The sequence below is a fragment of the Microbacterium sp. LMI13-1-1.1 genome (genome assembly GCF_040815625.1).
Classification (GTDB): domain Bacteria; phylum Actinomycetota; class Actinomycetes; order Actinomycetales; family Microbacteriaceae; genus Microbacterium; species Microbacterium forte.
Genome location: NZ_JBFPNL010000006.1, coordinates 55,103 through 111,652, shown reverse-complemented (window position 1 = coordinate 111,652; position 56,550 = coordinate 55,103). Strand labels below are relative to the sequence as shown.

Annotated in this window: 53 protein-coding genes and 1 tRNA gene (2 of these 54 only partly in view); 22 read left to right on the top strand and 32 right to left on the bottom strand. The window is 67.5% G+C overall.

Going from position 1 to position 56,550, the window contains the following annotated elements; translation table 11 throughout:
- Positions 1-520: the start of a hypothetical protein gene (locus MRBLMI13_RS13865; protein ID WP_367823883.1), read on the bottom strand. 524 nt of this gene lie to the left of the window's left edge; only the first 520 of its 1,044 coding nucleotides appear in the window; the start codon lies at positions 518-520; its stop codon lies off the left edge, out of view.
- 308 nt (positions 521-828) lie between these two features.
- Between MRBLMI13_RS13865 and MRBLMI13_RS13860 the strand changes: the two genes are divergently transcribed.
- Genes MRBLMI13_RS13860 through MRBLMI13_RS13850 form a run of 3 tightly spaced genes read left to right on the top strand, consistent with a single transcriptional unit; the run spans position 829 to position 6,502 of the window.
- Positions 829-1,626: a hypothetical protein gene (locus MRBLMI13_RS13860; protein ID WP_367825036.1), complete on the top strand. Its 798-nt coding sequence runs from the start codon at positions 829-831 to the stop codon at positions 1,624-1,626.
- A 29-nt stretch (positions 1,627-1,655) separates the two neighbouring features.
- Positions 1,656-4,079, top strand: a complete 2,424-nt coding sequence (locus MRBLMI13_RS13855; RefSeq protein WP_367823715.1) for a glycosyltransferase — start codon at positions 1,656-1,658, stop codon at positions 4,077-4,079.
- A gap of 32 nt (positions 4,080-4,111) precedes the next feature.
- Positions 4,112-6,502 carry a glycosyltransferase gene (locus tag MRBLMI13_RS13850; RefSeq protein WP_367823717.1) on the top strand — a complete coding sequence of 797 codons (2,391 nt, stop codon included), beginning with the start codon at positions 4,112-4,114 and terminating at the stop codon, positions 6,500-6,502.
- Between the two features lie 61 nt (positions 6,503-6,563).
- On the opposite strand, the gene MRBLMI13_RS13845 is transcribed toward MRBLMI13_RS13850, so the two are convergent.
- Entirely contained in the window at positions 6,564-7,220 is a 657-nt protein-coding gene (locus MRBLMI13_RS13845; protein WP_367823718.1) for a hypothetical protein, read from the bottom strand.
- Between the two features lie 48 nt (positions 7,221-7,268).
- On the opposite strand from MRBLMI13_RS13845, the gene MRBLMI13_RS13840 reads away from it, so the two are divergent.
- From MRBLMI13_RS13840 to MRBLMI13_RS13830, 3 genes are all read left to right on the top strand, one after another.
- Positions 7,269-7,514: a hypothetical protein gene (locus MRBLMI13_RS13840; protein ID WP_367823719.1), complete on the top strand. Its 246-nt coding sequence runs from the start codon at positions 7,269-7,271 to the stop codon at positions 7,512-7,514.
- An 84-nt stretch (positions 7,515-7,598) separates the two neighbouring features.
- Complete coding sequence (locus MRBLMI13_RS13835; protein ID WP_367823720.1) at positions 7,599-8,645, top strand: polysaccharide pyruvyl transferase family protein; 1,047 nt, start codon at positions 7,599-7,601, stop codon at positions 8,643-8,645.
- A gap of 103 nt (positions 8,646-8,748) precedes the next feature.
- On the top strand, positions 8,749-9,267 hold the full coding sequence (locus MRBLMI13_RS13830; protein WP_367823721.1) for an acyltransferase: 519 nt from the start codon (positions 8,749-8,751) through the stop codon (positions 9,265-9,267).
- Between the two features lie 66 nt (positions 9,268-9,333).
- On the opposite strand, the gene MRBLMI13_RS13825 is transcribed toward MRBLMI13_RS13830, so the two are convergent.
- From MRBLMI13_RS13825 to MRBLMI13_RS13760, 14 genes are all read right to left on the bottom strand, one after another.
- Complete coding sequence (locus tag MRBLMI13_RS13825) at positions 9,334-11,892, bottom strand: glycosyltransferase (RefSeq protein WP_367823723.1); 2,559 nt, start codon at positions 11,890-11,892, stop codon at positions 9,334-9,336.
- 168 nt (positions 11,893-12,060) lie between these two features.
- Positions 12,061-13,344, bottom strand: a complete 1,284-nt coding sequence (locus MRBLMI13_RS13820) for an ATP-grasp fold amidoligase family protein (RefSeq protein WP_367823725.1) — start codon at positions 13,342-13,344, stop codon at positions 12,061-12,063.
- A 102-nt stretch (positions 13,345-13,446) separates the two neighbouring features.
- On the bottom strand, positions 13,447-14,115 hold the full coding sequence (locus MRBLMI13_RS13815; RefSeq protein WP_367823727.1) for a VanZ family protein: 669 nt from the start codon (positions 14,113-14,115) through the stop codon (positions 13,447-13,449).
- A 193-nt stretch (positions 14,116-14,308) separates the two neighbouring features.
- The gene (gene tuf / locus MRBLMI13_RS13810; protein ID WP_042538710.1) at positions 14,309-15,499 is read right to left on the bottom strand and encodes an elongation factor Tu; all 1,191 of its coding nucleotides are present in this window, start codon (positions 15,497-15,499) and stop codon (positions 14,309-14,311) included.
- A 148-nt stretch (positions 15,500-15,647) separates the two neighbouring features.
- Positions 15,648-17,765 carry an elongation factor G gene (gene fusA, locus MRBLMI13_RS13805; RefSeq protein ID WP_042538708.1) on the bottom strand — a complete coding sequence of 706 codons (2,118 nt, stop codon included), beginning with the start codon at positions 17,763-17,765 and terminating at the stop codon, positions 15,648-15,650.
- 84 nt (positions 17,766-17,849) lie between these two features.
- Positions 17,850-18,320 carry a 30S ribosomal protein S7 gene (gene rpsG / locus MRBLMI13_RS13800; protein WP_042538706.1) on the bottom strand — a complete coding sequence of 157 codons (471 nt, stop codon included), beginning with the start codon at positions 18,318-18,320 and terminating at the stop codon, positions 17,850-17,852.
- 5 nt (positions 18,321-18,325) lie between these two features.
- Positions 18,326-18,694, bottom strand: a complete 369-nt coding sequence (rpsL, locus tag MRBLMI13_RS13795; protein ID WP_042538704.1) for a 30S ribosomal protein S12 — start codon at positions 18,692-18,694, stop codon at positions 18,326-18,328.
- Between the two features lie 213 nt (positions 18,695-18,907).
- Positions 18,908-19,555, bottom strand: a complete 648-nt coding sequence (locus MRBLMI13_RS13790) for a hypothetical protein (RefSeq protein WP_042538702.1) — start codon at positions 19,553-19,555, stop codon at positions 18,908-18,910.
- Between the two features lie 59 nt (positions 19,556-19,614).
- A complete protein-coding gene (locus MRBLMI13_RS13785) occupies positions 19,615-20,046 on the bottom strand; it encodes a hypothetical protein (protein ID WP_367823731.1) in 432 nt (143 codons plus the stop codon).
- 68 nt (positions 20,047-20,114) lie between these two features.
- Entirely contained in the window at positions 20,115-21,155 is a 1,041-nt protein-coding gene (locus MRBLMI13_RS13780) for a hypothetical protein (RefSeq protein ID WP_042538699.1), read from the bottom strand.
- Between the two features lie 132 nt (positions 21,156-21,287).
- Entirely contained in the window at positions 21,288-21,440 is a 153-nt protein-coding gene (locus MRBLMI13_RS13775; RefSeq protein WP_367823733.1) for a hypothetical protein, read from the bottom strand.
- Positions 21,441-21,512: 72 nt separating this feature from the next.
- Positions 21,513-22,436 (bottom strand): sugar ABC transporter permease, encoded by a 924-nt coding sequence (locus tag MRBLMI13_RS13770; RefSeq protein ID WP_079113413.1) that lies wholly within the window; start codon positions 22,434-22,436, stop codon positions 21,513-21,515.
- A gap of 1 nt (position 22,437) precedes the next feature.
- Positions 22,438-24,042, bottom strand: a complete 1,605-nt coding sequence (locus MRBLMI13_RS13765; protein ID WP_367823736.1) for an ABC transporter permease subunit — start codon at positions 24,040-24,042, stop codon at positions 22,438-22,440.
- A 67-nt stretch (positions 24,043-24,109) separates the two neighbouring features.
- Positions 24,110-25,318 carry a sugar ABC transporter substrate-binding protein gene (locus tag MRBLMI13_RS13760; RefSeq protein ID WP_367823738.1) on the bottom strand — a complete coding sequence of 403 codons (1,209 nt, stop codon included), beginning with the start codon at positions 25,316-25,318 and terminating at the stop codon, positions 24,110-24,112.
- Between the two features lie 187 nt (positions 25,319-25,505).
- On the opposite strand from MRBLMI13_RS13760, the gene MRBLMI13_RS13755 reads away from it, so the two are divergent.
- Both MRBLMI13_RS13755 and MRBLMI13_RS13750 read left to right on the top strand, forming a co-directional pair.
- Positions 25,506-25,994, top strand: a complete 489-nt coding sequence (locus MRBLMI13_RS13755) for a YajQ family cyclic di-GMP-binding protein (RefSeq protein ID WP_042538692.1) — start codon at positions 25,506-25,508, stop codon at positions 25,992-25,994.
- A gap of 438 nt (positions 25,995-26,432) precedes the next feature.
- Positions 26,433-27,068, top strand: coding sequence for a GntR family transcriptional regulator (locus tag MRBLMI13_RS13750; RefSeq protein ID WP_228385561.1), 636 nt, complete (start codon positions 26,433-26,435; stop codon positions 27,066-27,068).
- Between the two features lie 19 nt (positions 27,069-27,087).
- Here MRBLMI13_RS13750 and MRBLMI13_RS13745 read toward each other — a convergent pair whose 3' ends face one another.
- From MRBLMI13_RS13745 to MRBLMI13_RS13720, 6 genes are all read right to left on the bottom strand, one after another.
- Positions 27,088-28,095: an alpha/beta hydrolase gene (locus MRBLMI13_RS13745; RefSeq protein ID WP_367823740.1), complete on the bottom strand. Its 1,008-nt coding sequence runs from the start codon at positions 28,093-28,095 to the stop codon at positions 27,088-27,090.
- Between the two features lie 28 nt (positions 28,096-28,123).
- A complete protein-coding gene (locus MRBLMI13_RS13740; protein WP_367823742.1) occupies positions 28,124-29,167 on the bottom strand; it encodes a hypothetical protein in 1,044 nt (347 codons plus the stop codon).
- Between the two features lie 62 nt (positions 29,168-29,229).
- On the bottom strand, positions 29,230-30,624 hold the full coding sequence (locus tag MRBLMI13_RS13735; protein WP_367823744.1) for an FAD-dependent oxidoreductase: 1,395 nt from the start codon (positions 30,622-30,624) through the stop codon (positions 29,230-29,232).
- A gap of 58 nt (positions 30,625-30,682) precedes the next feature.
- Positions 30,683-31,744 carry a polyprenyl synthetase family protein gene (locus MRBLMI13_RS13730; protein ID WP_042538684.1) on the bottom strand — a complete coding sequence of 354 codons (1,062 nt, stop codon included), beginning with the start codon at positions 31,742-31,744 and terminating at the stop codon, positions 30,683-30,685.
- A gap of 45 nt (positions 31,745-31,789) precedes the next feature.
- On the bottom strand, positions 31,790-32,509 hold the full coding sequence (locus tag MRBLMI13_RS13725; RefSeq protein WP_042538682.1) for a class I SAM-dependent methyltransferase: 720 nt from the start codon (positions 32,507-32,509) through the stop codon (positions 31,790-31,792).
- On the bottom strand, positions 32,506-33,069 hold the full coding sequence (locus tag MRBLMI13_RS13720) for a hypothetical protein (RefSeq protein WP_042538680.1): 564 nt from the start codon (positions 33,067-33,069) through the stop codon (positions 32,506-32,508). The genes MRBLMI13_RS13725 and MRBLMI13_RS13720 overlap by 4 nt, the downstream gene beginning before the upstream one ends.
- 62 nt (positions 33,070-33,131) lie before the next feature.
- Between MRBLMI13_RS13720 and MRBLMI13_RS13715 the strand changes: the two genes are divergently transcribed.
- Positions 33,132-34,391 (top strand): isochorismate synthase, encoded by a 1,260-nt coding sequence (locus MRBLMI13_RS13715; protein ID WP_367823747.1) that lies wholly within the window; start codon positions 33,132-33,134, stop codon positions 34,389-34,391.
- Positions 34,392-34,412: 21 nt separating this feature from the next.
- On the opposite strand, the gene MRBLMI13_RS13710 is transcribed toward MRBLMI13_RS13715, so the two are convergent.
- From MRBLMI13_RS13710 to MRBLMI13_RS13700, 3 genes are read right to left on the bottom strand one after another with little or no spacing between them, the layout of a single operon-like run.
- Entirely contained in the window at positions 34,413-35,255 is an 843-nt protein-coding gene (locus MRBLMI13_RS13710; protein WP_079113416.1) for a polyphosphate kinase 2 family protein, read from the bottom strand.
- Positions 35,256-35,298: 43 nt separating this feature from the next.
- The gene (gene menD, locus MRBLMI13_RS13705) at positions 35,299-36,963 is read right to left on the bottom strand and encodes a 2-succinyl-5-enolpyruvyl-6-hydroxy-3-cyclohexene-1-carboxylic-acid synthase (RefSeq protein ID WP_367823749.1); all 1,665 of its coding nucleotides are present in this window, start codon (positions 36,961-36,963) and stop codon (positions 35,299-35,301) included.
- Positions 36,960-37,328, bottom strand: coding sequence for a PLD nuclease N-terminal domain-containing protein (locus tag MRBLMI13_RS13700; RefSeq protein WP_042538672.1), 369 nt, complete (start codon positions 37,326-37,328; stop codon positions 36,960-36,962). The genes menD and MRBLMI13_RS13700 overlap by 4 nt, the downstream gene beginning before the upstream one ends.
- An 89-nt stretch (positions 37,329-37,417) precedes the next feature.
- Between MRBLMI13_RS13700 and MRBLMI13_RS13695 the strand changes: the two genes are divergently transcribed.
- The gene (locus tag MRBLMI13_RS13695; RefSeq protein WP_367823751.1) at positions 37,418-37,834 is read left to right on the top strand and encodes a hypothetical protein; all 417 of its coding nucleotides are present in this window, start codon (positions 37,418-37,420) and stop codon (positions 37,832-37,834) included.
- A gap of 87 nt (positions 37,835-37,921) precedes the next feature.
- Positions 37,922-38,575, top strand: a complete 654-nt coding sequence (locus MRBLMI13_RS13690; protein ID WP_367823753.1) for a DsbA family protein — start codon at positions 37,922-37,924, stop codon at positions 38,573-38,575.
- 1 nt (position 38,576) lies between these two features.
- On the opposite strand, the gene MRBLMI13_RS13685 is transcribed toward MRBLMI13_RS13690, so the two are convergent.
- Positions 38,577-38,978 (bottom strand): MerR family transcriptional regulator, encoded by a 402-nt coding sequence (locus tag MRBLMI13_RS13685; RefSeq protein WP_367823755.1) that lies wholly within the window; start codon positions 38,976-38,978, stop codon positions 38,577-38,579.
- Between the two features lie 49 nt (positions 38,979-39,027).
- On the opposite strand from MRBLMI13_RS13685, the gene MRBLMI13_RS13680 reads away from it, so the two are divergent.
- Positions 39,028-40,008: an oxidoreductase gene (locus tag MRBLMI13_RS13680; RefSeq protein ID WP_367823757.1), complete on the top strand. Its 981-nt coding sequence runs from the start codon at positions 39,028-39,030 to the stop codon at positions 40,006-40,008.
- A 20-nt stretch (positions 40,009-40,028) separates the two neighbouring features.
- On the opposite strand, the gene MRBLMI13_RS13675 is transcribed toward MRBLMI13_RS13680, so the two are convergent.
- Positions 40,029-41,090 carry a PQQ-dependent sugar dehydrogenase gene (locus MRBLMI13_RS13675; protein ID WP_414685988.1) on the bottom strand — a complete coding sequence of 354 codons (1,062 nt, stop codon included), beginning with the start codon at positions 41,088-41,090 and terminating at the stop codon, positions 40,029-40,031.
- A gap of 221 nt (positions 41,091-41,311) precedes the next feature.
- Between MRBLMI13_RS13675 and MRBLMI13_RS13670 the strand changes: the two genes are divergently transcribed.
- Positions 41,312-43,387 (top strand): bifunctional lysylphosphatidylglycerol flippase/synthetase MprF, encoded by a 2,076-nt coding sequence (locus MRBLMI13_RS13670; protein ID WP_367823761.1) that lies wholly within the window; start codon positions 41,312-41,314, stop codon positions 43,385-43,387.
- A gap of 9 nt (positions 43,388-43,396) precedes the next feature.
- Here MRBLMI13_RS13670 and arfB read toward each other — a convergent pair whose 3' ends face one another.
- Together arfB and MRBLMI13_RS13660 are read right to left on the bottom strand one after the other, a co-directional pair.
- The gene (arfB, locus tag MRBLMI13_RS13665) at positions 43,397-43,837 is read right to left on the bottom strand and encodes an alternative ribosome rescue aminoacyl-tRNA hydrolase ArfB (protein ID WP_079113420.1); all 441 of its coding nucleotides are present in this window, start codon (positions 43,835-43,837) and stop codon (positions 43,397-43,399) included.
- 34 nt (positions 43,838-43,871) lie between these two features.
- Positions 43,872-45,173, bottom strand: a complete 1,302-nt coding sequence (locus MRBLMI13_RS13660; protein WP_367823763.1) for an MFS transporter — start codon at positions 45,171-45,173, stop codon at positions 43,872-43,874.
- Between the two features lie 70 nt (positions 45,174-45,243).
- Here MRBLMI13_RS13660 and MRBLMI13_RS13655 point away from each other — a divergent pair, with 70 nt between their 5' ends.
- The 9 genes from MRBLMI13_RS13655 to MRBLMI13_RS13615 all read left to right on the top strand — a co-directional run bounded on the left by MRBLMI13_RS13655 (position 45,244) and on the right by MRBLMI13_RS13615 (position 55,615).
- The gene (locus tag MRBLMI13_RS13655; RefSeq protein WP_367823765.1) at positions 45,244-45,861 is read left to right on the top strand and encodes a TetR/AcrR family transcriptional regulator; all 618 of its coding nucleotides are present in this window, start codon (positions 45,244-45,246) and stop codon (positions 45,859-45,861) included.
- Between the two features lie 20 nt (positions 45,862-45,881).
- Positions 45,882-46,724 (top strand): helix-turn-helix transcriptional regulator, encoded by an 843-nt coding sequence (locus tag MRBLMI13_RS13650; RefSeq protein WP_367823767.1) that lies wholly within the window; start codon positions 45,882-45,884, stop codon positions 46,722-46,724.
- A 166-nt stretch (positions 46,725-46,890) separates the two neighbouring features.
- Positions 46,891-47,952, top strand: coding sequence for an ABC transporter substrate-binding protein (locus MRBLMI13_RS13645; protein ID WP_367823769.1), 1,062 nt, complete (start codon positions 46,891-46,893; stop codon positions 47,950-47,952).
- Positions 47,949-49,034 (top strand): FecCD family ABC transporter permease, encoded by a 1,086-nt coding sequence (locus tag MRBLMI13_RS13640; RefSeq protein WP_367823771.1) that lies wholly within the window; start codon positions 47,949-47,951, stop codon positions 49,032-49,034. The genes MRBLMI13_RS13645 and MRBLMI13_RS13640 overlap by 4 nt, the downstream gene beginning before the upstream one ends.
- The gene (locus tag MRBLMI13_RS13635; RefSeq protein WP_367823773.1) at positions 49,031-50,128 is read left to right on the top strand and encodes a FecCD family ABC transporter permease; all 1,098 of its coding nucleotides are present in this window, start codon (positions 49,031-49,033) and stop codon (positions 50,126-50,128) included. The genes MRBLMI13_RS13640 and MRBLMI13_RS13635 overlap by 4 nt, the downstream gene beginning before the upstream one ends.
- Before the next feature lie 11 nt (positions 50,129-50,139).
- A complete protein-coding gene (locus MRBLMI13_RS13630; protein ID WP_367823775.1) occupies positions 50,140-50,928 on the top strand; it encodes an ABC transporter ATP-binding protein in 789 nt (262 codons plus the stop codon).
- Positions 50,925-52,586, top strand: coding sequence for an ABC transporter transmembrane domain-containing protein (locus MRBLMI13_RS13625; protein WP_367823777.1), 1,662 nt, complete (start codon positions 50,925-50,927; stop codon positions 52,584-52,586). Before MRBLMI13_RS13630 ends, MRBLMI13_RS13625 begins: the two co-directional genes overlap by 4 nt.
- Complete coding sequence (locus tag MRBLMI13_RS13620; protein WP_367823779.1) at positions 52,579-54,336, top strand: ABC transporter ATP-binding protein; 1,758 nt, start codon at positions 52,579-52,581, stop codon at positions 54,334-54,336. The genes MRBLMI13_RS13625 and MRBLMI13_RS13620 overlap by 8 nt, the downstream gene beginning before the upstream one ends.
- Before the next feature lie 85 nt (positions 54,337-54,421).
- Positions 54,422-55,615: a low temperature requirement protein A gene (locus MRBLMI13_RS13615; protein ID WP_367823781.1), complete on the top strand. Its 1,194-nt coding sequence runs from the start codon at positions 54,422-54,424 to the stop codon at positions 55,613-55,615.
- A 33-nt stretch (positions 55,616-55,648) separates the two neighbouring features.
- Here the strand turns inward: MRBLMI13_RS13615 and MRBLMI13_RS13610 are convergent.
- From MRBLMI13_RS13610 to MRBLMI13_RS13600, 3 genes are all read right to left on the bottom strand, one after another.
- Positions 55,649-55,724: transfer RNA gene (locus tag MRBLMI13_RS13610), tRNA-Met, on the bottom strand.
- A gap of 119 nt (positions 55,725-55,843) precedes the next feature.
- A complete protein-coding gene (locus MRBLMI13_RS13605) occupies positions 55,844-56,305 on the bottom strand; it encodes a lysozyme (protein ID WP_056373929.1) in 462 nt (153 codons plus the stop codon).
- Between the two features lie 36 nt (positions 56,306-56,341).
- Positions 56,342-56,550 carry the 3' portion of a hypothetical protein gene (locus tag MRBLMI13_RS13600; RefSeq protein WP_367823783.1) on the bottom strand. Its footprint extends 163 nt past the window's final position, so 209 of the gene's 372 nt are visible here — the last part of the coding sequence; the start codon falls outside the window, past its right edge; the stop codon is at positions 56,342-56,344.

The following is a 56,550-nucleotide window of genomic DNA, read 5'->3' as shown; positions in this document are numbered from 1 at the left end:
TGGCCCAGTCAGCGGTCGCCCGACCGAGCGAGTACGCCCAGTCCGGTGCGAAACCGCCGAAGCCTGCGGCATCCCGTGAGCCCTGGTCGCGCCACGACATGACCGCGGCGTCGCGGAACGCCGGGTCGAACTTCACGGAGCTCACATCCTGAGCGTTGCGGATGCCGATGCCCGTGGCGAGCACGATGCCGCCGTTCGACACCGCGCGCGTGGCTTCCTTGACCAGGCGCGGTCCAGGGAAGACCCCCGGACGCGGGTTGATCTCGCCCGCGTTGAACGCGTAGACGGGGCGCGTCGTCGCGTTCATCGCACGAGCCCATGACACCCGGTCCTCGTAGAAGGTGACATCCGATGTGGTCGAGAACCGCGCGGAGTAGTCGGTCGTGGGCGTCGCGAGGAAGACGTGCACGTGCCTTCCCTGACCGCGAAGGGCATCGAGGTACGCAACGCGAAGCTCGGAATCGCCGAGGTTGTCGTCCTGGCCGCTCAACTGCGCGAAGACATTCTGAGTAGTTTCCATGTTCACCGAGGTCAAAGTCTATTGTTAGGAGTGTGTCGTTCGCGTTCAGGTCTCTCGTCGCCCGCACGCGGACCCGTTTGGGCCGTGTGAGTCCCAGCGGGGACGAGCGAGACGTGAGTCTCAAAGTACTCGTATCCGGACGTCCTCCCTCGCATCGTCTCCGTTACGTGGATCAGATTCTGGGAGACAGCTCGGTTTCCAGCCCTCCCTTCGGGATCGATTTCGAGTACCGAGACGCCCCGAGTGGCCGCGACTCAGTGGACGTCGTTCATCTCACCGACTCGGCCGCCGTCTTGGGGAACCGCCGCGTGCCCGAATCCGAGAAGGTCGCCCGAGCGACTGCATTCACACGGGCTCTCAAGCGACGGCGAGTCTCACTCGTGCGAACCGTGACCGCCGACGTCGACCGAGATTCACGAGGATCCCGAGCCGAAGCCATCCTCGACAGAGCGACGTCGACCTACATCACCCACAGCGCGCATCGCACGGTCCCGCAGGGGCGCGAGGCGACACTCATCCCGCATGGTCATCTGCGCTTCCGGTTCCTGGGCTACCCCCGCGGCGTCGCTGAGTCCGGCCGTCTGCTCTTCGTCACTCCGGACAGCTTCCACAGCGCCTACGAGGCGGCGGTGAAGGTCTTCGCTTACGCAGATCTTCCTGCGCACACGCTGCGCATCGTGGGCAAGATTCCCTCGCGGCTCGCCTCGTCGTTCGCACGCACGATCAGCGTGAACAGCAAGACCATCACGCTGCTGGACGACACAGTCTCAGACGCCGCTCGGGTCGATGAGATCAGCAGAGCTGCGCTCGTGATCGTCGAGGCCCCGGAGACGGACGAATCGATGAGCACGATGCTGCTGGCGCTGTCTCTGGACCGCCCTGTGCTGGTCGAGGACACACCGTTCACGAGGGATCTCGCTGCAGAGGTCGGAGACTCGTGGGTACGGCTGCACCCAGGGCGCCTCACAGCCGTCGAGCTGGAGAAGGCCCTCGCATCGTTCGCGAAGTCGCCCCCCACCGGCACACCGGATCTGGACGCGCGCGATCCTGACACCGTCTCGCAGCAGTTCACCGCCGTGTACCGGTCTGCCGCCGCGTCGCGGTAGTCGACGCCTCTTGAGAAGTCGGAATCGCCATGTCATCGCCGTCGCCACTCGTCACCATCGTCGTCCTCATCCGCTCGGACACTCGATGGACCTCAGAGACGCTCCAGTCATGCCTCGATCAGACTCTTGCTCCCCTCGAGATCCTCTGTGTGGTCGACCGCGCGTCTGCGCAGGCGACACGGGACCTGATCCCGCGAGACGACCGTGTCCGCGTCATCGAGCATGAGGGCGACGGGACGACGAGAGAGGCGCTGCGCGCAGGGGTCGCCGCCGCGAGCGCGCCGTATGTGATGTTCCTCCGACTCGGCGACGAGCTGCACCCGGACGCTGCCGTCAAGGTCCACGGACACGCCACTCGTTTCGACGCGGATATCGTGGAGTTCGGCATCGAGACCGCGGAGTCGCCAGCCGGTAGCGGTCCGTCCTCTGCAACGCTGGTCCCGGAGCATGCCCGCCTCAACGGGGTCGAGATCCTCCGTCGGCTGTTCCCCCCGTCTTCCCCCACCGACACCCGACTGTGGAGGCTCGCGTTTCGCGCCGAGAGGTTGCGAGCAGCGTGCGCCGCGTTGCCTCCCGCTGGACTCTCGGAGTCGTGGGCCGACGATGTGCTCGTCGTGCTCCTCACAGCTGCCGAGGCAGACACCTACGTCTCCTTCAACGCTCGGATCTACCGGCATTTCCCCTCACGCGGGAGTGACGTGCTCCCTGTCGCCGCCGACGACCGGATGCGCGCGGCGGTCGAGACGATCGCGGTCCTCGATGCGGTCGCTCCCCTCGTGCGGAGCGCGGCACGCCACCACTTCAATCCCGAACCGCTCGTGGATGCCTACGAGTCGACTCGACTTGCTGCGATCGGCCAGGCGGTGGCCCTTTCGGAGCGCTCGACGCAGGAGATGCGCGACGAGGTCCGAGGTGCCCTGCGCAGCAGCGTCAGCTCCGCCGACGTGGTCACGGCGGCCGCCGCGTTCGCCCCGGACGCGCTCGCCTCCGTCACCGAGTTCGCTGACCACCCTCCTCTTCGCGGGCGGAACGCGCGGAGCGTGCTCCTGACGACGAACGTCCTGACGATGGGCGGAGTGTCGAGCGTTCTCATCTCGCAGGCACAGGTCCTGCTCGCCGCAGGCTACCGCGTCACCATTCTCGCGCACCGTCGCGGGAGCGACATGTCACTGGTCCCCGAGGGCGCGACGCTCGTGGAGCTCCTCGGCTCCGGCAAAAGCGAGCGTCTCCGTCAGTGGACGGCGCACTGCCGCGAGTTCGAGATCGATCTCGTCATCGACCACCGCATCATGTACTCACGGGACTGGCCCGCATACGCGCTCGTCGCCAACGCGCTGGACGCAGCCACCATCGGGTGGATCCATGCGTTCTCCGGACGCCCGACGTACAACGGCACAGATCTGCTCTCGCTGCTGCAGGACAACCTCGGTGCGCTCGCTCAACTGGTCGTGCTCTCGCCGCTCGATGTCGCCTTCTGGAAGCTGCGCGGTGTCGAGCACGTGGCGTATCTCCCGAACCCGCCCTCGTCGCTCATCGTCGACTCGCTGGGCGCTGTCGCACCTCGGTCCGCGCCGCGTTCACGGCGGATCGAGCTCGTCTGGTGGGGACGGCTGGACGAGACCACCAAGAAGGTCACGCATCTCATCGAGGTGGCTGTCGCGCTCAAGCGTGCAGGTGCAGACTTCCGATTGCGGATCGTCGGTCCGGATTGGAATGACACCACTGCAGCCAGCCTGACCGCCCTCGCCCGGAAGAGGGGTGTCGAGGGCGTGGTCGAGTTGACGGGGGCGCGGCACGGACAGAGTCTCGTCGACACCATCGACTCCTCGGATGTCTTCATCAACACCAGCATCATCGAGGGATACCTGCTGACGATCCCCGAGGCGCAGTCACGCGGCCTCCCGGTCGTGATGTACGAGCTGCCCTGGCTCCTGCCAGTCCAGGAGAATCCGGGCGTCATCCCGGTGGCGCAAGGGGATGCCCGGGCGCTCGCGAATGCCGTACTCGCGTTGATCGACGATCCGGATCGCTATGAAGAGCTGTCTCGCGCGTCCATCGACGCAGCCGAGCGCATCGGAGCGGTGGACTTCGACGATCTCTACCAGAAGCTCGTCCTCGGCGACCTCCCCGACGAGTTCTCGCCCGCTCCTTCGATGGAGTCAGGACAGCAGATCCTCGACCTGCTGATCTTCTTCGCCGAGAACAGGCCCGCACCCGCGCCGACCGGAGGTTCCGGGAGCAAGAGGCGAGGGCGCACGGCGAGCACCGCCGGCAGACGTCACTCTGCGGGACCGCAGACCCTGGCCGCCACGATCGAACGGCGGCTCACCGGTCCAGGACAGCGCGCCATCGATCGTGCTCCGTGGATCCGCCCCGCTGCGCGACGCGTCAAATCCGCACTCCTCCGTATCGACACATGGCGGGCGTCCCAGGGCCGAGGGCGGAAGTCATGACCACGCGAGTTTCTCAACAGGGTGAGAGCAGAATGGAATCCACGCCACTCGTATCGATCGTCATTCCCGTCTACAACGACGCCGAGGTGATCGCCGGAGCTGTCGAGAGCTGTCTTCGCCAGACTCTGCAGGCGGTCGAGGTCATCGTCGTCGACGACGGATCCAGCGATGGGACCGCTGAGATCGTCGAGCAGTACGCGATGCGAGACGCGCGCGTCCGGGTCATCCGGCAGGGGCAGAACCTGTCTGCGTACCAGGCGCGGAGAATCGGCATCCTCGAGGCACGGGCCGCGCATCTGCTCTTCCTCGACGGAGACGACGAGTTGGCCGAGGTCGCTGCGGAGCGGTCCCTGGCGAGGGCCGTCGCGACCGGTGCTGACCTCGTGCAGTTCGGCATCGACGTCGTGAGGAACGACGGCGCGACCGGCGGCGGCTTCGAAGCACGACTGCAGCCCACGCAGGACGGACTCACCGGGACGGACGTTCTTCGGGGCCTCTTCCCGGTCGACCAACCCGCTCAGGGACAGCTCTGGCGCTTCCTCTTCCGTACACAGGTCCTCGCCGACGCGTACGCGCTGATGCCGGACGACCTCGTGATCCCGCGTGTGAACGACCTGCCCATCACCTTCCTCGCCGCGGCGCTGGCCACGAAGTACGCTTCGATGCCGGACCGCCTGTATCGCTATCATTTCGGCCGAGGGGGCAGCGGGCAGAAGGTGGCGGACCTCGGCTGGGCGAAGTTCTATGCAGGAGCGATCGACGCGATCAACACCATCGCGCCCGCCGTCGATCGGATCTCCGCGCGGAGCGACGAATCCGATTTCATCGTCGACACCTACCAGGCCGCTCGGTCATCGATCATCGGCTACACGACCTACTACCTCGCCGAGCACACGGCCGAGCATCTGCTCGATGCCACGTTCCAGCATCTTCTGACCCGTGCGCCCGCGCGCGATATCGTCAAGGGAACCGCGCGGTTCTGGCCAGCAGCCCTCGACACGGCGGCCCGTCACCTCGGTGTCAGGCACCTGGGCGAACGAGCTGTCCGCAACGTGCTGCTCACCACCAACATCGTGCGAACCGGCGGCGTGTCGGGGGTTCTGCTCTCGCAGGCGAGGTTCCTCGTCCAGGCGGGCTATTCGGTGACCATCGCGGCGCGAGAGCCCGGGAGCGATGCAGCGATGGTTCCGCCCGGAGTCGAATTCGTCGAGGTCGACGGCCCTGATCTCGCTTCGAAGCTCGATCAGTGGGCGGAGCTGTGCCGCACCCGCGAGGTCGATGTCGTGATCGAACACCATTGGCTCTACACGCGGACGTGGCCGGCGTTCGCCCTCGCGGCGAGTGCCGAGGGAGCGGCGACCATCGGCTGGGCCCACAACTTCGCGGGCCGGTCACTTCTCCTCGGTCTCAACAGCCTGGACTTCCAGGCTCGCCATGTGTCTGCGCTCTCACACCTGATCGTGCTGTCTCCGCTCGATGTCGCGTTCTGGAAGCTGCGCGGCATGCCCAGAGTCTCTTACCTGCCGAACCCGCCTTCCCCGCTGCTGCTCGAGTCATCGGCGGTCGCGGAGCCCAAGCATGCCCCGGAGCGGCGTCCGATCGAGCTCATCTGGTGGGGCAGACTCGAGCAGCGCACGAAGCGTGTGGCAGAACTGGTCCTGGTCGCGGCAGAGCTCGACCGTCTCGGCGTCGACTTCCGGATGCGCATCGTCGGCCCGGATTGGAGCGGAATGAGCGCTGAGAAGCTGATGGCCCTCGCGTCCGAGCACGGTGTCGCCGACCGCGTGCACGCGGTCGGCCCCCTCCACGGCGACGAATTGATCGCTGCCATCGATTCCAGCGATCTCTTCGTGAACACCAGTGTCATCGAGGGATACCCGCTCACGATTCCCGAAGCCCAGTCGCGGGGCCTGCCCGTCGCGATGTACGAGTTGCCGTGGCTCGCCGTCGCCGAGGACAATGCCGGTATCGTCACGTCCGGTCAGGGCGACGCCGCAGGTCTGGCGATGAGGATCGCCGAGATCGCTGCGACGCCCACGATGTACGACAGTCTCTCACGGGCCTCTATCGAGGCCGGTCGCCGCGAGCTCACGTACGACTTCGCGTCTCTCTACGAGCAGCTGGTGAATGGTGAGCTCCCAGCCTCACATTCGCCCTCCCCCACCACGGACGACATCCGTCGGCTCGTCGACCTGGTGGTGCTGTTCACCGAGCAGAACGCCAAGGTCCGCAACGCGGCGGCGAAAAGATCCGCGCCGTCGAGGCGGGGCCGCCCGGCCGCGGGACGCCGGGCGACTCCTGCTCGTTCGCGCACCTGGCGTCTCGTCGCGCGCGTGACGCCGGCTGCCCATGTGGTGCTCGACATGGCCCCGTGGTTGCGTCCCACGGCAGCGCGGGTGAAGCATGCGCTCTTGAGCCGCTGACAGGGGTCGCTCAGGAGCGGAAGCGGTGCGCGGACGGCGTTCCCGTCGCCGGCGATGCGAGTCAGGCGGGAACGTCGCTCGTCGCCACAGACCGGAACACCTCGGCATACCGTGCGGCGGTCGCGCCCGCGTCGCGCCTGCTGAGATCGGGATGTTCCGAGCGCGGCGTGTTACGGACCGCATCCACGACTTCGTCCAGCCGCTCGGCGGTCACTGCCCCCGCGTGGTGATGCACCCAGCCGGACCCGACTTCTTCCGCCAACAGGCGGGTGGCCGCCGACTCGGGAACGAGGACGGGCCTGTCGAGGCTCAGCGCGAGCATGAGCATGCTCTCGTCCACCAAAGTTGCGTTGTCGGGAAGAATGACCAGCTCGGAAGCGCTGATCTCGTTCACCATCATCGCGTCGGAGACGAGACCGGTCACCGCCGATACACGCTCAGGGTGACGCCCCAGGACCTTCTCGAGCAAGGCATCGAGGGCCGCATTGGGCTGCCCCATCACGCGGAGGGAGAGGCCCGGAGTATTGGTGAGCGGAAAGATCTTCAGCGGGCCGGCCGCCACCTTGACGAGGCGATTCGGTGAGATGGCGAGGAGTCGACCAGGAATCTGCTCCTTGCGCGGGTACCCGACGAAACGATCACGATAGTGCGCATGAGGGATGACGGTCGTGCGCCCGGGGGCAGGGGTCGAGGTCGCCTCGTCGAGGACGATGAACATCGCTGTGGCATCGTCGAACGCGCGACGCCACTCGGCGCCCGCACCCTGGTGGGGACCGTACAGCGTCTGGACGAGGGGAAGCTCGCGTCGTCGCAGCTCAGCGACGACCGCCTGTGCGATGTCGGCACGCTCGTCGTTCGTCGTGCCCGCTCCGCCGAGCAACCGGACCGCCTGGTTGACGTGGACGACGTCCACGTCCAGGTCTCTGAGCTCGCGCGCGAAATGGGAGAACTTGATGCCGTCGACGCCTTCACCGATGATCTGATCGATGTAACTGACGTTGGCTTGCGGTGAGCGGTGATCCGTCAGCACCACGAGGGGATCGATTCGACTACCGGGATTCGCGAGACGCACTCGACAACTATATGCTGGACCGTGATGAGCGCCAACAGACCCCAGGATCTCTTCTTCCACCTGGCGGGGCAGGACGACAACCTCGGCGACTCGGCCCTCCGGCTCGCTTATCTCAACGCCGCTCGCGGCGAAGGTCGGCGCCTGCACATCTACTTCGGTGCAGCCACCCCCGACTACACCTCCGGCTTCGCGCTCGGCAGGCGCGACCGCATCTACACGCACCGGCCGACCTGGCTGGCCGCCGGTGATGCCGCGCGTCGGGGAGTTCACTTCCTCAACGCGGGAGAGATCAATCCGCCGCCAGGACTGTTCCCGAACATCCACCGCACCCGCGAGCTGCGCCGCACCGTCGACGCCGGCGGCGTGTTCATCGCGGCCGGTTTCGGGATCAAGGACCCCTCGTCGATCGAGCAAGTGGAGTTCGACGATGTTCTTCGCAACGCGGCGATCGTCTCCTGGCGCGATACTCCTTCTCGTGACGCCGCAGGATTCGGCGACGTCGCACCCGATTGGGCGTATTCCCTCGGAACGCCGACGAGCCAATGGGCGCCGGCGGATGAGCGTCCTCTGCTCGCGGTGACGCTCCGATTCGATCGTCCGTGGCCGGGTTCGCGATGGATCGCATCCGTCCGCGATCTGGCTTCGCGCACGTCGACGCGGATCGTCACTCTCGCTCAGGTCTCGCGCGACGCACCTCGGGCGGTCCGTCTCGCCGAGGAACTCGGCGGCGAGTACCTGATGCCTCCCGGCATGGACCATGCCACTCTCGACGCGCATGCACGCGGCGCGTTCAAGATGTCCCGATTCGTGGTCAGCGATCGAGCGCACGGCCTCATCATCGCGGCATCCGAGGGAGCATATCCCATCGGCTCGGGCGCCGACCCGCAGAAGATCCATCGCCTCCTGGCCACCGCCGGTCTCGGCGAGCTCGTCGGGCGCTACGACCAGATCGATGAGTTCTCCGCACGGCTCGACGAGCACCTCCCTCTGCTCGCGCCGTCGATCGACACCGCGCGCGATGAGTTGGCAGCGCTGACCAAGCGAATCCACGACGTCATCGACGCCGACTGACACGGCCCTTCTCACCGTTCCCATCGCCGACGGGCCCCGGATGGAGAGCGGCAGGAGGACAGCGACGGGCGCCCTGCAGGTGGCGAGCCAATATACTGCACTAATGGTGTTGACCGTCGGCGACCGATCCAAGATCCATCAGCGCGTCTCTTTCTCCCACAGCGACGATCGCCCGATCACGATCGGCGACGGGGCGAACTTCTACCGAGGCACCGAGATGCTCGGCCCGGTCACGATCGGGAACAACGTCTTCATCAACAGAGACGCGTACATCCGCCCCAACACGTCCATCGGCGACGGGGTGCGGATCGGCCCCTTCGTTCGCCTCATCTCGGACACTCACGAAGTGGGCCCGCCTTCCCGCCGCGCGGGCAAGTCCCGATTCGATCCGATCGTGATCGGCGCAGGAACATGGATCGGGGCATCGGTGACGGTATTGGGCGGCGTCACGATCGGCGAGGGATGCATCATCGCCGCCGGCGCGATGGTGACCAAGGATGTTCCGGACAACACCCTCTACGGCGGGGTCCCCGCTCGGTTCATCCGCGATCTGCCGATCGACGATCGATCAGGAGAGTCCGCCCGCACTGCCTCGACGGAACCGACCGACACAGCGTCGTAGCGCCACCAGCCGACAGGAGCTCCAGTCCTGATCGGAGCACGAGTCGGTTCTCCGATCAGGCAGCGGTCAGCGTTCTCGAACCATCTTGTTGAACTTGTGCGCCGTCGGCCGCAAGCCCGGCATGACCTTCAGGACCACGCGCCCGAGCGGCCGGATCATGCCGACGAGCAGCGGATCCGGTTGTACCGGAGGGGCGGTCTTCGCTCGCGTCGACGCCTGAGCGGACGGCGACGGACTCGTCGACTGCCGTGAGATCCTCGCCGCAGTCGGTGTCGCACTCTGAGTCCGCTCCCCCGCCTGTCTCGTCGCGCTCTTCTCCGCGGCCTTGGCGGCGATCCTCGCTGCTTTCCTCGCAGCCGCCTTGGCTGCGACTGCGGCCGCCTTCTTGGTCGCCGCCGCTTCTGCGGTGGCCTTCCTCGCGGCCGCGACTGCCGCCGTCTTCTTCGCCCTGAGACCGGCGTTGCGCTCGGTGAAGAAGATGAGCAGATCGATCAGGCGTTGTGCATCGTCGAGCGTGGGCTCAGGTGAGAAGGCAGCAGGCAGCTCTCCTTCGACGAGCTGACGGTACGTCTGACCGAAATCGAAGTCGCGCTTCCTCTTGGCCACGGCCAGGGATTCATGGGAGAGCTCGTCGTAGCGATCGGGACTCTCGACGATCGCGACGACCTCACGTGCGAACGCCGCCGGGGTGGCCTGAGGAACGCTCACGATCCCCCCGTTGTCGGCAGCGAGAGCCAGCCAGGGCATGTCGTACATGACCACGGGAAGGCCGCGCGCCTGAGCCTCGAGAATCGTCAGGGGATATCCCTCGATGACGCTGGTGTTGACGAAGATATCCGCGGCATCGATGGCGGAGAGCAGATGCTCGCCGTACAACGGTCCCGGGACCGACACCTCCTCCAGCCCGAGCTTGCGGGCCTCTGCCTCGAGCATGTGCGGTTCCGTTTCCGCCCACCCCGGCCCGATGATCTTCATCTCGAAGGCGACGCCGAGCTTCCGGAGTTCTGCCGCCACGAGCAGAAGTTGGCGGACCTGCTTCGTGTGCTGTTCGAGACGCCCCCACCAGAGGAGTCTCACCGGGCGTCCCTGAGGCGCCGTCTTGACGATGTTCTCGATCGGCGCCTCCAGGATCATCGGAGACGGCGGATTCGGGAGATACGCCACATGTCGAATGCCACGAAGCTTCCAGAATGCGACGTCGAGCGGTGAGAGGGTGATGAGCTGAGCGAGCGCGCCGAGATGATCGGTCATCAGCGAGGTGAGGTCGTTGAGGTCGTAGACCGGCCTGGCAGCGAAGTTGTGGACCCATCCGATGGTCGCAGCCCCCAGTGAACGCGCGATGAGCGCGTACGCAGGCCAATCTCTGCTGTAGAGGATCTGATGGTCGATAACGAGATCGATGGACTCCCGACGACAGATCTCGCCCCATTGAGTGACCTGTGCGAGGAGGCTCCCCTCGCCGATCTCGACGAACTTCGCGCCGTACGGGACTGCGTCCGCCGAGCTGCCCGGCCGTCGCGCTGCGATCGTGACGTCGTATCCTGCGTCCAGGAGAACTCTGGCCTGCGTCAGGAGAACGCCGGACACCCCGCCTGTCGTGAGCGACTTCGTCGTCAGCAGTACGCTGCGGATCGGGCGGCTGCCGAGCTCGATCCGGTCGCTGCTCTGCGCCAGGAGCGCGAGCGCCCCGGGGCAGAACCCCGTCGCCGCCAGAACCACATCCTCTTCGGAGACGCGCTCGCGCAGCAGCCCGAGGCAGTCGGCCCGAACGCCCTCCGCTGTGTTGTTGATCAGGTAGTTGAGCAGGTTGCCGATCACCGACAACCTGGCGGACGCATAGCTGTCCATGAGGGGATCCGGGTCGATCCGCTTGCGTGCCTGCTCGCGCACCGCCGGCGCGATGCTGTCGATCGAGTCGATCGCGCGCAGGTAGAACTCGAACTGCGAAGCCTCCTCGACGCGGTGTCCGCTGATTCCTCGGCCGAAGTTGTAGCGGTACAGCTTCGCCGGCAGTGAGACGTACCGCTGCGCCGCCGCGATCGCAAGATATGCGATGGGCAGATCATTGGCTCGGTAGAGCTCGAGGTCGGGTGAGAGCTGCGCATAGGCGACACGGAGCAGCCCGACGTGAAAGAGGTAGCGCCAGATCTGCCCGCGCGCGGGCACTCCGACGGGGAAGAGACTCGGAAGGATGGCATCGTTCTCGAGGAGCTCGTGGGATGGCTGCAGCCGCTTCTCGAAGCCCCCACCGCTTCGCCCGTCTGGAGTCACGACCTCGACACCGAAGCCGACGAGATCCGCACTCGTCTTCTGCGCCTCAGCCGTGGCCTTCTCAGCGGCATCCGGAGCGAGCTCGTCGTCACCGTCGAGGAACAGCACATACGGAGCCGTCGCGGCCATGATGCCCGCTCGTCGAGCCTGGAAGGCCGAGCGATTGCGGTCGAAGGAAACGAGGCGGATGCGCGGGTCGACGGCCTGGTAACGCTCGACGATCTCTCCGCTGCGGTCCGTGGAAGCATCGTCTACACAGATGATCTCGATCGCGCTCAGCGTCTGACGCATGCAGCTTTCGACTGCCGCGGCGATCCATTCCTCGTCGTTGTACATGGGGATGATGATCGACACATGAGGAGTCGGCAGGAGAACAGGGGATTGCATACCAGTATTACTCTCGCTTCACAGCTCAGCGTCGGCACCCGATCGAGGCCGTTGGACGGTCGGATCAATCCTAACCACGTTGAGTGTCGGTCGTGTTTCGTGTCCGCCCGGCGGGGGATGCGCCCGCTCAGTGCATCACGCGTCGGTGGACCAGAGCTCCTGGTCCTCGAACACGATGTACGCCTGCTGGGTGATCACATTCGCATAGGCGGTTCGGTTCTTTCCGTTCGCCGGCAAGATGGTGATCTCCCCGAGGACCGGGCCTCTCGGTGTGTTGAAGAGATCGACGCGACAGAACGCTCCCACCTCACTGCCCAGCCGCTCCGCGACGCTGATCATTTCGCTCAGGTTGTCGGGCTCGCGCATCGCGTTGCCCAGGGTCCGGCCCAACTCCAGCGGGTGCGGCAGAGGGCGCCACGTGACCGAGTAGGGCCGTCTGGATGGTCCGGGGTAGTTGCGGTCGAACACTTCGAGGAACCCGGCGATGCCGCGGAACACGTAGAACTTGTAGTCAAGGGGTATGACGTTCGCTTCCGGAGCGAAGCGGTCCGCGACGAACTCCTCGACGATGTACATATCGACCCGGTCCGTCTCGCTCGCGAGCTTCTGCCAGTTCGCCACGATGCGATCCGGTGAGATGGGCTTGCCGGTGAACACGTTGACACCGCGGGATACGGCGAAGACTCCCTTCGCCGATGCCAGACCGTCCGGCTTGGCCACGTAGCGCTGCGGAAGGTCGAGCTGCAGCAGCTCCTCCGGGTCCGAGAAATGTGCGATCTGTCGTGGAATCTCCACGAGGTTCTCACGTGCGAACGCGTGCATCGCGTCCTTCTTCTCCAGCCGACTCTGCCAGAAGGAATGGTTGCCGCTTTCGAACCACTCATGGCGCCGGTCGGTCATCAGCTGCTCGAATGTCTTCACGCCGGTGTGGCGCGACACGGCTTCGACCAGTCCGGTATCCACGCCGAACAGCTCACGGTTCAACCGAAACTTCGCGCGCGCCATTCCGATCGCTTCGTCGATCTCGCCGGCACTCGCACACGCGAGAATGCTCCGGAGTTCGTCGTCGACATCACCCTCCACGCTGGGAATGTCATCCGATGCCAGAACCCACGGCTTGCCCGCCGGTGTCGCGAACGCCAACCGGGTCGTCGCGAGAGTGCGAGTGGCCGTCGCCTGTCCATCGGTCGCCACCACGGCTCGCACGGTGAACTGCTCCTCATCACCGGTGAGCAGCGAGGCAGGCAGCACGAATCGAAACCCGATCGAAGGGCTGCGCCCCTCCTCGGTCGCCAGATCTCTTCTCTCTCTGTCCGCTACGACTGAGCCTAGCCGCCGGGACTCCGCGAATACCTCGACGACCACCGGGACGCTCGGAGCGTCGTCATCGACGGCCCAGCCTTTGAGGAAGTCGCCCACGACTCCGTCCAGATGTACTCGTACAGTCATTCTGAAGCCCTACGTTATTGGAGAAGCGACCGGTTCGCTCAGACTATCTGACGCGCAGAGCACCACCCCGATCTACACAGGAATCCGCACGGTAGGCGCGTCACCGGTCTCCCAGAAGTCCGCGTCCAGCACGCGGGTCACCGGATCGGGCTCCTCAGCCCACGCCTGCGCCTGCTCGTGCGGCGCCGGCTGTGACGCGCGAGCAACCGCGCGCGCCGCGTTCTGCCGCTGCAGTTCGGCCGCAGCGGCACGTCGCTCCCACAGCTCTCGTTCGATCATGGTGCGATCCCTGGCGTGGATCATCGCCCTGAGGATCATCGCCAGCAGCAGGCCCGTGTATCCACCGATCGTGTTCGCCAGCACGTCGAGCACGGTCGATACGCGCTCGTCGAGCGCGATGCCCTGCGTGAACTCGATCGCGCCCGAGAAGGCGGGCAGCAGGAAGATCGCGACCCACCACGCTTTGCGTGCGAGCGCGAGGCCGAGCAGGAAACCCAGCGGAACGAACATGCCGATGTTGGCGGCGAACTCGAGTTCGTTGTAGTCGAATCGCTCGGGCACGCCGAGGTTGTGCAGCGCACGGAGCACACGCCCCGCGATGCTGTCGAACTCGAGCTGCTCAGGCTGCGGCCACATCGTGACCAGCAGCACGAACGCGGAGTACACGATCAGCAGCAGCGTCGAGATCCACAACCGCGCGTGGCTTCGCGGCGGCGGGGGTCCCACCTGGATCTGTGTCATGGTCCCGTTCCTCTCTCACGCCCGAGGTCGGGCGACGGCGATGCCCGCGGGCAGGCTCGGGCCATGTTATCCGTCACGAGTCGCGTCTCACCGCGAAGTCGCCGAGAACCTGCGCGCTCACGACATGTCCGCACCCGGGTACGACAAAGGGGCCGGACCCGAAGGCCCGACCCCTGTGCGAGAAAGCAGATGCTTACTTGATGATCTTCGTGACCGTACCGGCGCCGACGGTGCGTCCACCCTCACGGATGGCGAAGCCGAGGCCCTCTTCCATGGCGATCGGCTGGATCAGCTCGACCGTCACGTCAGTGGTGTCGCCGGGCATGACCATCTCGGTGCCCTCAGGCAGCGTGATGACGCCGGTGACGTCGGTGGTGCGGAAGTAGAACTGCGGGCGGTAGTTCGTGTAGAACGGGTTGTGACGCCCACCCTCATCCTTCGACAGGATGTACGCGGTACCGGCGAAGTCGGTGTGCGGCGTGACCGAACCCGGCTTGACGATGACCTGACCGCGCTCGACGTCCTCACGCTTCGTGCCACGGAGCAGGAGACCACAGTTCTCGCCGGCCCATGCCTCGTCGAGCTGCTTGTGGAACATCTCGATACCCGTGACCGTGGTCTTGACGGTCGGACGGAGTCCGACGATCTCGACCTCGGAGTTGATGGCCAGCGTGCCACGCTCGGCGCGGCCGGTGACGACGGTTCCACGACCGGTGATCGTGAAGACGTCCTCGACGGGCATCAGGAACGGCTTGTCCTTGTCGCGCACGGGGTCCGGAACGTTCTCGTCCACGGCCTCCATGAGGTCGAGGATCGACTGAACCCACTTCTCGTCGCCCTCGAGGGCCTTGAGAGCGGAGACGCGGACGACAGGAGCGTCCTCGGCGAAGCCCTGCGAAGCGAGCAGCTCGGAGACCTCGAGCTCGACGAGCTCCAGGATCTCCTCGTCGTCGACCATGTCGGACTTGTTCAGCGCGACGAGCAGGTACGGCACGCCGACCTGCTTGGCGAGCAGCACGTGCTCACGCGTCTGAGCCATCGGGCCGTCGGTGGCGGCGACCACGAGGATCGCGCCGTCCATCTGAGCAGCACCGGTGATCATGTTCTTGACGTAGTCGGCGTGGCCGGGGGCGTCAACGTGCGCGTAGTGGCGCTTCGGGGTCTCGTACTCGATGTGCGAGATGTTGATGGTGATTCCACGCTGGCGCTCTTCCGGCGCCGAGTCGATGGAAGCGAAGTCGCGCTGCACGTTGGTGTCAGACGGGAACTTGTCAGCAAGCACCTTCGAGATCGCTGCGGAGAGCGTGGTCTTGCCGTGGTCAACGTGACCGATGGTTCCGATGTTGACGTGCGGCTTGGTCCGCTCGAACTTGGCCTTAGCCACTGGGTCCTCCTCAGGACGTCATGTAGAGGGTGCCGGGCACTGGTTTGCGACCGGTTCTCTACGGGTGTGAATCTCAGTTTAGTAGAGAGGGAATGTGAAGTTGTAGGTGACCTGGGAGCCGAGCCGAAACCCGGCTCCCAGGAAAGTGTTACTCGCCGCCCTGGTGCTTCTGGACGATCTCGTCGGCCACCGCGCGGGGAACCTCAGCGTAGCTGTTGAACTCCATCGAGTAGACGGCGCGACCCGAGGTCTTCGAACGCAGGTCGCCGATGTAGCCGAACATCTCGGACAGCGGCACGTGCGCACGGACGACCTTGACGCCTGCGGCGTCTTCCATCGACTGGATCTGGCCGCGACGCGAGTTCAGGTCACCGATGACGTCGCCCATGTACTCCTCGGGAGTACGCACCTCGACCGCCATGAGCGGCTCGAGGAGCGTCGGGTTGGCCCGACGAAGAGCTTCCTTCATACCCATGGATCCTGCGATCTTGAACGCCATCTCCGAAGAGTCGACGTCGTGAGCAGCACCATCGACGATCGTCGCCTTGACGCCGACGATCGGGTATCCGGCGAGCACGCCGACGTTCATCGCATCCTGGAAGCCGGCATCGATCGAGCCGATGTACTCACGCGGGATGCGACCACCGGTGACCGAGTTGACGAATTCGTACGTCTTCTCGTCGTCGAGGTCGAGCGGCTCGATGTTGAACTGGATCTTCGCGAACTGACCCGAACCACCGGTCTGCTTCTTGTGCGTGTAGTCGTACTTCTCGACGCCCTTGCGGATCGTCTCGCGGTACGCGACCTGCGGCTTGCCGACGTTGGCCTCGACGTTGAACTCGCGCTTCATGCGGTCGACGAGGATGTCGAGGTGCAGCTCACCCATGCCCTTGATGGTCGTCTGACCGGTCTCGGGGTTGAGCTCCGTGCGGAAGGTCGGGTCCTCCTCAGCGAGCTTCTGGATGGCGACACCCAGCTTCTCCTGGTCGGCCTTGGTCTTCGGCTCGATGGCGACCTCGATGACGGGCTCGGGGAACGTCATCGACTCGAGGACGACCGGCGAGGCCGGGTCGGTGAGGGTGTCACCGGTGGTGGTGTCCTTCAGACCGATGACGGCGTAGATGTTGCCCGCGGTGACCGAGGGGACCGGGATCTCCTTGTTGGCGTGCATCTGGAAGATCTTTCCGATGCGCTCCTTCTTGCCCTTGGTCGAGTTGACGACCTGGGCTCCGGAGTCGAGCTGGCCCGAGTAGACGCGCACGTAGGTGAGGCGACCGAAGAACGGGTGCACCGCGACCTTGAACGCGAGAGCCGCGAACGGGTCCTTGGCGTCGGGGTGACGCTCGATGATCGTGTCGTAGTCCTTGGGGTCGTGAGCCTGGATCGAGCCCACGTCGAGCGGGTTCGGCAGGTAGTCGACGACCGCGTCGAGCATCGGCTGGACGCCACGGTTCTTGAACGCCGAGCCGCAGAGGACCGGGTAGATCTCGGAAGCCACGGTGAGCTTGCGGATCGCGCCCTTGATCTCGGCGACGGTCAGGTCTTCGCCACCGAAGAACTTCTCGAGCAGAGCGTCGTCGGTCTCGGCGACGGTCTCGAGGAGCTGCTGACGGTACTCGTCTGCCTTGTCCTTGAGGTCGGCCGGGATCTCCTGGACCTCGTAGGAGGCGCCCATGGTGACGTCACCCTTGGAGTCACCAGCCCAGACGAGAGCACGCATCTCGACGAGGTCGATGACGCCGACGAAGTCGTTCTCTGCACCGATGGGCAGCTGGATGACCAGCGGCTTGGCGCCGAGGCGGTTGATGATGGTGTCGACGGTGAAGTAGAAGTCCGCGCCGAGCTTGTCCATCTTGTTGACGAAGCAGATGCGGGGGACGTTGTACTTGTCAGCCTGACGCCACACGGTCTCGGACTGGGGCTCGACGCCCTCCTTGCCGTCGAACACTGCGACAGCACCGTCGAGGACGCGGAGCGAGCGCTCCACCTCGACCGTGAAGTCCACGTGACCGGGGGTGTCGATGATGTTGATCTGGTTCTTGTTCCAGTAGCAGGTCACGGCGGCAGACGTGATCGTGATGCCGCGCTCCTTCTCCTGCTCCATCCAGTCGGTGGTCGAGGCACCGTCGTGGGTCTCGCCGAGCTTGTGGTTGACGCCCGTGTAGAACAGGATGCGCTCGGTGGTGGTGGTCTTGCCGGCATCGATGTGAGCCATGATGCCGATGTTCCGAACCTTGCTCAGGTCGGTGAGCACGTCTTGTGCCACAGGAGTGTCCTTATCTTTTTGGCAGTCGTACTGCGAAGAGGGGGTGCCTGCCCCCGGCGTGTGGCCGGGGGCAGGCGAAGCTGTTTACCAGCGGTAGTGAGCGAACGCGCGGTTCGACTCGGCCATCTTGTGCGTGTCCTCGCGGCGCTTGACCGCTGCACCGAGACCGTTCGACGCGTCGAGGATCTCGTTCTGGAGACGCTCGGTCATCGTCTTCTCACGACGACCCTTGGCGTAGCTGACGAGCCAGCGCAGCGCGAGGGTGTTCGCGCGGTGCGGCTTGACCTCGACCGGAACCTGGTAGGTCGAGCCACCGACGCGGCGGCTCTTGACCTCGAGAGTCGGGCGCACGTTGTCGAGCGCCTTCTTCAGAGTGGCGACGGCATCCTGACCGTTCTTCGCCTCGACGCCCTTGAGGGCGTTGTAGACGATCGACTCGGCGAGCGACTTCTTGCCGTCGACCAGGATCTTGTTGACCAGCTGGCTGACGATCGGAGCGCCGTATACCGGGTCGTTGACGACGGGACGCTTGGGGGCGGGACCCTTACGAGGCATTGGACTCAGCCCTTCTTTGCGCCGTAGAGGCTGCGAGCCTGCTTACGGTTCTTGACGGCCTGGGTGTCCAGGGCGCCACGGACGATCTTGTAGCGAACACCGGGGAGGTCCTTGACACGACCACCGCGGACGAGCACCAGCGAGTGCTCCTGGAGGTTGTGACCCTCACCCGGGATGTACGCGGTCACCTCGGTGCCGTTGCGGAGCTTCACACGAGCGACCTTGCGCATCGCCGAGTTCGGCTTCTTCGGGGTGGTGGTGTAGACGCGGGTGCAGACCCCGGCCTGCTGCGGGTTCGACTTGAGTGCGGGCGCCTTGGTCTTGGTGACCTTGGGCGAGCGACCCTTGCGAACCAACTGCTGAATGGTTGGCACGTTCTCTCCTCATAATGCTGCACGGTGACAGCGTGATGGGTTTCACATCAGTGACCCACCGGCACGCCGGAATCGACGCGCCTTTGTGGTGGTGGGTATGCCGTGGGGGCGGACCGGCATGGTGCCGACGCCCAGCGCGCACGTCGAGACGTGCACACACCTGATCAAGTGTAATGCCACGTAACGTGGTGGTCAAATGAGGGCTGCAGCGATCTACGACTGATCCGCGTCGAACGGGGAGTCGAGCGAGTCGGTGAGTTCAGCCAGCAGCGCCTCGATCTGCGGCTCGACATGCTGCGAGATCGCAGCCTGGATGTAGATGCGGTGGCGCAGCAGGATGCCGCAGATCTCGCGACCGACCATGTTCGCGTACTCGTCGGCGAGGGCGACCTCCTGACGCAGGGCGACCTTCGCCTCGTCGCTCAACGGGGGCAGAGGCGGCAGATCGGCGACTGCCTCGTCGGCCATGCCGGCGATCGTGAAGAGGAACGGGGCGCCCGGAACCGGCTCGGGGTCGAGCGGGAGCCCGTCGAACTCGGGATCCAGACCGTCGGCCGGGCGGTAGCTGCGTGCCCGGTTGCGCGCGGCCTGCTGATCGAGTTCGCGCTGCAGCATCGGCAGGTTCCTGGCGGTGTACTCGGCCACGGCGTGGTCGACGATCGTCTTGATCCGCGTGGAGAGACCGTGCTGCACACCGTGCGGCGTGTTCGAGCCGATGCCCGCCGCAGACAGGATCGGCGACCCCAGACAACGTCGACAGGGCGCGACCCGACCGCGATGGGTCGCCGGCTCCCAGCGCGGCACCCAGCGCAACCAGGCCTCGACGGCCTGGTCGACCTGCGTCTCCAACGAGCGCTCCACACCTAGAGCGTACGGCGCGGCCGCCGCCGACGTGGAGATTTCCACGCCACGGCGGGGCGTCACTCGTCTTCTTCGCGCTCCCACGGCCACTGCGGATGCTGAGCACGCGTGCGCCGGAGCGCGATGCCGCCCCAGGCCGCGATCGCGGACGCGACGAGGAGCACCGCGCTCGCTCCCCCGCGCACGAGGTCACCCGCGACGACCGTCGCGACGATGATGTCGCCGCTGGCGGCGATGACGCCGATCCACACGACGACCAGGTGCGCGAGCGCCGTGGCCAATGCGACCGCCGGCGCCGACACGAACGACGGCTGCGTCCGCCGCAGCGACGACCACAGCGACAGCGCGAACGCCACGACGGCCGCCAGCATCCCGATCGCGCCGGGCAGCTGACCGAGACCGGGGACGGCGATGATGTCGCTGTCGGTGGCGACGCTCACCGCGCCGAGGCCGAACACCGCCAGCGCGAAGAAGCTGATGGTGGCGAGCACCAGCGCCAGAATGACCGAAACCCCCGGGGACTCGGGTCCACGGGGGTTCGGCGACGACATGTTCGTGACTACCTCGCCAGCGTCGGGCCGGCCTCGAGCGTGCGCTCGTACTCGCGCTGCGCTTCGGCGTTGAGCTCGGTCTTGCGTGCCCCGCTGCGGGCGACCCATGCGCCGAACCAGATGGTCAGCTCACGGGCGAAGACGAATGCCGCGATGGCGAGCGGGTGGAAGAGCTGCGCTCCGATGAGCTCGCTGCCCTCCCGAGCGGTGAGCAGCCAGAACGGCGCCTCGAAGAGCGCCCCGAGGATGTGCCCGCCGTAGGCGATGAGACCGACGATGATGCCGAAGACCACCCAGAGTCCCCAGCGTCCGCGGTTGATGAAGGCGCCGAGCAGCCAGAAGCCGAGGAAGAACCCGACGACCGGAACCCAGTAGCCCCAGGTCATCAGCGGAGCGAGAGCGGCTTCGCCGATGTTCTCGCCGGTGATGTCACCCGCGACGGCACGGAGGCCGAGCGTCGCGCCCAGGTAGAGGATCGCGAAGGCGATGGTCGCGAGCAGGCCGATCGCGCCCGCGGTGCCGCGGTTGCCTCGTTCACGGGGCGGTTCGGGAGCCTGGACGAAGATCGGCTGCTGCTGGATCGGAACGACGACCGGCTCGGCGGCTGCCGGCTCCGACGGGACGATCCGGGTCTCCGTCTGGTCGGCCGACGAGTACGCGGCTCCGGCCAGGGCGGACTGCTCGTGCGCGGCCGGCGGCGTGTACGCAGCCGTCGCGTCGGCGTCCGTGTTCCAGGACTTCGTCGCGTCGGCATCCGTGTTCCACGACTTCGTCGTGTCGTCTGCGTCGTCGAGGTACTTCGGGTCGTTGAGCTCCGGCGTCGCGAAGGTGCCGGGGTGTTCGTTCTCGGCAGCCTCGAATGCGGCGACATCGGGGTCGACCGCGGGCTGGGTCGGAGCGGGAGCCGACGTCTCGTGCGTGGGGTCCGCGGGCGTGCCGTGCACGCCTGCACTCGCTGCGGCGGCATCGTCGAGTCCAGCGTTCGCGCTGTCGACGACGTCGTTGACGTCTTTCGGCCGCTCGGGCTGTGGAACCTCGGGGTCACTCATGGGTGCGCCTCTCATCGGATGTGTGCTCTGCGAGATTACCGCCGCGCGCCCGCGCCCCGACGGAGGCGTGCCGACGTGTCGCTGAGCCCGTGATCACGCATCTCGTCCTCGGGACGAGATGCGGCGGCACCGTCAGCGAACGGTGGCGCGGAGGGCGTCGCCGATGAACGAGGCGACGACCGGCACGATCGGCATCGAGAACCAGATCAGGGCGCCCACCACGCCGATGCACAGCACTGCGGCGATCCAGCTGATCACCGCGTTTCGCCCCGCGACACGCGTCATGCCATCACGCTACGACCGCCGGCGCCGCGCCGGCGGTCGCAACGCCGCGAACGATGCGACCACGACCGCAGGTCAGCCCTTCGTCGCGCCGGCCGTCAGCCCGCCGACGATGTATCGCTGAAGGAATAGGAAGAGGATCATCACCGGGATCGCCGCCATCACCGCGCCGGCCGAGAACGCCGACCAGTCGGCGTAGCGCGGGTTCGCGACGAGCTTCGTCAGGCCGACGACCAGGGTCTGCTGGTCGACGTCGACGAGCATGACACTCGCGATCACGTACTCGTTGACCGTGCCGATGAACGACAGCAGCGCGACCACCGCGAGGATCGGGGCGACCAGCGGCAGGATCATCGTGAAGAAGATGCGGGCGTGACCGGCGCCGTCGATGCGGGCGGCCTCGTCGAGCTCCATCGGGAGGGTGTTGAAGAAGCCGTACATCAGGTAGGTGTTCACGCCGAGCGCGCCACCGAGGTAGACGAGGATCAGGCCGGTGTGCGTGTTCAGGCCGATCGCGGGGAACCAGTCCCCGAGCGTCGACATCAGCAGGAAGATCGCCACCACGGCCAGGAGCTGCGGGAACATCTGCACGACGACGATCGTGACGAGGCCGATGCGACGACCGGCGAAGCGCATGCGCGAGAAGGCATATGCCGCGAGAGCCCCGATGAAGACGGTCACGGCGCCGGTCACCACCGCGATGACCAGCGTGTTCAGGAACCACAGGCCGTAGGGGTTCTGCGGATCGCTGAGGATGCGCACGTAGCTGTCGAAGCCGAACGCGGAGAAGAGCTGGTTCGAGCCGGTCAGCGTGCCCTTCGGATTGAGAGACGCCGAGACGACGTACAGCAGCGGGAAGAGCGCGAAGGCGCTCACGACGATGGCGACCACATGGCGCCATCCGGTGTCTGCGAACCACGCGCCGAAGCTGCGGCGACGGGGCGCGAGGTTCTGCGCGACGGCGACGGGGCGGGCGGTGCCGGTGTCCGTGGTGCTCATGTCAGTTCAGCTCCTCGAGGGCCTTGGTCTTGCGGAAGCTGATGATCGAGATCGTCGCGACCACGATGAAGATCAGGATCGTGAACGCGGAGGCGAGGCCGTAGTCGCGGGACTGACCCGTGAACGCCACCTTGTAGACCATCGAGATCAGGATGTCGGTGTGCCCGACCGGGATGCTGACGTCCTCGAACCGCGGCCCGCCCTTGGTCAGCATGTAGATCAGGTTGAAGTTGTTGAAGTTGAACGCGAAGGACGAGATCAGCAGCGGCGCGACCGTCACGAGCAGCAGCGGCAGCTTGATGCGGCGGAAGACCTGCCACGGGTTCGCGCCGTCCATCACGGCCGCCTCGTTGACGTCCTCGGGAATGCCCTGCAGGGCGCCCATGCAGACGAGGAACATGTAGGGGAAGCCCAGCCAGAGGTTGACCAGCAGCACCGACACCTTCGCGAGGTTCGGGTCGGTGAGCCACGGGATGTCCGCTCCCCCGAAGATCACCTGGTTGATGAATCCGAAGCTCTCGTTCATCATGCCCGCCCAGACGAGGGCCGACAGGAACGCCGGGAACGCATACGGGAGGATCAGGATGATCCGATAGCCGTTGCGGAACCGCATCCGCGTGTTGTTGAAGACCAGTGCGAGCAGCAGTCCGAGGAAGAACGTGGTCGCGACCGAGAGCAGTGCGAACACGAAGGTCCAGATCGTCACCGAGATGAGCGGACCGCGGATGTTCTCGTCGCTCACCGCGCGCACGAAGTTGTCGAAGCCGACGGTGGTCTGCCAGCCGGGCAGCAGCTCGGCGCCGTCCTCGGCGATGAACGACCCCTGACCGGTGTCGGAGTACACCGCGCCGGTCGTCGTGTCGGTGATGGTGTCGGCGCCTGCGTCGTACTCGAGCGTCGAGACGTACAGGTACCCCTTCTGTCCGTCGGGGGCGCGCAGGCTGCCGTCGTTGGGGTCGTCGCTGAAGGGAACCGAGAGCTGCTCGAGCTCTTCCGACAGGGTGAACACCTTCGCGAGCGGGAGCGTGGTCCAGCCGTCGACGGCCACGGCCTGATCGCCCTCGAACTCGGCGTCGACCTCCTGCAGGGGCTGCTCAGCGGTGCCGAGCAGCGCGTCACCGGACTCGGGGTCGGTCACGAGCAGACCGTAGGTGCCGAACTGCTCGACGACCGTGACCGGATAGGTGGCGGAATCCTCGACACGCTCCTGGGCGGAGGCGAGGAGCGACGAGATCGCCTGGTCCTTCGTGCCGTTGTGCCCGGTGCCGTAGTTCGTGAAGCCGATGTACCCCGTGTACAGCAGTGTGAAGACCTGGAAGATGATCAGGAAGATGATGCCGGGGGTCAGATACTTCGCGGGAATTCGCTTGCGCGAGAAGTAGATGTAGTTGACGAGCACCGTGACGGCCACGACCAGGCCGAGCACCAGCCACTCCTGCTGGCCGAAGAGGACGAACGCCGCGTACAGCGCGATGGCGTCGACGATGGCGAGCAGCAGGATCTTCAGCAGCATCCAGCCGATGGGCCCGGACGCGGCCTCGGCGATCTTCGCCGCCTGGCGCTGGCGCTTGTTCAGTGGAGCCGTGGGCTCAGCGAGTTCTGTCATCTCGTCCCCGTCGTCGAGCTGCCGGGGCGGACGAGGTCCGCCCCGGCAGGGATGGTGCTGGGTGTCGTTACTTGATTGCTGCGGTCACGTCGTCGACGAGCTTCTGCCACGTCGTCGTCGGGTCGGAGCCGTTGATGATGGCAGCCTCTGCGACGCCCCAGAACTCCCACACGGAGCCCATGGCGGGGATGGCCGGCATCGGCACCGCGTCCTCACCGACGGCCTGGAAGCCGGCGATGATCGGGTCGGATGCTGCGGAGTCGGCTGCGGCCGTCAGCGCGGGCAGGACGTTTCCTGCCTTGAACAGCTCGAGCTGCACCTCTTCGGTGCCGATGTAGTTCACGAGGAAGTCGTTCGCGGCGACCTTGTTCTTCGACTCGGAGCTCACGAAGAAGCCCTTGACGCCGGCGAACGGCGAGGCGGTCTCGCCCGTGGGGCTCGGGATCGGGTCGATCGCGACGTTGATGCCGGCGTCGGTCGCGGCGCCGACGTTCCACGGGCCGGTCAGCCAGAAGGCCGCGGTGCCGTCGAGGAACTGCTGCTTGGCGATCTCGCCGTCGATGTCGGTGTTCAAGGTGCCCGCTGCGCCCTGAGCGGCGAGCCAGTCGGCGAAGGCGAAGCCGCCCTCGCTGCCGAGCTGGAGGTCGCTCGAGTCGTAGCTCCCCGAGTCGTCGGTGCCGAAGACCGGGGCGCCGAATGCCGTCTGGAACGGGTACAGGTGGTACGGGTTGCCCTCGGTGCCCTGCTCGACCACGAAGGTGCCCTTCGAGACCATGTCGTCGAAGCTCGTCGCGGCGGCGGGGACCATGTCGGCGTTGCGCAGCACGGCGATGTTCTCGACCGCGTAGGGAAGCATGTAGACGGTGCCGTCGTAGGTCGCAGCCTGAAGTGCGACGGGCAGGTAGTCGGCCGACGAGTCGCCGAGCTCGAGCGGAGCGACGACACCGTTCGTGGACAGCTCGCCGAGCCAGTCGTGCGCTCCCATGACGACGTCGGGGCCCTTGCCGGTCGGCACCTGCTGGATGAAGTCGTCCTTCATGTCGTCGACGGACTTGCCCACGAGTTCGACCTTGACCCCGGTCTTCTCCTCGTAGGAGTCGGCGGCGCTCTGCAGCGCGTCGACACGCTCGGCGTCGACCCAGACGGTCAGCGATCCGCCGCTCTCGCCCTCGGCCGAGTCGCCGCCATCGGTCGCGGTCGAGCAACCGGCAAGCGTAAGAGTCGAAACGATCGCGATGACGCCGGCGGCGACGATGCCCCTCTTGTTCACCTTCATTGGTGTGTGCCTCTCTGAAGTGCTGTGGCCTGCAGGACTGCAAGCGCTTACAGTATGCATCGAGATCGGCAGGAATCGCAATGCAAGAAGCCTTCGATATCAAGCTGTAACCGCGGAATGTCGGCTGAGGTGTGATGGAAGCGCTTCCAAGCAAGCATGAAAACGACGGTGTCGATACACTTTGCTTATGGCTGACAGTTCCTTTGACATCGTCTCGAAAGTGGATCACCAGGAGGCCGAGAACGCCCTGAACCAGGCGCGCAAGGAGATCGAGCAGCGCTACGACTTCAAGGGCACCGGCTCGTCCATCGCCTGGAGCGGCGAGCAGATCCTGATCATCGCCGGCACCGAAGAGCGTGCGAAGGCCGTTCTCGACGTCTTCCAGTCCAAGCTCATCAAGCGAGGCATCTCGCTCAAGAGCCTCGAGTCGGGCGACCCGTTCGCGAGCGGCAAGGAGTTCCGCATCGTCTCGACCCTCAAGGACGGCATCTCGTCGGAGAACGCGAAGAAGATCAACAAGATCATCCGCGACGAGGGCCCCAAGGGTGTGAAGAGCCAGATCCAGGGCGACGAGCTGCGCGTGCAGTCCAAGAGCCGTGACGACCTGCAGTCCGTGATCTCCCTGCTCAAGGGCTCGGACCTCGATCTCGACCTGCAGTTCATCAACTACCGCTGACCTCGCAGATCTCAGGGGACGGATGCCGAGGCATCCGTCCCCCTTCTCTATGCCCGCCGATCGCATTCCGATATATGGGCCGAAGTGCCCGAGACTGGATGCAGTCGCGTCCCGAATGCGACAGACGATGCGGCGATGCATGACGCGCTGCCGAACCACGGCTCCGCGCTTCGCGGATCGCGGTTCCCGCCTTGTGGGGACTGGGCGCAGTACAGCTCCGTGCACGCCATCGTCTGTGGCCGGCGGGTGTCCCAAACACCCGTCGGCCACAGAAATCACCCGTACTTGATCCCGCGACGACGCACCGAGCGCGAGCCCCGACATGCTCGTCCGAAAACTCGTCTGTGGATTATTGGCATCGCGATCCACTTCGTGATGTAGTGGCCGTCCGGGCACATCATGGGGAGCCCGGATCTGGAAAGCAACTGGGGGCAGTCCATGAACACCAACAGCTCGATGACGAGTGTCAGAGAAAGCAAGCAGCTCTTAGCAGAGGAGGTTTTTCAGCACATCGGCGCGCAGATCGTGGACGGTGTGCTGGAGCCGGGGTATCGCATCCGCGATGTCGATGTCGCCGAAGAGCTGCATGTGTCGCGGACTCCGGTGCGAGAGGCGTTACAGCGCCTCGAGCGTCTCGGGCTCGTGACGATGTACCCGAGCAGATACACCGAGGTCACGGCGGTCACACCCGAGACCGTCGAGCAGACGCTAGAGTTCGCGGGGTATCAGGCGGGGATTGCGGCTCGAATGGGCGTCGCGCGGATGAGCCAGGAAGAACGCGAGAGCCTCGCCGAACTCGTCGAGCAGATGTACACGGCGCTCGATGACGACGTGCACATCTCCAACACGAGGTGGGCGGTGTTCTCGTTTCTGAGCACGCGCAGCCGGAACGCACAGCATCAGGTGCTGATCAACGATGCGAGCATGGCGCTGTTCCGCAACCTCCGCGGCTGGAGCGTTCCCGAGAACGACCGGGAGCGCATGCTCCAGGTCTATCGGGACTTCCACGACGCGGTGCTGCGCGGCGATGCCGATGACGCAGAGCGTCAGGCCCGACTGATGCACTACGTCTGACCGCTGCGTCTGATCGCTGTCAGCGCGCGGCCGTCCAGCCTCTGACCCACCGGTCGAGGCGACGATACGCTTCCTCTCTCGCCTCATGGCGAGAGAGGAAGACGTCGTGCAGGGCACCGTCGATGCGCTCGACGGTGACAGACGGACCGAGCTTCAGCGCCGCCCGCGCGATGTCGTCGACCACCAAGACCGAGTCTGCTCGGGTGAGGTCCTCGGACCATCGTGTGGGCGTCGCCGAGCGTGCGGAGAGCAGCACGCACACGGCTGCGTCGATCGTCAGTCCTGCCGCGACCTTGGCGTGTCCGGAGAGGATCGCGTGGAACCATCCCGCGTGCACGGCCATCGTCTGCGCGGGTCGCCACATGAGGTTCACCTCGACAGGATCCTCGGGGTCGGCGACCTCCTGCTGCGCCCGGGTGTAGAACCCGAGATCGACCTGCGGGGCGACCTCGCGGGGAGCCCACCGCGCCTGGAGCTCGGCGACGGGGGCGATCAGCGGGCGGGCCGATGCGACCTGGAACTCGAGCCACGGACTGTTCAGGATCACGGCATCCGCTGTCTCGGGGTGCCGCGATGCCCACAGGCTCAGCGTGAGCCCGCCCGTGGAATGTCCGAGAAGCACCAGGCGGCGCGTGGATGCGGTCGTCTCGGGGCTGCGGCCCATCGCGTGCAGCGCCGCGGCGATGTCGTCGTCGTACGCGCCGAGGTCGGTGATGTACCCGGGCGTCTGGCCATCGCGCAGACTGCGTCCGTACTTGCGCAGGTCAAGGGCGAAGAAGCGCGCACCTCGCGCGGTCCAGAAGCGAGCGAGTCTCTTCTGGAAGAAGTAGTCCGACCAGCCGTGCACGTAGAGCACGTCGACGTCCTCGAGCGGAAGACGATGCCCCCGCATGCGATTCCACCACGGCTGCTCCCGCGGCAGGGCTCGCACGAGAGTGGCGACCAACGGCCCCTCGTCGTCCTCACCGAGTTCGAGCGTGAGCTGCTCGAACTCGTCGCCGAGAACGTCCGGTATCCACTCAGGCATGCCGCCAGGCTAGCCGACGGCGTGCGGGCTACTCGGGAGCGGTGTGTCCGACCGTGAAGTTGCGCACGATTTTCTCTGCCAGAGGAGCCGGGTCGGCGGCACCGGATCCGTTGTCGTAGGTCATCAGGCGGATCCAGTCGAGGCCGACGCGCACGTCGAGGATCTTCTCGCCGTACTGGCCCTCACTGGCCTTGGCGGCATCGGCGCCCTCAACCTCGACAGGGTCGCCATCGAGCTTCTCGAACGCCCATGCTCCTGCGGGAAGCGTCGTGAGCATCAGATAGCTCGATCCCTCGTACTCGCTTCCGGCCGACTTGAAATAGCAGATGCGGGAGCCGTTGACGACCTCGTACACCTCAGCAGGGATCCCCCAGCCGCCGAAGTCCGTGAAGAGAGCCGCGTCCGAGACTCCGAATGCGGCGTCCACCTGCTCCGGCGTCACGAAGCGCTCGCACGGAGCACCGACGAGGTCGCTGTCGACGTACTCGACCTCGCGCGTGCTCGACGCCGCCGACGCCGCGATCCCCCGCAGCGCCTCTTCGATCGGGGAGGTGTCGTCCGCGCCGAGATCGGGGTCGACGACGGTGGCCGACAGCAGCACGTCTCCGTCTGGCAGCTCGAACCCGCAGCGTCCGTTCTCACAGCTCGCCGCTTCGCCCCAGAAACCCTGACGCTCGGTCGCGCCGGCGATCACCGCCTGCGCATCCGGGACGATCGTGACCTCCCATTTGCGCTCCGCGTCGCCTGCCGAGCAGGCGATTCCGCCGGCCCGCTGGAACATGTGCTGCGCCGGACCGGGAAGCCAGCTCATCGCCGACACTGTTGAGAGCACCGGCTCGACAGGTGTCGACGGCTCGCCCACGAGCTCCGCCATCGTCGCGGCGACGTCGTCGCACGTCACGTCGAACGCCGTCTCCGGCTCGACGATCGGCGCAGGTGTCGGCGTCGGCGTCTGAGACGGCGACTCAGACGGCGAAGCCGAGGGCTTCGGCTCGGCGGTCGGCTCGGCAGTGCACCCTGAGACGAGCAGCAGGGCAGCAGTGCCGAAGACGATCAGAGAGCGCAGTCGCATGCACTCAGCCTAAGGATGCCGGCTCTCCGACACGCGAGGTGCCGACAACGATCCGGTGTCGGTCACTCTCCGCGAGAGACGCGCACCATCTCGTCACGCGGCACGACCTTGACGCGGGCACGCTCCTGCGGCGCGCCGAGGGCGACCTCGTGCTCGTCGAGTCGATGCCAGCCCTCGAGGTCGGTCCACTTGACGCCGCGTTCCTGCAGCAGCGCGGGGATCGCCTCTTCTGAAGGATCCTCCGGGTGCCACCACGACCCCTGGTCGTTGATGATGTGCCGCACGGTCTCCATGGCATCCGACTTCGTGTGGCCGATGAGCCCGACCGGTCCGCGCTTGATCCAGCCGGTGGCGTAGATGCCGGTCATCTGCTGGTTCGAGTCCTTGGCGAGCACCTGGCCCTCGCGGTTGGGGATCACGCCGTGCTTCTTGTCGAAGGGCACGCCGGGGAGCGGTGAGCCGAAGTATCCGATCGCGCGGTAGAGCGCCTGCAGCGGCACTTCGCGCATCTCACCCGTGCCCACTGCGCCGCCCTGTCCGTCGGGCTTCGTGCGCTCGTAGACGAGGGCCGCCACGCGGCCGGCTTCGTCCTTGCGGACCTCGACCGGGCGGGCCCAGAAGTGCAGGTGCAGGCGACGGGATGCCGTTCCCCCTGCGTTGTTCGCATCGCCTCTGGTGTCATTGACCGACGGGCGCTTGCGCCACGACTGCAGGATGCGGTCGATGACCATGACCTGCTTGTTGCTGGCCACGGCGTCCTTCGACGCCTCGTCGTAGTCGAAGTCCTCGTCGTACACGACCATGTCGACATCGCGCAGCTCGCCGAGCTCGCGCAGCTCGAGCGGGGTGAACTTGACCTGCGCGGGGCCACGGCGACCGAACACGTGCACGTCGGTGACCGCACTCGCCTTCAGCCCCTCGTAGACGTTCTCGGGGACCTCGGTGACGAGCAGGTCTTCCGCGTGCTTCGCCAGCATGCGGGCGACGTCGAGAGCGACGTTGCCGTTGCCCAGCACGCCGACCGAAGCGGCATCCAGCGGCCATTCGCGCGGCACGTCGGGGTGTCCGTCGAACCAGCTCACGTAGTCGGCTGCCCCGTAGGCGCCGACCGCATCGATGCCGGGGATGTCGAGGGCGGTGTCTCGGATCGCGCCCGTGGCGAAGATCACCGCGTTGTAGTGGTTTTTCAGATCATCGAGCGTGATGTCCTCGCCGAAGCGCACGTTGCCGAACAGACGGATGTCGCCGCGGTCGAGCACATCGCGGAGCGCGTTGATGATGCCCTTGATGCGGGGGTGGTCGGGGGCCACTCCGTAGCGGACCAGGCCGTAGGGTGCCGGAAGCTGCTCGAAGAGATCGATGGAGACGTCGAACTTGCGCTCGGCCTTCAGCAGGATGTCGGCGGCATAGATGCCGGCGGGGCCCGCTCCGACGATGGCCAGTCTGAGCTTGGTCATAAGGGGTCCTTTCGTATGCCGTCACGCCCGACGCACGCGGCCGATGGCCGCGACGCGGTCAGCTGGAGCGTTCGACGAGGGTCTCTGCGAAACGGGTGAGCGCATCGCGCACGGTGCCGCGCGGAAGCGCGGTGAGCGCATCGATCGCATCCCGGGTCCAGGAATGCGCGAGCGCGAGGGTCTTCTGAGTGCCGACGTGGTCTCGGAGCTCGGTGAGCGGGCCGTCGAGGATCCCGGGGTCCTCGCCCTCGGCGATGCGGGTGACCCCGTCGTCGATACGGGCGGCGAGGTCGATCGACGCGTCGTCGGTCTCGGCCTTCAGCAGCAGGTACGGCATCGTCGGAACGCCGGCGCGCAGGTCGGTTCCCGGCACCTTGCCCGTGTCCTCGGGCTTGGCCGACAGGTCGATCACGTCGTCGAGCAGCTGGAAGGCGACACCGATCTTCTCGCCGTACACCCGCAGCGGCTCTTCGTATTCAGAGGGCGCGTTCGAGAAGATCACGCCGCCCTGCGTCGCCGCGGCGATCAGGGAACCGGTCTTGTCGGCGAGCACTTGGAGGTAGAACTCGATGGGGTCGTCTCCGGGCTGCGCACCGAGAGTCTCGTGCATCTGGCCGAGGACCAGACGCTCGAAGGTGTCGGCCTGCAGGCGGATGGCGCGCTCGCCCAGACGCGACATCAGCTGGCTCGCGCGGGAGAAGAGGATGTCGCCGGTGAGGATCGCGATGTTGTTTCCCCACACCGCGTGCGCGGCGGGGACGCCACGACGGCGGTCGGCGCCGTCCATGACATCGTCGTGGTACAGCGATCCGAGGTGCGTGATCTCCAGCGCCTTCGCGACGTCGATCACCTGCTCGGTGTTGCCGTCGCCCAGCTGGGCCGCCAGCAGGGTGAGCACAGGGCGGATGCGCTTGCCCCCCGCCTCGTAGAGGTAGCGGCTCGCGGCGTCGGCCAGCGGGTCGGCGACGCGCACATCGTCGGCGAGACCGGTCTCGACACGCTCGAGACCGTCTTCGATCGCCTGAGCGATGCGTCGACCTGCAGTGCCGATGAAGACACGGTCGCTGAAACCGAGACGGCTCGCCAGTCGCGAACCCGGGGCTACGCGGCTCGAAGTCACGGTCTCAGCCTACCGTCGTCAGCCGTGCGGGTTCGCGCGTCGTACTCACGCGGCCTTGAACGCCCGGTGCAGCGCGACGATCCCGAACGAGAGGTTGCGGTACTCGACCTCGGTCCACCCGGCCTCGCGAATCCATGCAGCGAGCTTCTTCTGATCCGGCCAGTCGCGGATCGACTCGTTCAGGTAGTCGTACGCGTCGCCGTTCGTGCCGGCGATACGGGCCACCCGAGGCAGCACCTGCGAGTTGTAGAAGCGGTACCCGGCACGGAACAGGGTGCCGGGCGGAGTCGAGAACTCGTTGATCACGAGGCGACCGCCCGGCTTCGTCACCCGCAGCAGTTCGCGGAGAGCCTTCTTCGGATCGTTGACGTTGCGGAGGGCATACGACATGGTGACGGCGTCGAACTCGCCGTCCTCGAAGGGCAGATCGGTGGCATCCGCCTGCACGAACGAGAGATTGCGGATGCTGCCGTGGCGCCGCTTGCCCTCGGCGAGCATGCCGGGCGAGAAGTCGGCGGCGACGACCTGCGCTCCGCTGCGGGCAAGGGATGCCGACGACGATGCGGTGCCCGCACCGAGGTCGAGGATCTTCTCCCCCGGCTTCGGGGCGACTGCCCTGGTCGTGGCTGCGCGCCAGAGGGCGTCGTTGCCGACCGTCATCGCCGTGTTCGTGCGGTCGTAGCCCGCGGCGACCTGGTCGAACATGCCGCTGACGCGGGCCGGGTCCTTGCCGAGATCGGCGCGGTTTGCTTCGTTCGAGGTCACGTGCCCAGTCTAGGCGCGAGGTGCAGGGCATCGAGGCGATCGAGCCAGAGATCCGGAGTCGCATCGTCGAACGGAGCGGTCTGATCGCGCACGCGCTGCTCGAGGTCGAGCGCGAGTGCCTCGAGCCGGGTGATGATCTCGGCGGGATATCCGTACTGCACGATGTGCTCGGCCCACTCGTCGCGGTCGTCGACCCAGATGCCCCGCGGCCCATCGACCCGCACGACGTCGAGGTCCATGTCGATGCCGACCGCGAGCAGCGGGTCGTCCGACCAGCGCACATCCCATCCGATGTCGATGTAGACGCGCATGCCCTTCGGATGATCGCGATTCACGGTCAGGGCGAAGTCGGGCTGTCGCGGCACCAGCGTCACGTTGGGGGTCTCTGCGATGTAGGCCGCACCCGGTCGAGCGCTGGGCCAGCCGGCCGGCTGGCCGATCCAGTCGCCCCACTCGTCTGCACCGAGATACACGCACTCGTGCCGCCAATGCGGCGAGCCGTCCCATTTGCGCCACTGGAAGATCATCTCGGTGCCGGGTTCGGGGCGGGCGTCGCTCATGCACTCAGCGTAAGCGGGGTCACTCACATCCCGGTCGACGAGCGACGAACTAGGCTGGAGGGGTGAGCAGCAGGCTGGTCGTGGAGACCCGAGAGATCGATCCGGTCGAGGATCTCCTGGCCTACGCCGACCCGTCGCGGCCCCTCGCCTGGCTGCGCCGCGGTGACGGCATCGTCGCCGTGGGAGACGGCGTGGTCGAGACGATCCGCATTCCCGCAGGCGCTGCGTCCATGCGCTCGGCCGCCATCGCCGCCGCCTGGCGAGACCTGGCGGAGGATGCCGAGATCGACGATGACCTCCGGCTTCCCGGCTCGGGGCTCGTCGCGTTCGGTGCGCTGACCTTCGACGAGGACTCCGCCGCCGACAGCGTTCTCGTCGTGCCTGCGCTCGTGATCGGCCGGCACCATGGGCGCACGTGGCTCACCCGCATCCGCTCGACGTCGCACTCCGCGGCCGAACCGCAGCCTGATGCGTCGACGATCGGCTACGGCCCCCATTGGGCCGGCACCGTTGGGCCGGGGGCGCAGAGCCCGCAGGGCTATCAGGACTCCGTCCGCCAGGCGCTTGACCGCATCGCCGGTGGCGCCCTCAGCAAGGTCGTGCTCGCTCGCGACCTCACCGGCAGCATCCCCGCCGGATCCGACCTGCGCCGCCTCGTCCGCGCGCTGTCGACCGGATACCCCGACACCTGGGCCTTCGCGGTCGACGGGCTGATCGGCGCGAGCCCCGAGACGCTCGTCACCGTGCAGCAGCGCACCGTCACCGCCCGTGTGCTGGCCGGAACCATCGGCCGAGGGGCCGATGCGGACGCCGACACCACGGCATCCGCTCACCTGGCCTCGAGCACCAAGGATCTCGACGAGCACGAGTATGCGGTGCAGAGCGTGCTCGCCTCGCTGCGCCCGCACACGCGCGCGCTGGCCGCGAGCGAGCAGCCTTTCCTGCTCAAGCTGCCGAACCTCTTCCACCTGGCGACCGATGTCGAAGGCGAGCTGGCCGACGGCGGCTCGTCGCTCGATCTGGTCGGCGCCCTGCATCCGACGGCCGCTGTGGCAGGAACCCCCACATCCGCTGCGATCGCGGCGATCCGCGAACTCGAACCGTTCGACCGCGGTCGCTATGCCGGCCCGGTCGGGTGGGTCGACGGAGCCGGCAACGGCGAATGGGCCATCGCGCTGCGCTGCGCGCAGTTCACTCCCGCCGAGACCGACATCGCCGTCACCGCCTATGCGGGCGCGGGAATCGTCGCCGGCTCGGACCCCGAGTCGGAGCTGCTCGAGACCCGAGTCAAGTTCCGTCCGCTGGTCGACGCCCTCGCCTGAGCGACGTCGGTCGCCACCCGGTCAGCTCGCGGCGAGACGCTTCTTCTCGGCCTCGACGTCGAAGTCGGCCGCCGGCCACTGCGGATCGATCTGCTGCAGTGCGTCGAGCAGCAGCTCCTGCACGGCGAGGCGGGCGAACCACTTGTGGTCGGCCGGGATCACATGCCAGGGCGCCGCAGCGGTCGAGGTGCGCTCGAACGCCGTCTGATAGGCCGCCATGTAGTCGTCCCAGAGCAGTCGCTCGTCGACATCGCCCGGGTTGTACTTCCAGTGCTTGTCGGCCCGCTCGAGCCGCTCCATCAGCCTCTCCTTCTGCTCGTCGCGAGAGATGTGCAGCATGACCTTGATGATGCGGGTGCCGGAGGCCGCGACCTCGGCCTCGAACTCGTTGATCGCGTCGTACCGCCGTTCGATCTCGTCGGACGGGGCCAGCGACCGCACCCGGCCGATGAGCACGTCCTCATAGTGCGAGCGGTCGAAGACGCCGATGAACCCCGGCTCCGGCAGCCGCTTGGCGACACGCCACAGGAAGTCGTGCGCGAGCTCCTCCTCCGTCGGCGCCTTGAACGCCGTGAGCGCGACACCCTGCGGGTCGACGCCGCCGACGACGTGCCGCACGATGCCTCCCTTGCCCGCCGAGTCCATCGCCTGCAGGATCAGCAGCACCGAGTCCTTCGCGACTCCGACGCGGCTCTCTGCGAACAGCCGCTCCTGCAGCTGATTGAGCTCGTCGAGACCGGACGCGAGATCGCGCTTGCCGTCGGCCTTCGCGCCGCTGTATCCCGGAGTGCTCTGCGGATCGACGTCGGAGAGACGGAATCCGTCGCCGACCTGGAGGGTCTTGGCCCACTCGTGCGCTGTCATGCGTTCATCCTGCCACTGCGGATGCACGCCACGCCGAACCGGATCAGCGCGTGAGCGGCACTTCGATCAGCTGACGGCCACCGGCCGGAGCGGTGAGAGCCTGATCGAGCGCCGTGCGGGTCGTGACGCGCTGATACTCCCACCCGTAAGCGAGGGCCAGCTGCTCGAGACGTACCGTGTGCGGGGTGTAGAACGCTCTGTCGAGGTCGGCGCGAGGCGCTGTGCCCGCGACCTCCAGGCCGTCGAAGATCGTGCCGCCGCCATCGTTGCCCACGATGACCTGAATGCGCGGTTCGTGCTCATCGGGTGGCAGCAGCAGCGCTCCGACGTCGTGCAGGAAGGCGAGGTCGCCGAGCAGCACGCGGGTGACCCCCGGGGCTCCCCCGGCCTGACTCGCGAGAGCGATGCCTGTGGCAGTCGCGATCGTGCCGTCGATCCCGGCGAGTCCGCGGTTGGCGTGCACCGGGACCTTCTTGCCGCCGAGCACCGAGTCGGCCACCCTGACGAGGCGCGACGAGCCGAAGACGAGCCGGTCGTGCGGCCAGGTCGCCCGCCAGACGGCGTCGGCGAGGAGTTCGCGATCGAGCGGGCGGCGCACGGCAGCCAGCTCGGCCCTCACGGCATCACGTCGAGCGGACGGATCGGGGGAGGTGAGACCGTCCTGGTCGGGGGCGCGTTCGCTGAGGTCGACGGCGCGAGCGGCGGATGCCGTGAGCCAGGCTCCGAGCCACTCGCGATCGGCGGGGCCGGCGGCGACCGCGACGGACGCCGCAGGCGTCGTGCGCCCGTTGAGGTCGAGAGCCTCCCCACCGCGGCGGACGGCGATCACCTCGACGTCGCCACGCGACAGCAGACGGGCCACCTCGCGGCTGAGAGTCGGATGCCCGAGCACCACGGCGCGCTCGATGCGGCCGCCCAACTCGTCATCGCTCAGCAGCGCTCGATAGCCGTGCACGACCTGGCGTCCGAAGCGGGCACCGCTGACGATCTCGGCGATCAGCGGCCAGGATCCGGCGTGCGCGACCTCTTCGGCATCCGGCCCGGCATCGGCGCCCGCGATCACGACCGTACGCGGCCCGCGCTCGAGCACGAGCGGCTCTGCGGCGACCGGCCTCGGAGCCTCGCCCGGTGCGATGTCGACAGCGGGAACGTCGCCAGACAGCGGCTCACGCGACGGCAGATTCAGGTGCACGGGGCCTGAGACTCCGGGGAGGCCGTGCTCGGCATCGGCCCCCATCGCGGCCGCGACGGCTCGCACCGCCAGACCTGACCAGTCGCCGTCACCGGGAACAGGTGCGTCGATCTGCTCGCGCACCCAGGAGGCGAACATGCCCGGTTGGATCGTCGCCTGGTTGGCTCCGACTCCGCGGAGCTCGGGCGGGCGGTCGGCCGTCAGCAGCAGCAGCGGCACACCGGAGTGGAAGGCCTCCATCGCCGCCGGGAGGAGATTCGCGGCGGCGGTTCCCGAGGTGCAGAGCACTGCGGCGGGAACTCCGGTCTCACGCGAGAGACCCAGTGCCGTGAACCCTGCGACGCGCTCATCGATGCGCACATGCAGGCGCAGGTGCCCCTGGTTCGCGGCGTGCACTGCGGCGAGCGCGAGCGACTGAGATCGAGAACCCGGCGAGAGCACGAGATCGCGGACGCCGTGCGCGATGAGGTCGGCGATCAGGGATGCCGCGGCATCCGTCGCCGGCGATGCTGTCACGGACGCGTGTCCGGCGCCGTGCCGTCCGGTGCGGTGCCGTCGTCGGTCTCGTCCTCGAGCTTCGCGAGCTCCTCTTCGAGGCGGCGGATGCGGGCATCCTGTTCGCTCTTGCTGATGCTGCGGAGGAACTGGGGGTCGTCGTCGGGGGCGATGATGCGGATCGCCCCGCCGTTGTCGTTGGCGCGGCGGCGGCCGAGCGTGAACCAGAGGATCCCGCCGATGACCGGGATGAAGACGACGATCGCGATCCAGGCGGCCTTGGGCACGCCCCGGTGACGCGTCGGCGGCTGCACTGCGCAGTCGACGATGCTGAACACCCAGAAGATGGCGGCCAGGAAGCCGCCCACGATCAACAGTCTCGCCACCCCTCCAGTGTAGGCGGGTCTGCGAGACGTGGACCTGTGGGGGTGCCGTCGAGCGGTCGCCGATGCCCGATTGTTAGACTGCGCGCACCATGCATGCCCCGTCGATGCGACTGCGACACCAGGGCGTCGAGCGGATGCTGATCCTCCGGGTCGCTCTCGCGCTCGGCCTCGCCCTGCTGCTCGTGATCGGCGCGTGGTCTACGTCGCATGGCAAAGCAGATGCGCACGCGACGCTGTGCCTCGCGCCGGGTGCGAGCGCCGCGTCGCTCTCGGGCCACCATGACGGTGGCGGCACCGCGATGGATGCGGCCCCGTCCGATGCCGGGATCGTCGTCGTCGCCGCGCTGTGCTGCTTCGTGCTCGTGCTGCTCCTCCTCCGGTTCGGCAGACGCGGCGGTCTCATCCGCACCGGCATCCCCGTGCGTACGTCTGCTCCGCCTCGCGCGGGCCCGCAGCGGTGCATCCCCGCGCTCACCCTCACGCAGCTGTCGCTCTCCCGCACCTGAATCAGGCACGCCGTTCGTCGGCGACCCCCGGCCGCGCTCTCGTCGCGGCCTCATCACCCTGCCTGATCCGAACCGTTGGAGAACCCCATGAAGACCCCTGTCAAGGCGACCCTGATCGCCATCGCCGTCGCGATCGTCCTCGCGATCGTCGGCATCGTCTATGCCATGTCGCAGCAGTCCGCTGATCCGGCTCCGCCCGAGGGTGAGAAGCTGCAGACCGTCCGCACCGACTCGCACGTGCTCGACGACGGAGGGGCCGGTGCCGTCACGGTCGTCGAGTTCCTCGACTTCGAGTGCGAGGCGTGTGCCGCGTTCTACCCGATCGTCGAAGACCTGCGTGAGCAGTATGACGGCGAGATCACCTACGTCGTGCGGTACTTCCCGCTGCCGGGGCACATCAACTCGACACAGGCCGCTCTCGCCGCCGAGGCCGCGGCAGAGCAGGACCGCTTCGAGGACATGTACCACCGGCTGTTCGAGACGCAGGCCCAGTGGGGCGAGCAGTCGGAGGAGACTCCGGAGGTGTTCCGGGCGCTCGCCGTCGACCTCGGACTCGACATGGCCGCCTACGACGCGGCGGTCGCCGACCCGGCGACGCTCGAACGCGTGCAGGCCGACAAGAGCGACGGCGAGCGGCTCGGAGTGCGCAGCACCCCCAGCTTCTTCATCGACGGCGAACCCGTCGTGCTGGAGGCGTGGGATGACCTCGAGGCGGCGATCGAGGAGGCTGTGAACGGCTGAGTCAGAGAAGGCCGCGGGCGACGAGCGCCTCCTGATAGCCCGCGGCCTTGTCGTGGATCACCTGTCGACAGGCGATCAGCGCCTCGATCTGCGCATCGAGTGAGCGTTCGTGCGCACGCAGCAGGGCGAGTCGCTCGGCCTCATTGCCGCTGCCCGCTCGCACGAGGGCGGCGTATTCGCGCAGCAGCGCGATCGGCGCCCCGGACTCGCGGAGCCGCCCCAGCAGGGCGAGCCATGCGAGCGAATCGTGGGCGTACACGCGCCGCCCGCCGGAGGTGCGGGGCACATCACGAGGGAACAGCCCCTCGGCCTCGTACCAGCGCAGGGTGTGCACGCTCACGCCCGCCAGGCGCGCGAGCTCGCCGATGCTGAACGTGCGCGGCGTGTCGACCACATCAACCATGAGGACTCCTCCTTGACTTCGAGTGCACTCTAGATCGTACGGTCGGATCATGACAGCTCCTCTCGACATGATCGCCCGCCAGCAGCCGCTCTCGTCGGAGTTCGGCTACCGCTCCACCGCGGCCGAGGTGATCGCGGGCACAGACCTCGCCGGCAAGACCGCGATCGTCACAGGCGGCTATTCCGGACTGGGACTCGAGACGGTGCGCGCGCTGGCGGATGCCGGTGTGCGCGTGATCGTTCCGGCACGGCGTGTGGATGCGGCGCAGCAGGCACTCGACGGGATCGCGGAGGCTGAGGTACGGGGCGCCGATCTCAGCGACCTCGACTCCGTCGCGGCGTTCACGGAATCGGTGCGCCACGACGGTCAGCCGATCGACCTCGTGCTGAACGTCGCCGGCATCATGGCCACCCCGTTCGGTCACACGGCGCAGGGCTTCGAGTCGCAGTTCGGCACCAACCACCTGGGTCACTTCGCCCTGGTGGGCGGGGTGGCGGACCTGCTGTCCGACCACGCCCGCGTCATCTCGTACTCATCCGGAGGGCACTTCCGCTCCCCCGTGCGGTTCGACGACATCGACTTCGCGACGACGCCCTACGACCCCTGGGTCGCATATGGGCAGTCGAAGACGGCGAACGCTCTGTTCGCCGTGGGCCTTGCGCGACGCGGCGCCGAGCGCGGCATCCTCGCCTTCTCGGTGCATCCCGGCGGGATCATGACCGAGCTGCAGCGGCACGTTCCCCGTGAGGAGCTGCTCTCTCGCGGCTGGATCGATGAGGACGGCACCCCGAACCCGCGTTTCAAGACACCGGCTGAAGGTGCGTCGACAGGGCTCTGGGCAGCGACCGCCACGGAGCTGATCGAGCGCAGCGGTGCGTATTGCGAGGACTGCTCGATCAAGGGGATCGTCGCGCCCGACCACAGCGACATGACCACCGGCGGGGTGAAGGAGTGGGCGATCGACCCTGAGGCCGCCGAGCGACTCTGGGCGCTGTCGGTCTCCGCGACAGGCGTCGACGCCTTCGCCTGAGTCTGACCGCCGCGGCCCGATCAGTCGAGAGAGAGCCGGAGGATGCGGTCGTCTCCGTCTGACGGATCACCGCGTCCGTCGGTGTTGTTCGTGAGGATCCAGGCGTCTCCTCCCGGCCCGACCACGACATCGCGCAGGCGGCCGAACTCGCCGACGAGCTGTTCGGTGCCGGCCGTCAGATCATCGAGCGGCACCGTGCGCAGGCGCTCGCCCCGGAGGTTCGCGATCACGATGCTCGAGCCCGTCACGGCGATGCCGCTCGGGCTCGCAGTCTCCGGCCGCCACTGCTGCACGGGGTCGATGTAGTCGCCGTCGTCGGCGATTCCCTCGATCTCGGGCCAGCCGTAGTTGCCGCCGGGCTCGATGACGTTGAGTTCATCCCAGGTGTCCTGCCCGAACTCGCTCGCGTACATTCCGCCTTCCGCATCCCAGGCGATGCCCTGCGGATTGCGGTGCCCGTAGCTGTAGACGGGTGAGTCGTCGAAGGGGTTGTCTGCGGGAACCTCTCCTTCGGGTGTGAGCCGCAGGATCTTGCCCGAGAGCGCGTCGAGGTCCTGAGCGCTGTCACGATCGCCCGCGTCGCCCGTCGTGACGTACAGCATCCCGTCGGGCCCGAACGCGATGCGTCCGCCGTTGTGGTTGCCGGCTGCGGGGATGCCGTCGATCACCACCGCCGCGGACCCGAGCGACAGTCCTCCTGCATCCCCGACGATCGTCCGCCGCTCGACACGGTTCTCGCCCTGCGACGTGAAGTACGTGAAGAGCTCGCCGTCGCTCACGGCGAGCCCGAGCAGTCCGCCCTCGCCACCGGGTTCCACACCGTCGATGACAGCGACCTCGTGCACCTCGCCGGTCTCGCCGATCTCGAGCACGCGGGCGCTGTCGCGCTCGCTGACCAGAGCGGCGTCGCCGTGGAAGGCGATCGACCAGGGTGCTTCCAGCTCGTCGACGAACGACTCGGATGCCGGCGCGGACACCGGGTTCGGTGCGGGGGCGCAGGACGCCAGCATGAGAACTGCGCCGACGGATGCGGCGGCGAGCGCGGCAGCGGTGCGCGGCCGGGTCGGTGAGGGGCGCGGCATCCGATTCGCAGGCATGAGTCCATCCAACGCGTTCTTCGCGCGGAGCGACAGGGACGATCCAGGCGTCGTCGCGTGGGCCGCGTCGGCAGGGGTCATCGCGGGCCTGCTTCTCGCCGCGAGGTTCATGACGGTCGGCGGCGTCGGATTCCGATGGGCATGGAGCCACTATGTCCCGCGGCGTCTCACTCCGGAAGATGCGTCGCCCTCGCTACGCTGAGCGCATGACCGAGGCGCGAACCCCCACATCGCATCCTGTTCTCGCCGTGCTGCGACGCATGCCGGCCACCCTCACGATGGTCTCGGTGATCCTCGTCGTCGGCGTGGTGTGGCAGGGACTGTGGAGCCCGTTCGAGAAGACGGACCTGTTCGGCACCGTCGCCTACGGTCTGCCCAACCTCGCGCAGGGCATGTGGTGGACGCCGTTCACCGGCACGTTCTTCGTCAACGCACCCTGGGTGTACGTCTTCACGATCTCGGGATTCTGGGGCATGGCGTACCTCGAGTACCACCGCGGCACCAGAGTCGCGCTCGCCTATTACTGGGTCGGGCAGCTCTTCGCGATCCTGGCCACCGCACTCGTGCTGTTCTTCGCCTCGAAGCTGCCGTGGGCCTGGGCTCAGGAGCAGGCTCAGGCGCTCGATGTCGGCGCCTCAGGCGGCACCATGGCCTGCATCGCCGCGGCGATCGGACTGTTCCGGCCGCCGTGGCGGGTGCGCGGGTGGCTCGTGCTGCTCGGATTCGTGTTCATCGCGATGCTGTTCTGGGGTGCGGTCGCGGATCTCGAGCATCTGCTCGCCGTGCTGCTGATCCTGGTCGTCGACCGCACCCTGCGTGTGCAGCGGACCACCGTGCGCGAACAGCGCCTGATCGCCGTGATCTCCCTGCTGGTGCTGGGAGCGGTCGAGATCATCACGACCCTGGTGGCGACCGACGGCCCGTTCGGTCCGACGGAGCCCGTGTCGGGAGGATTCATCGACCTGGCGATCGACCTCGTGGTCATCGCCGTGCTCGTGAACGGACTGCTGCGAGGCCGCCGCTGGTCGTGGGTGCTCGTGATCCTGCTCGGACTCTTCAACATCCTGATCGCGGCGCTCGTGCTCATCCTGATCACCGTGTTCTCGCAGGCTCAGGTCGACCTGCGCTGGGATGGCGACACCGAGCTCGCCCTCGCCAACGGCTTCCTCTGGATGATCCTGCTCGTCTACCTGGTCGCGGTGCGTCGGGCGTTCCGGGCGAAGCGCAAGTCACCGCTCGGAATCCAACCCGCCCCGACCGTCGATGACGTCAAGACCGAATTGCGCGCGCACGGCGGCGGGACGCTGTCCTGGATGACGACGTGGGAGGGCAACAGCTACGCCCGCAGTGCCGCAGGGATCGTCGCGTACCAGCGCCGGGCCGGGGTCGCGCTCGCGCTGGCCGACCCGATCGGACCCTCGGCGTCGCGTGCAGACGCCGTCGCGGAATTCATCCGCACCGCCGAGCTCGCGGGCCTCGTACCGTGTTTCTTCAGCGCCGACGATGCGACGCGGGATGCCGTGCCGGCGGGCTGGCGCAGCCTCGTGGTCGCGGATGACACGATCGTCGACCTGCCGGGCCTGGAGTTCACCGGCAAGCGCTGGAACTCGGTGCGCAGTTCGCTCAATCGAGCAGGACGCGAGGACATGACCTTCCGGCTGACCCGACTCGGCGACGAGTCGTGGGGGGTGCGGCAGCAGCTGCGGGCGATCTCGGAGGCCTGGGTCGGCGACAAGGACCTCCCCGAGATGCGGTTCACCCTCGGCACGCTCGACGAGGCTGAGGATCCCGAGGTGCGACTGGCTCTGGCGCTGGCCCCGAACGGCGACGTCGACGGATTCCTGTCGTGGCTGCCGGTCTACGGCGAGGGCGGCACCGTGCGCGGATGGACGCTCGATCTGATGCGGCGCCGGGATGGCGGCTTCGGGCCCGTCATGGAGTACCTGATCGGATCGTCTGCGAAGCAGTTCTCGGAGGAAGGCGCCCAGATCATGTCGCTCTCGGGGGCTCCGCTCGCCCACGACTATCCGCCGGATGCCGGCATGATCGCCGTGCTCAGCGACCGCCTCGCCGAAGCACTCGAACCCGTCTACGGTTTCGCGTCGCTGCACCGCTTCAAGCAGAAGTTCCACCCGCGCTACGAGACGATGTACCTGCTGTTCCGCGATGAGGCCGATCTCGCGGCCATCGGCACGGCCCTCACACGAGCCTTCCTGCCGGATGCCACGCTGCGGCAGTTCGCGGGCGCCGGTCTCGAACTGGTGCGCGGCAGCAAGGACTGATTCGGCCCGTCAGCCGTCGCGCGGCGGTCTGCGCAGTCTCTTGACGTCAGTGCGCTGCTTCTTCGCGGTCAACCGACGCTCTTTCGATCCGCGGCTCGGCTTGGTGGCGCGGCGGGGAGGTGCGGGCGGACGCAGCGCCTCGCCGACGAGTGCCACCAGCCGCTCCCGCGCCGCGTCACGGTTGCGCAGCTGTGCGCGGTGCTCGGAGGCGGCGATCGTCAGCACCCCGTTCACCAGACGGCCGCTCAGTCGGTCGAGCAGACGCTCGCGCTGGTGTGGCGAGAGCACGGCGCTGCCGGCAGCATCCCAGACCAGCTCCACCCGGGAATCCGCGGTGTTCACACCCTGCCCACCAGGGCCGGACGACCGGGAGAAGCGCCACGACAGCTCGGCCTCGGGGATCGTGAGACCCGCCGAGACCCGCAGGCCGGGGCGATGAGGGGTGGGCATGCATCCATCATCCCCCCGGCGTGGGGTGCGCGCGTCAGCCGACGGTGTCGACGGCCTCGAGCGGGACGCCGTTCGCGGTGCCCGCTGACGGCTGCTCTCCGGCATCCCTCTTCGCGGTGTTCGCGATGTGCGCCCGGCCGACCACGATCGCAGCGACGACCATGAGCGCGGCTCCCAACCAGTACGGCGCCGCGTGGCTGACGGTGACGTAGAGCGCGCCCGCGATCAGCGGCGCCGCGGTGTTCATCGCGGCGTTGAGCGATTGGGTCGCCCCTCCGAGCCAGCCCTGCTCGTCGTCGCCGACCGCGTTCGACATGGCACCGTCCAGCGCTGCCGTGGCGGCTCCCTGCCCTGCGGCGAGCATCAACGCACCGACGATGAACACCCACGGCTGCGCGAAGACCGAGGCGACGACCGCAAGGCCGATGAGTCCGATCGTCTGCGCGACGATGCCGCTGATGATCACACCGCGCTCGCCTATGCGAGGCAGCAGGATGCCGAGCAGCACGCCCTGGATGAGGATGTCGATGATGCCGACGCCCGCGGTGAGGAGACCGATCTGGGTCGGCCCCCAGCTGATCGAGTCGAGCGCCAGCACACTGAAGTTGTTGACGAAGAAGCCGAACGGCAGCGCGAGCAGGCCGAATCCGATCATCAGACCCCGCAGCTCCTTGCGGCCGAACGCCTCGGTGAAGACGCCGAACGGCTGGATCTCACGGATCGAGATGCGCTCGATGCGGTTCTCGGGCTTCAGGCTCTCGGGCAGCAGGAAGATGCTGAGGATCGCGATCGTGAGGGCGACGGCCGCGGTGAGGAAGACCGGCAGCTGCAGGCTCACTGCCGCAAGGAGGCCGCCGATGGCGGGGCCGATCATCATGCCGATCCCCGAGAGAGCGCCGAGCAGGCCGAACCGCTGCGCGCGCTTCTCGGGCGGGGTGATGTCTGCGAGGTAGGCGAAGAGCGCCGGCAGGTCACCGGCGGTCACCCCCTGGATCACGCGAGCGAGCACCAGGACCCAGATCGCACCGCCGATGCCGAAGAGGGTCATCGCGAACGCCGCTCCGAACGCGGCGGCGATGATCACCGGGCGTCGACCGAAGCGGTCGGAGAGGCGACCGAGGAAGGGGGCTACCAGGAAGGCGCACAGGCCGTTGACGGCTTCGAGCACACCGACCCAGATCGCGAGATCGCCTTCGTGCGAGACGTATTGCAGCACGACGAAGGGCAGGACGGGGAGCACGACGGTCATCCCGATGACGGTGAGCATCGTCAGCACGATGAGCATGATCCAGGCGCGCTTGTCGCTGCGCGCGAGCGGGTTCGTTAGTGAAGTCACTCCGAAACTGTATCAATACCAGTTTTGGTGTCAAGCCAGTTTTGGATCGAATGCGCGATACGGTGGAGGTATGACGAATACCGAGCCACTCGGACGCCGGGAGCGTAAGAAGGCGGCGACCCGCAAGAACATCTCCGATGTCGCGACGATGATGTTCCTCGAGCGGGGCTTCGACAACGTCAGCATCCGCGAGGTCGCCGACGCCGCCGACGTCTCTCCCACGACGGTGTTCGCGCACTTCCCTCAGAAGGAGGCGCTCGTCTTCGACGAGGACGACGAGCAGCGCGACCGGCTCGTCGGCGCCGTCCGAGACCGACCGGACGGCATCACGATCAATCGGGCGATCCACGACTTCTACACCGCAGAGGTCGGCGCCAACATCGATGAGCACGGCAACGATGTGACGCGGATCTTCCTCGCCTTTCTCAACGAGACGCCCGCACTGCGCGACTATGCCGCCAAGATGTGGCTCCGCCACGAGGATGCCCTGTCGAATGCGATCGCCGACGAGCTCGGAGTCCCCGAGCCGACCCCGGAGATCCGCGTCTACTCGCGTTTCGTGCTGCAGATGCAGCTGCTCGTGAACGAGAATGACGACCAGCTCGGCATCCTCGACGCCGGTTTCACCGTTCTCGAGAACGGGTGGGCTCCGGTCGAGGCCCGGATCGTCGAGAGCAACGGCCGATAGGGCCGGAACCCCACCACAGCATGAACGCCTACCGACCGGAGGACTGGGACGCGAGTTCGGAGCATCCGTCGACGATCCGCGCGCCCTACGTGATGGGAACAGGCGTGGTCACCGGCGAGGACACCGGCACTCGTCCGCTCTCGCCTCCGCACAGCCACCCGGACGCGATGCTCGCGTGGTGCTACCGGGGCACCGTCTGGGTGCAGCTGCGCGACGCCATGTGGCGCCTCGCACCGGGGCAGGGAATCTGGATCCCCGCCCACACTCCCCACACGGCGCGCCACGAGCGCGACTCGACCGGGTGCTACACCTACATCGCGGACACGTCGCTCGTCGCTCCGATCGACGATGTCACCCAGGTGCTGGTGCTGCGCGCCGTGCAGGAGATGCTGCTGCACCTCGGCATCAACGACATGCCCGCCGATCTGCGCGTGCGCATCCAGTCGGTGCTCATCGAGATGCTGCAGCATCCGTCCTCCGCCGCCGCTGACGGCTGGGGCGAGGTGCCGATGCCGGCTGACGAGCGCGTCCGCTCACTCGTGCAGGCGGTGCTCGCAGATCCGGGCGACCAGCGCAGCGCGCGCGATCTGCTCCTCACCCACGGACTGCACGAGCGCACGGTGCTGCGCATCTTCCAGAACGACGTCGGCATGACCTTCGGCAGGTGGCGCACCGGTGTGCGGATGACCCTGGCCGCCCGCCTGATCGTCGACAACACCCCCATCGGGGCAGTCGCACATCGCTGCGGCTATGCCACCACGAGCGCCTTCTCCGCAGCGTTCAAAGAGAGATTCGGGCTGACTCCGCGGCAGCACGTCGCACGCGTGCAGGCCGACCCCGCCCACCAGCTGTATTGGCGATGACGATTCGGCCCTGAGCTCGAACGGTCGGATCTGCGACACAAGTCGTCTGCCTGTCGACACTCGCCGCGCATTCCGCGTCCTAGCATCGAAGTGTTAGGGCATGCTTACCTAACTTCTCGCCGCGCGGACGCGGCATACCCCTCCCCCTTTTCTCTGAAGGAGAATCATGACGCACGCTTCTGCGCGCCCGAAGACCCGCCGAGGTGCCGCGCTCGTCGCAGCCGCCATCGCCGCAACCCTCACCCTCGCGGGGTGCACGGCCTCAGCCGACACCGACGAGACCGCCGCCGCGTCGGCGGAGGGCGTGGTGATCGAGCACGCTCACGGCGAGACCGTCATCCCCGAGAAGCCGCAGCGCATCGTCACCCTCGGCTGGATGACCCCCGACATCGTCGCCGCGCTCGGCACGAACCCGGTGGGCATGGAGGAGGTGTGGGGTGCGGACGAGAGCGGATACCAGCCCTGGTTCGAGGACTTCGTCACCGAGGAGTACGGCGAGACTCCCGAGATCATCCCCTTCACCGAGGACGGCCCCAACTACGAGGCGATCAAGGAGCTCGAACCCGACCTGATCCTGAGCCTCTACTCCGGAGTGACGGACGTCGAGTACGAGCGTCTGACCGAGATCGCCCCGACCGTGCCCTACATCGAGCGCGCCTGGGATCCGAGCACGTGGGAGGACATGACCCGCACGATCGGCAAGGCCATGTCGGAGGATGAGAGGGCTGAGGAGCTGATCTCCGAGACCGAGGAGATGATCACCGCGCTCGCCGACGAGCACCCCGAGTTCGACGACAAGACGTTCGTGTGGGGCCTGACCCTGAACGAGGGCGGAACCGACCTCGGCGTCTACCTCGAGTACGACCCCCGTGTGCGCATCACCGAGGCGCTCGGATTCACCTCGACCTCGGCGATGGACAGCTTCCTGGCGAGCGCCGAGGGCGACAACTGGTACACCGGCGTCAGCCTCGAGAGGCTCTACGACGTGCAGGCCGACCTCTTCGCGGCCTGGGGCGGCAGCGTCGCCGAGGGCGAGTACACGGTCGAGAACAAGGTCGTCTCGCGCTGGGAGCCGATCGAAGCAGGCTCGTACGTGATCTACGCCGACGACGCCGAAGCCTCCGCGATCAGCGCGCCGACCGTGCTGTCGCTGAAGTACATCCTGCCGAAGTACGTCGACGACCTCGCAGCCGCGCTGCAGGGCGAGCCGACCATCGCGGGCGAGTGACCCGAGAGGTGTCCCTGGCGACGGAAGACGGCACGGACGTCTCGAACACCGGCGCGGGGAGTCGTGCAGAAGACTCCCCGCGCCGCAACGGGGCGCTCGTGGGTGGACTGGTCATCGCGCTGATCGTGCTGGCCGCCTCCGCCGTCGCCTCCCTCGCGGTCGGCAATCGTGCGATCGATCCGGGGACGGTTCTGCACGCACTCTTCGCCTACGACGACGAGAACCCCCTGCACCTGATGGTCATGGAGCTGCGGGTGCCGCGCACGCTGCTCGGCATCGTCGTCGGCGCGGCCCTCGCGGTGTGCGGCGGGCTGATCCAGGCGTTCACCCGCAACCCGCTGGCCGACCCCGGCATCCTCGGGGTGAACGCCGGCGCCTCATTCGCCGTCACCTTCGCCGTGGGTGTGCTCGGACTCACCGCGCCCGGCGCCTATGTGCCCTTCGCTCTGCTCGGCGCGTTCGTGCTCACGGTTCTCGTCTACACCCTGGGCTCGTTCGGTCGATCCGGCGCGACGCCGATGAAGCTGACCCTCGCCGGTGTCGCACTCGGCGCGGCCTTCACCGGATTCACGACGGCGATCGTGCTGCGCGACCTCGGCACTCTGCAGGTCATGCGCTTCTGGGGAGTCGGCTCGATCGGCGGACGCACCCTCGACCAGCTCGCCTGGGCCGCGCCCCTGATCGCGACCGGTCTCGTCATCGCGCTGCTGTGCGCGCGATCGCTGAACGCTCTGGCACTGGGCGACGATCTGGCCCAGTCTCTGGGAGCACGCGTGCGCGCCACTCGCGTGCTCGTCATCATCGCCGTCACGATCCTCGCCGGCACGAGCGTCGCGGCCGCCGGTCCGATCGCCTTCGTCGGCCTCATGATCCCGCATGTCGTGCGCTGGTTCACCGGTCCCGATCAGCGCTGGGTGTTGACCTACTCGATGGTGGTCGGCCCCGCCTTCCTGCTGGTGGCCGACATCCTCGGGCGCATCGTGCTGCCCAGCGGAGAGCTGCGCGTGGGCATCGTCACGGCGCTCCTCGGGGCGCCCATCCTCATCGTGCTGGTGCGGCGCAGGCGGGTGAGTGGACTGTGAGCGTCGATCAGCGCGAGCGGCGCTCACACGACCAGCCACCTCCGGACTTCGCCCCCGTGGACCATGGACGCCGCCTGCTGCGCATCGACACCGCTCGGATCGCCGCGCTCATCCCGGTGCGCTCTGTCGTCGTCAGCGCGGTGCTCGTGGTCGTGATCATCGCCGCCGGTCTCGCGTCGATGACGATCGGTGCCTATGAGGTCGACTTCCCCTCGGCCATCCGCGCGATCGTCGACCCGTCATCCGACCCCGACATCCGTCAGGTCGTCTTCGAATGGCGACTCCCGCGCGTGCTGTTCGCGGTGCTGTGCGGGGCGGCGCTCGCACTTGCCGGCGGCATCTTCCAGTCGCTCACCCGCAACCCGCTCGGCTCTCCCGACATCATCGGCTTCGGCGTCGGCGCACAGTTCGGCGTGACGCTGATGATGGTCGTTCTCGAGCTGAACACCTACATGTTCAAGGCGGTCGGCGCGCTCGTCGGCGGCCTGTTCACCGCCCTGCTCGTCTACGTGCTCGCGAACAAGAACACGCTGTCGTCCTTCCGACTGATCATCGTCGGGATCGGCGTCTCGGCGGGGCTCGGCTCGCTCACCTCGTGGATCCTGATCTCTGTCAGCGTCGAGAAGGCCATGATGGCCGCGACCTGGGGCGCGGGCTCGCTCGCCTCCCTCGGGTTCGACCAGCTGATTCCGGCCGCGATCGTCTTCGCGACCGTGACTCTCGCCTCGCTGCCCCTGAATCGCACCCTGCCGGTGCTCGAGATGGGCGATGACGCGGCGACCGCGCTCGGCGTCAGCCCCGGACGCACGAGGCTCGCCGCGATGGTGTTGGGGGTGGCGCTGGTCGCCCTCGTCACCGCCGCCGCCGGCCCGATCTCGTTCATCGCCCTCGCCGCTCCGCAGATCTCGCAGCGACTCACCCGCTCGAACACCCCGATGGGCACCGCTCCCGTGATGCTCACCGGAGCCGCGCTCGTGGTGGTGTCGGATGCCGTCGCCCAGCTCGTCGCCGTGCCGGTGGGCGTGGTGACGGTGTCGGTGGGCGGCATCTACCTCGCCTGGCTGCTCGCCGCCCAGTACGCGCGCCGCGCCTGAAAGGAACCCCGATGACCACCTCGCTGCTCGCCCGCGATCTCACCCTGGGCTACGGAGACGCCCCCGTCGTCTCGGGGCTGTCTCTGGAGGTTCCGGATGACTCCTTCACGATCATCATCGGGCCGAACGCGTGCGGGAAGTCGACCCTCCTGCGCGGGTTCGCACGGCTGCTGCGCCCGACCACCGGCGCCGTGCTGCTCGACGGCACCGAGCTGCGCACGCTGAAGCCCAAGGATGCCGCGAAGAAGCTCGGGCTCCTCCCCCAGTCGTCGATCGCGCCCGACGGCATCACCGTCGCGGATCTCGTCGGACGCGGACGCTTCCCGCATCAGAGCGCCCTGCGCACCTGGAGCACCGCCGACGAGCAGGCGGTGTCGCAGGCGATGGCCGCCACCGGAGTCACCGACCTCTCTCGACGCCTGGTCGACGAGCTCTCAGGTGGTCAGCGCCAGCGCGTCTGGGTCGCCATGGCCCTCGCCCAGCAGACCAGGCACCTGCTGCTCGACGAGCCGACGACCTTCCTCGACATCGCCCACCAGATCGACCTGATGGAGCTGTTCGCCGACCTCCATCGCAACGGAACGACCCTGGTCGCGGTGCTGCACGACCTCAACCACGCCGCACGCTATGCGACGCATCTCGTCGCGATGCGCGACGGCGAGATCGTCGCCCAGGGAGATCCGCGCGAGATCATCACCGCCGAACTCGTCGAGGCCGTGTACGACCTGCCCTGCCGTGTGATCACCGATCCCGTCGCCGGCACGCCGCTCGTGCTGCCGCTCGGACGGCGAACGCCATGACGACCACACCCCGGCAGCTCTTCGCGATCGCGCTCACCTCGCAGGGCCGCGGGCTCACCCTGACCGCGGCCACCACACTGCTCGTCGTCCACTCGCTCGCGGAGGCCACCATCCCCGTGATCATCGGCGCGACGATCGACCGCGCCGTGCTGCCCTCCGATCCCGGGGCGCTCGCGTTCTGGCTCGGTGTGCTCGGCGGCACGTTCGTGATGCTGACAGCGAGCTACCAGGCGGCCTCCCGCCTCATGGTCGGCGTCTACGGCTACGGCGAGCAGGCGCTGCGGCACCTCACGCTGTCGCGGATGCTCCGCCCCCGCCTCTCTCGCCGCACGACGACACCCGGAGAAGCGCTGACCTTCGTCACGTCCGACACCTACCGCGTCGCCGGGGTCGCGTGGTCGGTCGCGCAGCAGTGCGCGACGATCGCGGCGATCATCGCTGCGGCGCTCGCCATGCTGGCGATCTCGCCGATGGCCACGCTCGTCGTCTTCGCGTCGACCATCGCGATGATGGGGGTGATGCGGATGGTCTCGCGCCCTCTCGAGCGTCGAGGCTCCGTCGAGCAGCACGCGGCGACCGAGGCCGGTGCCGTCGCCGCCGACTTCATGGCGGGCTTCCGGGTGCTCGTCGGCATCGGCGCCCGCGAGGAGGCGGTGCGGAGATATGTCGTGGCCAGCGACGCGAGTCGCATCGCCGCGGCGGCCGCCGGACGATCGCTCGCGTCATACGAGGCGGTGAGCTCGCTGCTCGCCGCGGTAGCCACCACCGCGCTGGCGGGCCTCTCGGCCTGGTTCGCCGCCGAGGGCCGGATCAGCATCGGCGAGCTGGTGACCGTGCTCGGCCTCGCGCAGTTCCTCAGCGGATCGCTCGCCCACGCCGGGTCGTTCCCGTCGAACTGGATCCACAAGCTCGCCTCGGCGAAGCGTCTCGCCGAGATGATCGATGCCGACGATCTGCTCGACGAACCGTCGGTGATGCCACCGGTCGACGGCGAGCGCGGGGTCGTGAACCGAGCCGCGAACGGAGTCGCCCTCGCCTTCCGCCCTGACCCCGGAGGGTCTGAGCGCATCGAGGTGCGCACGGGCGAGCTGCTCGGCATCCGCCCGTCCGACAGCGACAGGGCCCGTGCCCTCTCTCGCCTGCTCGGCCTGCGGACCCCACCCGAGCGGGGCAGGGTCGCGATCTCCGTCGACGGCACTCTGCATGACATGAAGGACATGGATGCCGTGGACTACCGCCGACGCGTCGTCGCGCTCCCGCACCGCCACACGATCGTGACCGGCACGCTGCGCGAGGCGGTGCGCGGACACCGAGATACCGACGATCCGCGGCCTGAGCTCATCGAGGCGGCTGCGCTGCACGACACGATCGCCGAGGTCGGCGGATGGCAGGCGCAGGTGGGCGAGTCGGGCAGACGACTCTCGGGCGGGCAGCGTCAGCGCATCGGGATCGCGCGGGCCCTGCACACCGACGCCGCCGTCGTGGTGCTCGATGAGCCGACCTCGGCCGTCGACGCGATCACCGAGGCGCACATCGCTCGAGCCCTCTCCGGGCTCGACCGGACCGCCATCGTGATCAGCACCTCGCCGACTCTGCTCGCCGCGTGCGACCGGATCGTCGACCTCTCGGATGAAGGATCGGACGCCCGCCATGACTGACACTCCGACCCCGCTGCTGCCGATCGCGACCGGCTCGAGAGTGCTCGTCGTCATCAGGACGCTGCTACGCCGTCACCGCCGGCGATCTGTGGGCACAGCGGTGCTCTTCCTCGTGGCATCGGCTCTGGGAGTGGTGCTGCCCGCGTGTCTCGGCCGCATCGTCGACGCCGTCTCGACCGACGCGGGCGTGGCGGTCATCGTCGGCTGGGTTGTCGGCGCCGGAGCCGGGGCGATCGCGGCCGCTCTGGTGATGCTCTGGGCCGCACGCGTGCTGACGGGGCTGGTGCAGGATGTGCTGGCCGCCCTGCGCGAGGACGTGTTCGCCTCGGCGATGCGCCTGCCGGTGAGCACGGTCGACGACGGCGAGACCGCCGATCTGCTCTCCCGGGTCACGGGCGACGTCGACGCGGTGGCCGAAGCCGGTGGCGACGTCGTGCCGGTGCTGCTGTCGGCGGGCTTCGCCATCGGCGTCTCCCTGGTCGCCCTTACCGCCCTCGACCCGTGGCTCGCACTCGCGGGGATCGCGAGCGTGCCGTTCTACCTCCTCGGCACCCGGGCGTTCCTGCGACGCTCGCGCGTGGTGTTCCGGGAGGTTCGGGTGCGCGAGGCCGCGCGAAGCCAGGCCGTGCTCGAGGCCGTCGAGGGCATCGAGACCCTCACCGCTCTCAACGAGCAGGATCACGCCCTGACGCGCGTGGGCATGCGGGCGGAGGACTCGATCCGGATGCAGATCGAGGGGGTCCGGGTGCGCAACCGGCTCTTCCGCTGGATCAACGGCGGCGAGCTCGTCGGCCTCGGTGCGATCCTCGCCACCGGGTTCCTGCTGCAGGCGAACGGCGCGATCACCGTGGGCATGGTGACGACGGCCGCCCTGCTGTTCCATCGGCTGTTCGATCCGGTCGGTCAGCTGATCTTCGCGCTCGACGACATCCAACGGGCGACGATCGGTCTCGCACGGCTCGTGGGGGTGATCGACCTGGCCCCGGAGAGCGACTCCGCGGCGTCGGGCGCGACTGGCACGGTCGACGATCATGCTCAGGTCGCGGTGGATCTGCACGACGTCAGCTACCGCTATCCGACGACCGGGCGGGGGGTCATCGACGTCACGCTGCGCGTGCAGCCGGGAACGACCGCAGCCCTCGTCGGGTCGTCCGGCTCGGGCAAGAGCACGATCGCCAGGGTCATCGCAGGACACCATCCGCCGGCATCCGGCAGCGTTCGGCTCGAGCCCGCGGCGACGACCCCCTACTACGTGTCGCAGGAGCTTCATCAGTTCCGCGGTTCGCTCGCCGACAACCTGCGTCTCGTGGCTCCCGATGCGAGCGAAGACGACCTGGTCGCCGCGCTCCTCGCGGTCGACGCCGACTGGGCGGTCGGTCTGCTCGCATCCGTCTCCCCGGCCCCGCTCGACGAGGGTCGGGTCCAGCAGCTCGCCATCGCCCGGGCACTGCTCGCCGACCCCGCTCTGGTGATCCTCGACGAGGCGACGGCCGACATCGGACTCCAGCACAGGGATGCGGTGGAGGGCGCGATCCGGGTGCTGCGGCGTGGCCGCACGACGGTGCTGATCTCGCATCGGCTCGAGCCCGTCTCGACCGCCGAGCAGATCGCGGTCTTCGACGACGGACGGGTGGTGCAGCGAGGGACTCACGACGAGCTGCTGACAGCCGCGGGGCCGTACCGCAGCTTCTGGCGCGCCCAGCGCGCCAGCGGGGGGCCACCGCACCACGGCGCCCGGCTCGACGGCTGAGTTCCCGTGACCATCCCGCACTGTGAACGCGCCCGTTCCCGGACGAGTGCGTCGATGTCTTGGTCGACGATGCCAAGCTGGTGAGATGGCATTCGGGATGGCCCGCGACGTGTTGCGCCCCACAGACTCTCCGCGCGCGGATCGAGTGACCTATGTCGAGCTGTTCTTCGACCTCGTGTTCGTCCTCGCGCTGACCCAGCTGTCTGCCTACCTCTACGAGAATCAGACGCCTTTGGGCGCCCTGGAGGGCGTCATCATGGTGTGCGCCCTGTGGTGGGCGTGGGTGTCGACCACCTGGGTCACCAATTGGCTCGACCCCGTCACGCTCCCCGTGCGCGGGGCGGTGATCGCACTGGCCCTCGTGGCGCTCGTGATGAGCGTCTCGATCGCTGAGGCGTTCGGCGATCGCGCATGGGCGTTCGCCATCGCCTACGTCATCCTCCAGGTGGGACGCACGGTCTTCATCGTGTGGGCGACAGCCCGTCACGACCGGCGGGTGGCCCGCGATTTCTCCCTCCTCCTCTGCTGGGCGGTCGCCGGCGGCGTGTTGTGGATCGCCGGCGCGCTGCTGCCCCTCGGGTGGCAGCTGCCGTTGTGGGCCGCCGCGCTGGCTCTCGAACTGCTGGGCACCGTGCTCGGTTTTCCGGTGCCCGGACGGGGGAAGGTGCAGCTGAAGACCTGGGATCTCTCCGGTCCGCACATCGCCGAGCGCACGTCCCTCTTCGTGCTCATCGCACTCGGTGAGGGCCTGCTGGTCACCGGCTTCGCGTTCGTCGACAAGGAATCGTCCGTCGCATCCATCGCTGCCTTGGTGACGGCGTTCGTCGCCGCCGCGGCGACCTGGTGGATCTACTTCGATCACGGCGAACGCATCGGCGCCGAGGCGATCGAGGCGTCAGGCGAACCGGCCCGGCTCGCTCGCACCGTCTACACGTGGGTGCATCTTCTGATCATCGCCGGCATCGTGCTGATGAGCGTGGGCGACAAGGAGATGCTCGCGCTTCCCGACCAGCGCGGCCTCGCCGCGGCCGTCGTGGTCGTCGGCGCGCCGTTCCTCTTCCTCACCGGCACCGTGCTGTTCCGCCGCGTGCTCGAAGGGCGCTGGGCGCGAGCGCAACTCATCGGTCTGGTGGCTCTCGCTCTGCTCGCCTGCGTGGTGGTCGCGGGCTTCACCGTCGACGCGCTCACGCTGTCGATCACGACGGCGACGGTTCTGGTCGGTGTCGCAGCGGGCGAGACACTCGAGCGTCTGCGCCGCGGTCGCCGCGCAGGGGGCTGACCGCGGGTGGGTCGCGGGCAGAGCCCGAACAAGTGGACGCGACGGCGGGAGTCGAACCCGCCACGCCTTCAGGTATGAGCTGAGGCCCGGGACCGCCCGGATCGCCGCGATGGGAATGACGCTACCCGGCCGCGACCAGGAAGGCCAGGATCGTTGCGGGGATTGACAGAGTGAGTCCCCGCATGACAAGGGGCGTCACGCCGCGTCACACGGCGGCGTCCGACGCCGTCAGTAGACCCCGTGGACGTAGAGCGCAGATTCCGCACGCCGACGGTTCACGAGGCCGGGCAACCCGCCGTTCGTCCAGCGCATCAGCTGTGCGGGAACATCGGCATGCCTGCCCCCATTCACCACCGTGAGAAGCGTCGAATCCCTGAACGCACCGCTGCCGACGTTGAAGGCGAAGCTCACCAGCGCATCGAACTTGTGCTGCGTGAGTGGCACGTGCACGCTCTCGTTCACGGCGCGCTCGGCGATCTTCGCATCCGCGCGCAGGAGCGCGAGACCTTCGGCCCGCGTGATGCCGTCTCGAAAGCCCGCCGGCTCGTTGCCCGAGCATCCGCCCCGGTGCACGAGGTGGCCGAACCCGATTGTGCAATGCCCGAGAGCGTCGTCGTAAAGGCGGGCCCTGAATCCCTCCCATCCGCCGATGAAGGCGAGTCCCTTCGCGCTGATGTCGCCGTTGGCCATCGTTCCTCCCTTCGTACCGCCGTCGTGACTGGCCGGCTATATCGCGAAGTGCACGTGCCCTTTATGGCGACCCCAGACGCTCCCCCAGAACGACGGCGGCACCCGATGGCCGCTGTCGACGGAACCACCGGGGTTGTGGATCAGCTCCGCGAGATCTCCCAGGTGCGTGTCGATCGCCCACCGGACGAATCGCTGCATGTCCGCTTCTGAGCCGACCAGGTCTGCGGCCCTTCCGCGGTAGTGGA

Excerpts from the sequence above, each read along its gene's own strand:
- MRBLMI13_RS13855 (WP_367823715.1), top strand. The coding sequence starts at position 1,656 with ATGTCATCGCCGTCGCCACTCGTCACCATCGTCGTCCTCATCCGCTCG.
- MRBLMI13_RS13850 (WP_367823717.1), top strand. The coding sequence starts at position 4,112 with ATGGAATCCACGCCACTCGTATCGATCGTCATTCCCGTCTACAACGAC.
- MRBLMI13_RS13845 (WP_367823718.1), bottom strand. The coding sequence starts at position 7,220 with ATGTTCATCGTCCTCGACGAGGCGACCTCGACCCCTGCCCCCGGGCGC.
- MRBLMI13_RS13835 (WP_367823720.1), top strand. The coding sequence starts at position 7,599 with ATGAGCGCCAACAGACCCCAGGATCTCTTCTTCCACCTGGCGGGGCAG.
- MRBLMI13_RS13830 (WP_367823721.1), top strand. The coding sequence starts at position 8,749 with ATGGTGTTGACCGTCGGCGACCGATCCAAGATCCATCAGCGCGTCTCT.
- MRBLMI13_RS13815 (WP_367823727.1), bottom strand. The coding sequence starts at position 14,115 with ATGACACAGATCCAGGTGGGACCCCCGCCGCCGCGAAGCCACGCGCGG.
- rpsG (WP_042538706.1), bottom strand. The coding sequence starts at position 18,320 with ATGCCTCGTAAGGGTCCCGCCCCCAAGCGTCCCGTCGTCAACGACCCG.
- MRBLMI13_RS13780 (WP_042538699.1), bottom strand. The coding sequence starts at position 21,155 with ATGAGTGACCCCGAGGTTCCACAGCCCGAGCGGCCGAAAGACGTCAAC.
- MRBLMI13_RS13775 (WP_367823733.1), bottom strand. The coding sequence starts at position 21,440 with ATGACGCGTGTCGCGGGGCGAAACGCGGTGATCAGCTGGATCGCCGCA.
- MRBLMI13_RS13770 (WP_079113413.1), bottom strand. The coding sequence starts at position 22,436 with ATGAGCACCACGGACACCGGCACCGCCCGCCCCGTCGCCGTCGCGCAG.
- MRBLMI13_RS13765 (WP_367823736.1), bottom strand. The coding sequence starts at position 24,042 with ATGACAGAACTCGCTGAGCCCACGGCTCCACTGAACAAGCGCCAGCGC.
- MRBLMI13_RS13760 (WP_367823738.1), bottom strand. The coding sequence starts at position 25,318 with ATGAAGGTGAACAAGAGGGGCATCGTCGCCGCCGGCGTCATCGCGATC.
- MRBLMI13_RS13755 (WP_042538692.1), top strand. The coding sequence starts at position 25,506 with ATGGCTGACAGTTCCTTTGACATCGTCTCGAAAGTGGATCACCAGGAG.
- MRBLMI13_RS13750 (WP_228385561.1), top strand. The coding sequence starts at position 26,433 with ATGAACACCAACAGCTCGATGACGAGTGTCAGAGAAAGCAAGCAGCTC.
- MRBLMI13_RS13745 (WP_367823740.1), bottom strand. The coding sequence starts at position 28,095 with ATGCCTGAGTGGATACCGGACGTTCTCGGCGACGAGTTCGAGCAGCTC.
- MRBLMI13_RS13740 (WP_367823742.1), bottom strand. The coding sequence starts at position 29,167 with ATGCGACTGCGCTCTCTGATCGTCTTCGGCACTGCTGCCCTGCTGCTC.
- MRBLMI13_RS13735 (WP_367823744.1), bottom strand. The coding sequence starts at position 30,624 with ATGACCAAGCTCAGACTGGCCATCGTCGGAGCGGGCCCCGCCGGCATC.
- MRBLMI13_RS13720 (WP_042538680.1), bottom strand. The coding sequence starts at position 33,069 with ATGAGCGACGCCCGCCCCGAACCCGGCACCGAGATGATCTTCCAGTGG.
- MRBLMI13_RS13710 (WP_079113416.1), bottom strand. The coding sequence starts at position 35,255 with ATGACAGCGCACGAGTGGGCCAAGACCCTCCAGGTCGGCGACGGATTC.
- MRBLMI13_RS13695 (WP_367823751.1), top strand. The coding sequence starts at position 37,418 with ATGCATGCCCCGTCGATGCGACTGCGACACCAGGGCGTCGAGCGGATG.
- MRBLMI13_RS13690 (WP_367823753.1), top strand. The coding sequence starts at position 37,922 with ATGAAGACCCCTGTCAAGGCGACCCTGATCGCCATCGCCGTCGCGATC.
- MRBLMI13_RS13685 (WP_367823755.1), bottom strand. The coding sequence starts at position 38,978 with ATGGTTGATGTGGTCGACACGCCGCGCACGTTCAGCATCGGCGAGCTC.
- MRBLMI13_RS13680 (WP_367823757.1), top strand. The coding sequence starts at position 39,028 with ATGACAGCTCCTCTCGACATGATCGCCCGCCAGCAGCCGCTCTCGTCG.
- MRBLMI13_RS13675 (WP_414685988.1), bottom strand. The coding sequence starts at position 41,090 with ATGCCGCGCCCCTCACCGACCCGGCCGCGCACCGCTGCCGCGCTCGCC.
- MRBLMI13_RS13670 (WP_367823761.1), top strand. The coding sequence starts at position 41,312 with ATGACCGAGGCGCGAACCCCCACATCGCATCCTGTTCTCGCCGTGCTG.
- arfB (WP_079113420.1), bottom strand. The coding sequence starts at position 43,837 with ATGCCCACCCCTCATCGCCCCGGCCTGCGGGTCTCGGCGGGTCTCACG.
- MRBLMI13_RS13655 (WP_367823765.1), top strand. The coding sequence starts at position 45,244 with ATGACGAATACCGAGCCACTCGGACGCCGGGAGCGTAAGAAGGCGGCG.
- MRBLMI13_RS13650 (WP_367823767.1), top strand. The coding sequence starts at position 45,882 with ATGAACGCCTACCGACCGGAGGACTGGGACGCGAGTTCGGAGCATCCG.
- MRBLMI13_RS13645 (WP_367823769.1), top strand. The coding sequence starts at position 46,891 with ATGACGCACGCTTCTGCGCGCCCGAAGACCCGCCGAGGTGCCGCGCTC.
- MRBLMI13_RS13630 (WP_367823775.1), top strand. The coding sequence starts at position 50,140 with ATGACCACCTCGCTGCTCGCCCGCGATCTCACCCTGGGCTACGGAGAC.
- MRBLMI13_RS13625 (WP_367823777.1), top strand. The coding sequence starts at position 50,925 with ATGACGACCACACCCCGGCAGCTCTTCGCGATCGCGCTCACCTCGCAG.
- MRBLMI13_RS13620 (WP_367823779.1), top strand. The coding sequence starts at position 52,579 with ATGACTGACACTCCGACCCCGCTGCTGCCGATCGCGACCGGCTCGAGA.
- MRBLMI13_RS13615 (WP_367823781.1), top strand. The coding sequence starts at position 54,422 with ATGGCATTCGGGATGGCCCGCGACGTGTTGCGCCCCACAGACTCTCCG.
- MRBLMI13_RS13605 (WP_056373929.1), bottom strand. The coding sequence starts at position 56,305 with ATGGCCAACGGCGACATCAGCGCGAAGGGACTCGCCTTCATCGGCGGA.